Source organism: Sphingorhabdus sp. (genome assembly GCF_044239045.1).
In the GTDB taxonomy this organism is placed as follows: domain Bacteria; phylum Pseudomonadota; class Alphaproteobacteria; order Sphingomonadales; family Sphingomonadaceae; genus Sphingorhabdus_B.
The window spans coordinates 1-49,774 of the sequence record NZ_JBIICD010000016.1 but is presented as its reverse complement, the minus strand read 5'-3'; the positions used below and the strand labels follow the sequence as shown (position 1 = coordinate 49,774).

The window sequence follows — 49,774 nt, the reverse complement described above, 5'->3', positions numbered from 1 at the left end:
GCCAGGCATTGCAGCCGGCGCTCATGATATAAGTGCATTGGAAGAACCCATTCATAATTCAAAAGGCGGACCGCTGTCGTTCATTCGACGGATGTCCGCCTTTTTTCGTTTTTGCCCCGTTGAAATACAGGGCATTTGGTGGCGCGGGATGGAGCAGCCCGGTAGCTCGTCAGGCTCATAACCTGAAGGTCGTAGGTTCAAATCCTACTCCCGCAACCAACATAAATAGGCCCCTCACGGGGCCTTTTTTGTTGGTTATGGCGAGGGCTGGATTAGAAGCTTGTTCTGATGGTGCAATCAAATTCCGGAACACAGATGAAACGACAGATTAAACCCACATGGGCCACCCCCACCGACCACGCCGAACTCGCCGACGTTATCTTTGACGCGGTTCACAATGGGCTAAGCCTCTATACCGAAGCGCAGCGGGCGGCTTGGGTGCCGGAGCGCAGGGCAGGGCCGGAGTGGGAATTGCGGTTGGCGGCCAAGGATATTGCCATTGGCCGCGATGCGACACGCATACTCGGGTTTATGAGTATCGAAGGCGGGGGCTATATTGACTTCGCCTTTATCCGGCCCGAAGCGCAGGGCACAGGCCTATTCCGGCGGCTGTTCAATAGCGTCGAGGCGCACGCCCGCGCGGCACACGAGCCAAGGCTTTGGGTGCATGCCAGCCTGATGGCGCAGCCAGCCTTTGCCGCTGTCGGCTTTTCCATTACGGAACATCAGGTCGTGCAGATCGGCGATCAGGATTTGAAACGAGCGTATATGGAAAAGCCACTGTAGCCTGCACTGACACTATCGCAATGGACCGAGCTGAAAACCATGTGCACGCAAGACCGCACAGCGAAATCAGGCTTCGGCTTTGATTTTATTAGAAATCGCGTTACACTCGCGGCCATTGCCCACCGCAGCATGCGATAAGGAAAGCTCCATATGTTCAAACGCCTCTTCGTCGATCATCCCAAAAGCGTCGATGAAAATTATGTGGAACATTTCGGTGTCGCCAGCCGCTTTGGCTTTACGATGATCTGGGGCGGGATGAAGGCGTTGGTCCATGCGGTCATCCCCGGCCTGTGCATCACATCGGGCAGCGATACGGTGAAACGGTTGCACAGCATCATGGTCGAACAACGCCGGGCCAAGGGGCAGGATGTGACGCAAATGATGACCGTTGACTGGGTTATCTGACGCTGTCTGTTCCCCCGATGCCAGACACGCCAATAGTATTTGCCGCACGCGCCGATGGCGTGCGTCTGGCCTATCGGCATTTGCCGGGGCGCGGACCAACTTTGGTTTTTCTGCCCGGATATAAATCCGATATGCAGGGCGGCAAGGCGCAGGCGCTGGACGCTTGGGCGGCGGATCAAGGCGTGGGCATGCTCCGTTTGGATTATTCCGGCTGCGGCGAGAGCGATGGCGCGTTTGAAGACGGCACGCTCGATATCTGGCGCGACGATGTTCTGGCGGTGCTTGCGGCGGCCAAAATTGGGCCATGTATCTTGATTGGCTCGTCGATGGGCGGGTGGCTTATGTTGTTGGTGGCGGAAGCGCTGGGTGCGCAAGTTGCCGCGCTGGTAGGCATCGCCGCCGCACCCGATTTTACCGATTGGGATTTCGACGCCGCGGACCGCGCGACCATCGCCGCCAATGGCCGCATCGAACGTCCCAGCGATTATGGTTATGACCCGATGGTTATCACGCGCGGTTTTTGGCAATCGGGGCAAAGCAATTTGCGGCTGACTGGCCAAATCGGCATTGATTGCCCCGTGCGGTTGATCCACGGGCAAAATGACCCGGACGTGCCATGGGAGACTTCGTTGATGCTTGCAGCCGCGCTTCGTTCAGCCGATGTGCAGACGATATGCGTCAAGGATGGCGACCACCGGCTGTCACGGGATCAGGATATTGCGTTGCTGATCGACGTTGTTGGTAAGCTGGCCTGCTGAACTTTACGGGAATGCCCATGTTGAATGCCTTGCCACTCCTGCTGCAACTCGCCGCGGCGCAACCGCTGCCGACTTTGGACGAGGTGCAGTTTGCCGAATGCATCACATTGGCCAGCAAAGACCCCGCGTCGGCGATTTCTAGCGCCAGCCTATGGACGCAGGAAAAGGGCGGCTATCTTGCGCGTGCCTGCCATGGCTTTGCGCTGGCTAGCGACTTCAAATTTGACCTTGCGGTGCCGATGCTGACTGAGGCAGCCACTTTGGCGGAGGCAAAAGGCGACCCCCGCGCCGCGCGTTTTTGGGCACAAGTTGGCAATGCCGCGATTGCGGCGGGGCAGCCAGATGTCGCCGTGGACGCGCTGGGCAAAGCGCTGGCGTCTAACGCCCTCGACAATGATGAACGTGCCGATAGCGAAGTTGACCGCGCACGGGCGTTCGTGGCCTTGGGCAAAAATGCCGATGGCGAAGCCGCCTTGGCCACAGCGCGGCAGCTGGCGCCCGAAAATGGCGCAGCATGGTTGTTGTCTGCGACCTTGGCCCGGCGATTGAACAAATTGCCCGATGCGCTGGTCTTTATTCAAACCGCGGCGGCATTGCTGCCCATCGATCCGGCGGTGGCGTTGGAGGCAGGCAATATCGCGATTGCCGCCGGCGACGACAACACCGCGCGCACGCAATGGGAACAGGCGATCAAGATTGCCCCCAATAGCCGGCAAGCGGTGACGGCAAGGGCGCAGCTTGCGACTTTGGCGGCGGAGACGCCCGCTGCGCAGGATGAGGTGCAGTCCAGATAGCTTGGTTGCGCATTATCCCTTCCTTGTGTGGACAGCGGCCACGGTTCATGGCTATGTCCGAAACACCACGCTTTTGTGAATGGAATGAAAATGCCGACAAGCTATCTGCACAGCATGATCCGTGTCACCGACCCCGATGCAACGGTCGCTTTTTTTAAGCTGATCGGTCTGGAGGAAGTGCGCCGTTTCGACAGTGAGGCAGGCCGCTTCACGCTGATCTTTTTGGCGGCACCGGGGCAGGCGGGCCTTGCCGAGGTAGAGTTGACGCACAACTGGCCGCCGGCCGATGGCAGTGCGCCGGAGGTATATGACGGCGGACGCAATTTCGGTCATTTAGCCTATCGCGTCGAGGACATTTACGCGACCTGTCAGCGGCTGATGGATGCAGGGGTAACGATCAACCGCCCGCCGCGTGATGGGCATATGGCCTTTGTACGGACACCTGACGGCATCTCGATTGAGCTGCTGCAAGACGGCAATCTTCCGCCTGTGGAACCATGGGTCAGCATGCCCAATATCGGGGTGTGGTGACGATGCTCGAGATTGTTCGGGTTCCGGTGCTGTCGGACAATTATGTCTGGTTGGTGCATGAAGCGCACAGCGGCGAGACTTTGGTAGTCGATCCGGCTGTTGCACCCCCTGTCTTGGCGGCGGCGGAAGCGCGCGGATGGACGATCACGCAGATTTGGAACACGCATTGGCACCCCGACCATGTCGGCGGTAATGCAGAGATTAAAGCGGCGACGGGCTGCATCATCACGGGGCCTGCAGGCGAAGCGGAACGGATACCGACGCTGGATGTCCATGTACGCGGCGGGGACGTTCTCCAGTTAGGCGCATTGCGCGCGAACGTAATCGACGTGCCCGCCCATACCGCGGGCCATATCGCTTATCATTTCGCAACCGAGCAAGCCGCCTTTGTCGGTGACACCTTGTTTGCGATGGGATGTGGGCGATTGTTTGAAGGCACCGCGGCGCAGATGTTTGACAATATACGTAAGCTGGAGGCTTTGGGCGACGATACCGCGATTTATTGCGCGCATGAATATACACTCAGCAACGCCCGTTTTGCGGTGACGGTGGAACCGGACAATGCCGATCTGGCCGCGCGTCTGGCCGATGTCATTGCCCACCGCGACCGTGGCGCGGCGACCGTGCCGACGACGATAGCTTTGGAACGCGCAACCAACCCGTTCATGCGGGCGGCATCGGTGGAAGAGCTTGCCGCACGCCGCGCGGCGAAGGACGCCGCCTGATTTCTAAAAGATCCCAGCCCGGGATATGCACCCGGGCCAGAAAATTGCGGTCATCGGAAAATGCTTATTCCCAATAATAAGGCATGCGCTTGCGCGTTCCGGTGACCTCTTCATTCAGCGTGGCTGCGTCATATAGACGGCCACCGATCATGACCTTTGCGACCTTATCCGAATTGCGGATGTCCACACTGGGGTCAGCGTCCAAGATGACGAGATCGGCAAGCTTGCCTGCGGCGATGGAACCTACATCCTTGTCATAGCCCAGCGAACGTGCGGACTCGATGGTGCCAGCGGCGAGTGCCTCAATGGGTGACATACCGCCACGGACGAAGGACCACAGCTCCCAATGCGCGGCGATGCCGGCTTCTTGGCCATGCGCACCGATGGAAACAGGGACGCCCAACTTGGCAAGCTTATGTGCCTCCCGTGCGCTGTTGTCGTCGACATAATCTTCTTCCGGCGCAATTTCGCGGCGGGCATTATTGGCCGCAAGCTCGGTCGGCGGATAATGCTTCGCCATTAACGGATGCCGGAATACATCGGTGTGCGCACGCCAATAAGGGTCGCCCGCTGGACCGCCATAGGTCACCACAAGCGTCGGCGTATAACCCACCTTCGACTTAGAGAAGAATTGCAGCACGTCATCATAAAAGATGTCGAGCGGGATATTATGTTCGACGGTGGTGTTGCCATCGGCGATCAGGTTCATGTCCATCCCGAACAGCGAACCCCCTTCGGCGACCGAACGCATATTCTCCTGCAATGCGGCGGCCACCACTTGCTGACGCTGTTCACGGCGCGGCTGGTTGTAGTTTTTGACGCTGTGCGCGCCTTGCGCTTTCAACCGTCGGACATGCGCGAGGGCATCATCGAGGCCATTGATTTCGGCGTAGACGTCGGCGGCCTTGGCACCATAGACAATTTCACCAGTGGAGAAGGAGCGCGGCCCGACAATGAGGCCGGCCCGCTGCATTTCCACCGCAGGGAACACGGTGGCGGCGCTGCTCGACGGGTCATGGCGCGTGGTAATACCCATTGCGAGGTTGAGCATATTTACCCAATTTTGCTGCGGGGTCATTTCGTCCACGCCATAAGGACCATGGGCATGGGCATCCACAAGGCCGGGAATGATTGTCTTGCCAGCGACATTAACGGTCTTTGCGCCCGCAGGAATGGCGAAATCACCTGCCTTGCCAACGGCCTTAATCCGGTCATTTTCAACCAAGATTACGGCATTATCGATTATGCCGCCGCTCTTATCCGCCATGGTGACAACGCGTGCGCCGGTGAAGGCAACGACGCCCGTTGGACGGTCAGAGGTAACGGGCATGGACAGCGAAACGCCTTCCTTCGGCGGTGCGAATTTTACTGGCTTTGCATCCTTGGCTAGCGGGCCATTGGGATAAAAAGCATTGGTTTGCGCTGCGTAAAGCATCGGCCCCATTGCCCAATGCAAGGTGTCGCCATTGCGGCTCCAATGCATATAATCGGCGCCGCCGCTGCTGACTTTTACGACCGGAAGCGCGCTGCCCGATGACGAAGCGGTCACGTCTTGCGTGCCCGGCATGAGCGGCATGACAAAGGCTTCGTAATTTTGGCGGAAGGCAAAATTATGGCCGTTGGGCGATACTTCGTAAATCGTCGTCAGTTCGCCGTTGGCATGGTTGCGCTTGGCTTCGCCATTCATATCCACGCTAACAAGCATGCGCTTGTTCGGGCCTGACTCTGTGTAAAACATCCGATCGTTGGACGCGCCAAAATGCGGTGCGGTTCCTGCTGAGGTGATGCGTGTGGCGGGACCGCCCATCGCAGGCATGCGGTAAATGCCCGATTGGTCGGAGCGCAATGGCGAAGTCAATCCGCCGCCTTCTTGCTTTTCAAAGACGATCGTCTTGCCATCGGGGGAGAAACGCGGGCGGGCATAATGGCCGGACTGCGCCGTTGCCTTTTTCGGCATGCCGCCGCTTGCGCTGATGGTGTGGATGTTCCCAAGGCCCTGATCGGTCCAGTGCACATAGGCGATGGTTTTGCCGTCGCGCGACCAAGTGGGATAGGCCTCCATACCTGTATCGGACGCGGTTAAGCGCCGTGCGGTGCCACCTGTGGCTGGCTTGACCCATAATTTACCCATGGTTTCGAACAGCACATTCCGGCCATCTGGGGATGTTACAGGGCTGCGCGGCATTTTGGTTTCGAAGCTGGTCGGCGCCACTTCAATTTGCGGCAGCGGCGGATCAATCATATCGCGCGTGTCCGATATGCGGAACGGGATGACGCTCGACGCACCGCTTGGCCAATCGACCTTGCGGATTTTACCACCTGCCCAGAAATAGATGGTCTTGCTATCGGGTGACCAATCCATGTTGGGATAGACGCCGGTGACCGCCCAGGTTTCCTGCACATCTTGGTCCAGCGCATCGTAAATCTTGCGCTCTTCACCCGTGCTGAGGTCCTTCACATAAAGCTTCGACTGTGTCTGCTCGCGGCGAACAAAGGCGATTTTTTGGCCGTCGGGCGATGGCGTTGGGCGGACCGATCCGCCAACGCCCGCCACCGCAGTTTCGGTTTTGCCGGTTTCGATGTCATAGCTTTCAATGTCGAAAATCTGACCGTTGGAATCCTGCGCATATTGGAAAATCGGGCCGGGCGTGATGTTGCGCGTGTAATAAATATGCTTGCCATCGGGCGCGAAGATTGGCTCGCCCAGTTCCTTCTGATGCTGCTCATTCGGCCGTTTGACCAACAACACGCCAGCGCCGCCGGACACATGGTAGAGCCAGATTTCACCCGTCCCGAGCGAGCGACCCGTGGTGAAATGCTTCTTGGCGGCAATGAAACGGCCATCGGGGCTCCAGCTTGGCTGATTGAGCAAGCGGAAATCCTCTTTGCTCAATTGCCTCTTGTCCGAACCGTCGCGGTTCATGATCCAGATATTGTCGCCGCCACCGCGATCGGAGGTAAAGGCAATGCGGTTTCCGTCGGGCGAAAAACGCGGCTGTGTTTCAAAGGGAAGGCCTTCGGATATGCGAGTGGGCGTGCCGCCTGTTACCGGAATAACATAGATATCGCCGAGCAGATCGAACGCAATCGTCTTGCCATCGGGGCTGACGTCGAGGTTCATCCATGAACCTTCATCGGTGTCGATGTTGATCTGACGCACCGTTAGGCCCGGAGGCGCAGCGACATCCCATTTGACAGCTTTGTCGTCGGCAGCGGCTTTTGCTTGGGCAAATGCGCTCGTGGGTAGGATCGCCGCGCCCAGCAGCAAGACAGATTTAATGTAATTTTTCATGGATTGGCCCCCCTGCCATTTTCATTGTGTTACAAGCTGTCATGCCTAGCGACAGACTGCAAGTCCGCATGGCGCGTTCGACAACATGAACCCAGCCTTCGGCGAACGACAATGGTAACAAAAAAGGCGCGCGCGTCGGCGGCTGACTGCAGCCAACCGACGCATGCTAGCTAGGTTGGTTTTTTAGCGAACGGTGACGGTCACCGCGCGGCGGTTTTGCGCCCAAGCCTGCTCGTCCGATCCCAAGGCCGATGGCCGTTCTTTGCCATAGCTGACGGTCTGAATACGGCTGGCATCGACGCCAATGGAAACAAGGAAATTCTTTGCGGCGTTCGCGCGGCGCTCACCCAAGGCCAGGTTGTAATCGCGTGTGCCGCGTTCATCGGCATGACCTTCGACCGTGATGCGCGTGCCCGGATATTGTGCCAACCACTGTGCCTGACGCTGGAGTATCGCCTGATCTTCGGCATCCACGTTAAAGCGGTCGGTTTCAAACAAGATGCGGTCGCCGAACTGGCCAACCTGTTGCAAGAAATCTTCCTGGCTGCCGGGCATGATCTGGCCAGCGCCCATCGCATTCGGGTCAGTGGCTGCCTGACCATAATCGGTGCCTTCGGCGGCGGGTGGCAAGTTATCGACTTTCTTCTTGCCGCAACCCGCAACAAGCGCGGTCGATACCAACAAAAGGGCTGCCATTTTGATCGTCTTTTTCGTCATGATCTTCTCCTTGAATTTGGCCCGACATCCGGTCGGGATATATATGAGAGTGAAACGCGGTTACGGCAATACGGGTCCCCATGCCGGGTCGGAACCATCGACAGGCGTAGGCAATTGGCGTTCGTTGGAACCGGTCAGGTCAACTTGCCAGATACCTGTTTTACCACTTCCTTTGGCCGTGCGGAAGAACTGGATGACACGACCATTGGGCGCCCATGTCGGCGCTTCGTCCTGCCAGCTATTGGTGAGTAGCCGTTCGCCCGAACCATCGGGACGCATCGTGCCGACACGGAAGTCGCCCGCGATCCGTGTAAACGCAATCAAGTCAGCGCGCGGGCTCCATTCGGGCGTGGCGTAACGGCCGAAACCAAAGCTGATCCGGCGTTGGTTGCTGCCGTCGGCATTCATCACATAGATTTGCTGGCTGCCTGAACGGTCGCTTTCAAATACGATCTGACGGCCATCGGGCGAAAAGCTGCCGCCGACATCAATGCCGGGTGAGCTGGTGAGCTTGACCGGCGTGCCGTTGCCGCTCGCCGAAATTTTGTAGACATCGGTATTCCCCGAAACCGCCATCGAATAGAGTATCGTCTGGCCATCGGGGGACCAACGTGGAGCGAATGTCGGGCCATTAGACTGCGTAATCAGACGCTGACGCCCGGTATCAATGTCATAGACGTAGATACGCGGATTTCCGTCGACATAAGATAAATACAGGATCGATTTATAATTGGGCGAGAAACGCGGCGTCAGTGCAGTCGATTGGCCATTGGTGATGAAGCGATGATTTGCGCCATCGGAATCCATAATCGCAAGCCGTTTGATCCGCTTATTCTTGGGACCGCTTTCGGCGATATAGGCAATGCGGCTGTCAAAAAAGGGCAACTCGCCGGTTAGCCGCGAATAGATAGCATCGGCGCATTTATGCGCAGCCCTGCGCCAGTCGCGCGGCGGCACGTTAAAACCAAGCCGCGTGGTTTCACTGCCAAAACCGACATCGTATAGATAACAACCAACGGTCAAATTGCCATCGCCGCCCACGCGGACAAAGCCTTGCACCAATTGCTCGACCGGACGCGCTTTCCAATAACCGAATTGCGGTGCGGTCACTTCGGGCAAGCCAATCGCGCGCAGGCCATTTGGCCCTTGGGTTTCAAACACCCCCGATGCGCGCAGGTTGGCGGAGATAACCTCGGCAATCTGGCGGCCAAGGGCCGCGCTGTTGCCGGCGGGTGTGTCCACTGGCGATGGCGCGACTAAAGCAGGGACCGCGATGGAGCGGGTTTTGGCGGTGTCAAATTCGACCAATTCCGGCTCGTCTGATGCAGGCGGCGGTGTTTGCGCCATCGCGGCCTGCGCGCCCAAGAATAAGAGCAGGAAAGACGCCAGTTTCCGGTTGAATGCGAAGAGTGACATATATCTCATTCCTTTATCCCGTGGCGCGCAAACGCAGCGCGTGGGTTTTCCAAACGTCGTAATATTCAGGATCAAGTCCGTTATAAGGTGATGCGGCGCGCACCGCTTGCAGGATGCAATCTTTCAACGGTCCCGCCTGCGGCTGATTGCTCTCATTTGTGCCAGTTTGTCTGTCAAAACGCACGGATGTCAATTTGCCCGATATATCCAGGCTGAGCGTCACGAAGGTTTCGATCTTGTTGATGTCAACGCCAGATGGCGCACAGGCACGAACGCGGCTGCGAATTTGGCCAGCAATGCTGACACCTACGGAGCGGCGCACTTCAGGGGCGGTTTTGGTGGCTGGCGTGCCTACCGCTTTGCCCGCGCCAGGAGCTTTGCCGATATTGTTGATGCTGTCTTCAAAGCTGCGGCTAAGGCCGCCGGGCTTGGCGGGCGTCGTGCCTTTGCCGGTGGCGGTCGCGGGCTTCGCTGTTTTGGGCGGAGTGGCAGCAGCGGTTTTTACTGGCTTTGCCGCGGCCTTGGTAACCGTTGGCGCGGTTTCTGGTTTTGCGGGTTTAGGCAGTGGCTTTGTCTGCGGCTTTTCCACCGGCTTTTCGATCTTCATGACGGGTGTCGGGGCTGGCGGCGGTTCGGCAGATGCGGTCTCACCGGAGGCGGGCGGCGCAGATTCCTCTTGAATAGCATCGGGCGCGCTCGACAAATCGGCAATTTCACCCACCAGCGAAACGGAAATAGACTCTTGCTTGGACGCCGATTTTGCAGATACCATCAGCCCAAGCGCGAATATGCCGAGCAATACAGCATGGCCGCCAACAGCCGCGCCAAATCCCAATATTTCTGCCCGATCCATTGCCATCTGTTTAGGTGTCGTTTGATGAACCAGTGGTGACTAAGCTCACGCTGTTTAACCCAGCACGGTTCAATTCGCCCATGACACGCATCATTTGGCCATAGCTGATCGCGGTATCTCCACGCAGCATGATCTGGCGCGGCTTGTCCGGTGTTTCAGCCGCGGCGATTTCGTCCAACCGTGCAGGCAAGTCAGCAGGCGCAACCTCCGTGCCATCAATGAACGTCACGCCGTCGCGGTCAATCGCAATTTCAATCGGTTCATCCTGCTGGTCCAGCGCATTGGCGCGGCTTTCTGGCAACTCGACGGGCACGCCCGTCACCAACAAGGGCGCGGTGACCATGAAGATGATGAGCAGAACGAGCATGACGTCGACAAAGGGTGTGACGTTGATGTCCGCCATCGGCGCTCGCCGGCTTCCTTGCCGTCGCCCACGTCCGCCGCCGCTACGGCCCGATGAGGTGTTCATCGCCATCTTTAGACCTCAAGCTCCAACTCACGGCTTAATGTGCCGTGAAAGCCATCGGCAAAACGCCCCATACGCGCTTCATATTGGTTCAGACGGTGGGAGAAGCGGTTATAGGCGATAACCGCTGGAATGGCGGCGAACAGGCCAATGGCGGTGGCAAATAACGCCTCCGCAATCCCCGGCGCGACGACCGCAAGGCTGGAATTTTGTTCGGCGGCAATCGCGGCAAAGCTGCGCATGATGCCCCAAACGGTTCCAAACAAGCCAATGAACGGCGCAACCGAGCCCGTAGTCGCCAGAAAGTTCAAGCGATTGGCGAGGCGGTCGGTTTCTGCAGCGATTGTGGCATCCATCGCCGTAGCAAGCCGCTCACGCGTTCCGGCACGGTCAATACGCGCGCCTTTGGTTGACAGCCGCCATTCGGCCATGCCCGCCGCAAAGACCTTCGCCACAGGTAGTTCATTTTGGGCATGCGCCTTGGAGAAAGCGGCAATATCCGAACTGCCCCAAAACTCACGTTCAAACGCTTCGCTTTTCCGGTTGATGCCAGCCATTTTAATCATGAAGCTAATGACGATCGTCCACACCCAGACGCTGGACAGCGCCAGGCCAACAATGACCGACTTGACCACCAAGTCGGCGTCCATAAACAAATCAACGGGTGAAAAGCCCATATTGTGGGTCGCGATAAGCAAGCTCATGGTTATCCTATTCTGCGGGTCGATGGATTACCGGCTGGAACGCGGCAACCCAAATCGCGGGTTGTCGGCGGGCCTTGCCGCCGGGTGAAACAAAAGCCGCGGTCACCCGCGCCTCGGTGAGTATCTCGTCGCCGCGCATGACGGTTTGATGAATGTCGCAACTGGCCGCGCGCACCGCCTGTACGGTGCTGACGACCACTAATGCATCGTCAAAATGGGCGGCACGGCGATATTTGATGTGCATATCCGTCACGGCATAAGCGCCCTGACCTTCGGCATGGACGGCCCGCTGATCAATGCCAACGCACGCCAGCATATCGGAACGCGCCCGTTCCATGAAATGCAGATAGCGCGCATGATACACCACGCCGGAAAAATCTGTGTCTTCGAAATAGACGCGCACGGCAAAATAGTGCCGCGTGCCTTCAAAATGGCCTTGATAGGGTGTGGGGACCGTCATCGATGAATTGCTTAACCGTTGTCGAGTCCGGCGGGAAGGGTTTTTAGCAACAACGACCGCAATTGGTCGCCTGAGACATTCGGAATGCCTTTATGCGTCAAATAATCCATCCTGTGACCCGGCGGGCGGGTTGAGGCCAAGATGTTTCCAGCCCGGCGCATTGAGGCAGCGGCCACGCGCGGTGCGCGCTATCAGCCCCAATTGTAGCAGATAGGGCTCCACCACATCCTCAATGGTGTCACGCGGCTCGGACAGGCCGGCGGCCAGCGCCTCAACCCCCACGGGTCCGCCGCGGTAAATGTCAGCAATCATATGCAAATAACGCCGATCCATCGCGTCGAGCCCAAGCGCATCAACCTCCAACCGGTTGAGCGCGCTATCGGCGATTTTGGCGGTGACAACGGGTTCGCCGGCCACATTGGCAAAATCGCGCACGCGGCGCAGCAACCGTCCGGCAATGCGCGGCGTTCCACGTGCCCGTTTGGCAATCTCGTTCGCGCCATCGGGGGCAATGCCCAGGTCGAGCAAGCGCGCAGCGCGGGTAACGACGAGCTCCAGCTCGGCATGCGTGTAGAAATTGAGCCGCACCGGAATGCCGAAGCGGTCGCGCAATGGCGTGGTCAATAACCCCTGCCGTGTGGTCGCGCCGACCAGCGTAAAGGCAGGCAAATCAATCCGCACTGAGCGCGCCGATGGTCCTTCGCCGATCATGATATCGAGCGCACGGTCCTCCATCGCGGGGTAGAGGATTTCCTCAACCACGGGGCTAAGCCGGTGGATTTCGTCAATGAACAGGACGTCGCCATCTTCCAAATTGGTGAGCAAGGCGGCCAGATCGCCGGATTTGGCGATGACAGGACCGGATGTTGCGCGGAAACCGACGCCCATTTCCTTTGCCACAATCTGCGCCAGCGTGGTCTTGCCTAACCCTGGCGGGCCAAAGAACAACACATGGTCCAATGGCTGCCCACGGCCCTTCGCCGCCTCAATAAACACGCGCAAATTGTCGCGCGCCGCCGCTTGTCCGATAAACTCGGCCAGCGTTTTGGGACGCAAAGCGGCGTCGATATCTTCCGGCCGTTTGTCCGGCGTGGTGAGGCGGTCGTCGTCAGTCACCGCGAAGCCCTTTTCAGCGCCAGGCGGACGAGTGCATCCAATGTCGCATCCGGGCCGAGTTCTTCGACCGCCTGCGCCACGGCATTGCCAGCTTCGCCGGGTTTGAAGCCCAAATTAGCAAGCGCGGACATCGCGTCTTGCGCGTGGTTGCCACTGGCAGCGCCTGTGGCCATTAACTTCACGCCGCCGCTTATGCCGGCCAAAGCGCCGACCTTATCCTTCAATTCATTGACGATGCGGCTGGCGAGCTTTGGTCCGACGCCATTGGCGCGCGCGACCATGGCTGCGTCGCCACTGCCGATGGCGAGTGCGAGGTCGGCGGGTTCAATCGCGGACAATATGGCAAGGCCAACCTTGCCGCCAACGCCTTGCACACCCGTCAGTAGGCGGAACCAGTCACGTTCTTCGCGGGTGGCAAAGCCAATGAGGCGCATGTCGTTTTCCGACACCTGCATTTCGGTGAAGACGGTAGCGAAATCATCTGTCTTGCCCAAGGCGGATAAAGTCCGCGCGCTCGCTTGCACCAGATAACCAACGCCGTTGACGTCAATCACCAGATGGTCAACGCCCGTTTCGTCAATCCGGCCATAAAGCTTTGCAATCATGTCGCTGGGTTAGCTGTTCGATTTGAAATCGGCAAGCAAAAGAGAACATCGCGTGAACAGGAGGGTGCTTTTCTCGTCGTGAACCGGTCAAAGCCGGATATGATGCGCATGCGTGATGGCGACCGCCAACGCATCGGCAGCGTCTGGTCCGGCGAGCTTCAAGCCCGGCAACAGGATACGCAGCATGGCTTGAACTTGCTCCTTTTCGGCCTTGCCAGTGCCGACGACGGATTTTTTTACCAACCGCGTGGCATATTCGGTCACGGGCGTGCGGTTGCGCGCCGCACCCAAAAGCACCACGCCGCGTGCTTGGCCAAGCTTAAGTGTCGATTGCGGGTTTTTGTTGACGAATACCTCTTCGACCGCGGCATAATCGGGACGAAAGTGATCGAGCACTGCGCTCAGTTTTTCGTCCAAAAGCACGAGGCGGTTCGCCAGCGGTAATTTGGCGTCGGTGACGATCTCGCCATTGTCGATATGGGAAAGCCGATTGCCTTCCTTACGGATAACGCCCCAGCCTGTTGTTCCAAGGCCGGGGTCTAATCCCAATATAATCATCCCAGCTTCGCCATGACCTCGTCGGACACGTCGTAATTGCCCCAGACGGTTTGGACATCGTCATCGTCCTCCAACGCGTCGATCATCTTGAGCAAGGTCGCGGCATTGGCTTCATCCACTTCGACCAAAAGCTGCGGCTTCCACGCAAGCTTTGCGCTTTCTGCTTCGCCCAGCGAAGCTTCAAGTGCCTTGGCCACTTCGTGCAAAGCATCCATGCTGGTCCAGATGCTGTGTTCGTCTTCGCTCGACTCCACATCTTCCGCGCCTGCTTCCAATGCGGCCTCAAATATGCTGTCGGCATCGCCTGCGCTCGCAGGATAAGTGATCAGGCCCATACGATCGAAGCCATGGCTTACCGCGCCCGACGCGCCGAGATTGCCGCCATTTTTGCTGAACGCGGTGCGTACGTTGGTCGCGGTGCGGTTACGGTTATCGGTCAATGCCTCAACGATGATGGCAACGCCACCGGGGCCATAACCTTCATAGCGCATTTCATCATAGCTTTCGGCATCCCCGCCCGCTGCCTTGTCGATGGCGCGCTGGATATTGTCCTTGGGCATGGATTGGGCCTTGGCGGCATTGACCGCAAGACGCAGGCGCGGGTTCATATCCGGATCGGGCATGCCCATCTTCGCCGCAACGGTAATTTCGCGCGAAAGCTTGGAAAACTGCGCCGAACGCTTTTTGTCCTGCGCACCTTTGCGATGCTGTATGTTCTTGAATTTGCTATGGCCTGCCATGGCTCTACTCTTCTCTGGCTAAAGGATAGGATGCAGTGCCCTTACATCAGGCGCGCGCCATTGGGCAAGCCATGTGCTTCAGCTTAGCTTTACCGCAGCACCCGTCGCTGTGACCACCATCATGTCCCAATGTTTTCATCAAGAACGTTATGGTAAGATCGTCATCCTGAACTTGTTTCAGGATAACAAATTACCGCTGCCTGTTATCCTGAAACAAGTTCAGGATGACGAGGGTGAGTTGGGCTAGGATGACGAGGGAGAGTTGGCCAAGGATGAGTGGGGGGAGTTGGCTTAGGATCACGAGACCTTTTTGACCTTCACGCTCCGCCAAGTATCTTTTGCGGCCTTATGCCAGTCCAAGCGCCGATTTATAGGTGTCGAGGATTGCTTCCATTTCCTGACGGTCGTCTTGGCTCATTTTGCGCAAGCGGACGATCTGGCGCATGATTTTTGCGTCATAGCCTTGGCTCTTGGCTTCTGAATAGACGTCGCGAATGTCGTCAGCGATGCCCTTTTTCTCTTCTTCCAAACGCTCGATACGTTCAATGAACAGACGCAGTTGATCGGCGGCGATATTGCCTTCAGCCATGATATTCTCCCTGTGGTGTTGTTTGGGGCAAAACCCCGAATCAAGATGACAGCGCCTTAATGCGAAGGGGCGTTCTTCGCCACGCTTTCCTGCATCCGTTGTAATTGCTCCGGCGTCGCTTCGGTCTGATGTTTCGCTTTCCACTCGGCGGCGGGCATGCCGTGAATGATTTCGCGGGCTTCGTCCTTGGTCAATTGCCCGTCCGCCTCCATCACCCAATCGGCGAGGCAATTTCGACAAAAACCGGCAAGGCCCATGAGGTCGATATTCTGCGCATCGTGCCGGTGCTGCAAATGTGTGACGAGGCGGCGAAATGCCGCGGCGGCCGCGGCGTCTGAAATATCTGTAACCTGTTGCATAGCTATGCGCCCTTTTCGTTGCTGACTTGCCTCGTTATGGGGGGCTTAACGTTTAAATTCCATATCGCGGAGCCAATTTCATGCAATATCATAAACCCCGTATGCGCAAAGTCCGCATATTGGCGACATTGGGCCCCGCGAGCGATACGCCCGAGATGATCGAAAAATTGTTCCGCGCTGGCGCCGATGCATTCCGCGTTAACATGAGCCATGGGGATCAGGCCGACAAGGCGCAGTTGATTGCCAATATACGGTCGCTGGAAAAAGCTTATAATCGGCCAACGACGATATTAGTTGACCTGCAAGGGCCCAAATTGCGGGTGGGAACCTTTGCCGATGATAAGGTGGAATTGCACACGGGTGACAATTTCCGGCTCGACACCGACACGACGCCGGGCGATGCGCATCGTGTCCATTTGCCGCATCCGGAAATCTTTGCGGCACTTGAAATTGGCGCACGCTTATTGCTCGACGATGGCAAATTGGTGTTACGCGTCACAGAAATTGGCGCCGATCATATCAACACCAAAATTGAAGTTGGCGGTATGCTGTCGAACCGCAAGGGGCTGAATGTCCCCGATGTTGTGGTGCCGATTGCCGCGTTGACCGAGAAGGACCGTTCGGACCTTGCCTTTGCATTGGAGCATGGCGTGGATTGGATCGCGATGTCCTTTGTGCAGCGGCCCGAGGATGTGGCCGAGGGTAAGAAGCTGATCGGCAACAAGGCAGCTTTGCTTGCCAAAATTGAAAAGCCTGCCGCTATCGGACGGTTGGAAGAAATCCTGGAGCTGGCCGACGGGGTGATGGTTGCACGCGGCGATTTGGGCGTGGAATTGCCACCCGAACAAGTGCCGCCGCTGCAAAAGAAAATCGTATCCACCGCACGGCGCATGGGCAAACCCGTCGTGGTGGCAACGCAAATGCTGGAATCGATGATCGTTTCACCCTCACCGACACGGGCGGAGGTGTCGGACGTTGCAACCGCCATTTACGATGGCGCGGACGCCGTGATGTTGTCTGCTGAAACGGCGGCGGGCGCTTGGCCGATTGAGGCGGTGTCGATCATGGACCGCATTGCGCAACAGGTCGAAGGCGACCCGGATTTCTTCAAACGCATCCATTTCACCGAAACCCCAGCAGACGGGACAACCGCCGACGCCTTGGCAGAGGCCAGCGGGCGTATTGTCGATACCGTCGAAACCAGCGCCATCGTTTGCTTCACATCATCGGGATCGACCGCGCGGCGTATTTCGCGCGAGCGCCCTGCGGTGCCCTTGTTGGTGCTCACCGCAAGCATGATAACCGCGCGTCGATTAGGGTTGTTATGGGGCGCCTTTGCCGTGCGGACCAAGGACATTGGTTCGTTCGAAGAAATGGTCGCCAAAGGCAAGCGCATGGCGCTGCGTTACCATTTGGGCGTTGCCGGTGGTCGGATCGTCATTATGGCTGGTGTGCCGTTTGGGACGCCGGGGTCAACCAATGTGCTGCATATCGTCCGCCTGACGGGTGACGAATTGAAGGACCATTAAGGCAGAAGCAAGCTACTGTCGCCATAGCTGTAGAAGCGATATTCCTTGGCGATTGCATGTGCATAAGCCGCCTGCATTGTCTCGCGTCCCATTAAGGCGCTGACCAGCATGAACAAAGTTGATTTGGGCAGATGGAAATTGGTCATCAGGCCGCCAATCGCCTTGAACTGGTAACCGGGGGTGATGAATATATCGGTGTCGCCTTCAAACGGGTGCACGATGCCAGCTTCGTCCGCCGCACTCTCGACAAGGCGTAGCGACGTCGTGCCGACCGCAATCAATCGCCCGCCTGCTTTGCGTATATCATTGAGCCGTTGTGCTGTGTCCGCATCAATGCTGCCCCATTCGCTGTGCATGCGATGCTCGGTGGTGTCATCGGCCTTCACCGGCAGGAATGTGCCCGCGCCGACATGAAGTGTCAGCGTCGCCGTTTCGATGCCTGCGGTGTGCACCGCGGCCATTAATTCCGGCGTGAAATGCAGCGATGCGGTCGGCGCAGCAACCGCGCCATCCTTTTGCGCGAACATCGTCTGATAATCCTGCGCATCGCGTTCGTCGGTTGGCCGCTTGCCCGCGATATAAGGCGGCAAGGGCATGGTCCCTGCGCGTTGCAGCAGGATTTCGACAGGTTCATCGCCTTCGAAAAACAAAGTGAAGCTGCCGTCGTCATGGCGTTCTTCGGCTATGGCCATGACGCCTTCGCCAAAATCGATCGCATCGTCGGGATGCAAGCGTTTGGCGTTGCGGATAAACGCCTGCCAACGGCGCAGGTCGATCCGTTTGTGCAAGGTCGCGCCGATGGATGCATCGCCGCGCTTCCCCTGCAACTGCGCTGGAATGACCCGTGTGTCATTGAAGATCAGGCAATCGCCCTTACGCAACATCTGCGGCAGATCGCGCACTGCGTGATCCTTCAGCGCAGCGTCACCACCCACATATAACATGCGCGCGGAATCCCGCGGCGATACGGGGCGCAGCGCAATCCGCTCGGGCGGAAGCTCGAAATCAAATAGATCAACGCGCATGGGTGAACGCTTTACGCTTATCCGGCGTTTAGCTGGTCAACGGTGATGGGTGCTTCGGCCGGTGACGGCGCAAACGCAGGGGGCGGCACATTGTCGGCCGCGATAGAGGCCTGCAGCACCTTGCTTGGGTTCAAAGGCGGTTCGCCACGTTCAATGGCGTCGACAAACTGCATGCCCGACGTCACACGGCCAAAGACCGTATATTTGTTATCCAGGCTGAACCGCGGTTGAAAGCAGATGAAGAATTGGCTGTTCGCGGTATCGGGATCGTTCGTCCGTGCCATGGACACTGTGCCGCGCAAATGCGGAATTCTGTTAAATTCGGCCTTGAGATCGGGAAGTTCTGATCCACCTTGGCCAGTGCCCTTTGGATCGCCCGTCTGCGCCATGAAGCCATCGATCACGCGGTGAAAAATCACGCCGTTATAAAAGCCTTGCCGCGTCAGCGTCTTGATACGTTCGACATGCGCCGGAGCCACAGCCGGATACATTTGAATGGTCACGCGGCCGCCGGTCGAAAGATCCAAGACCAAAACATTCTCAAGGTCTGGCGCAGCGGGAGCTGGCGTGGCCGTCTGCGCGAAGGCAGGTGACACAGCAAAGGCAAAAATGCCGGAAAAGAGGACTATAAGCTTCGAAATTAAAGAGCGTAGGGACATTAATGAAGTGCCTTTGAAAACCGGATGATGCTTCCTTAACGAACCACGTGGTCGCTGTCATGAATGATTTTGAGTGCAACGTGCACCCGTGGAAAATGCAAGCGCCGGTGCGGCAAGGCACTGTGACATAAAAGTTACAGTATAAAACTAATGTTTACACTTATACCCAATTTGTTGCGCAAATTGACGATTTCCTTCAAGGGGCGCCCAACTAGGGTTCTGCGTCCGATGAACATGTGTGGTTCGCGCGTGTAGGTTTAGGCAGGAATCTTGGGGAGTTTAACAGCTAAAAAGTTATAGGAATTCTATCACTTTTTCCATTTGGAAGGGGCTATACCGTGAAAAGCACACGTATCAGCAATTTGAAATATGCCGCAGCGCCACTCGCGCTTGGCATCGCTTTGATTTCAACGCCATCATTTGCACAAGAAGCAGCACCCGCTGCAGAAGCGGCAGAAGCCATCGTTGTGACGGGTTCGCGCATCGCGCGGCCGGATCTGACAGGTACCACTCCAGTAGCAGTGGTTTCAGCCGAAGAATTTAAGCTGGCCGGCGCTATTAACGTTGAGCAGGTCATTAACACCCTGCCGCAAGTCTTGCCAGGCAACACCAGCTTCTCAAACAATCCAGGTAACGGCGCGGTGACTTTGAACTTGCGCGGCATAGGTTCGACGCGAACACTCGTTCTCGTCAACGGTCGCCGCTGGATGTTCTATGATACGAACCAAATCGTTGACCTCAACACCATCCCTCAGTTTCTAATTTCCAACGTTGATGTCGTTACCGGCGGTACATCTGCGGTTTACGGTTCGGATGCCGTTTCTGGCGTTGTGAACTTTCGCTTGCGTGACCTAAATGGTATCGAAGCTGGCACCACTTATTCGTTGACAGATAAGGGTGATGGCGAGCGTTATTCAGCCAACATCGCTATTGGTTCGAGCCTAGACGACGGCCGCGGCAATGTAACTATGTTCGCCAACTATACACGCCGTAAGTCAATTTTCCAGGGCGCTCGCTCCTTCTCCGCGACGGCAGCTGGCGACGGCTGCATCGTTCCAGGCAGCACGAACGCTGTTACTGAAATTGGCACCCCCTATCCGTCGGGCATCACGGTTTCCACATGCGGCACCCGTGGTGGACAAGTCGGTTTCGTACCTCAGGGCTCGGCCACTGGTCCAATCGCAACCTTTGGTTCGGGCACCAGCACCTACATCTTTAACCCAACTGGCGGCGGTTCGCGCGTTTTCAAGGATCCGGGCGATCTCTACAACTTTGCGCCAGCCAACTATCTGCAATTGCCGCAAGAGCGCTATCTTCTTGGTGCCTATGGTAATTATGAAGTGACCGATGGCCTTGAGTTCTACTCAGAACTCAGCTTCGTCAACAACCGCGTTGCATCGGAGCTCGCTCCGACACCAACCGGTGTTTCGGCGCCGCTGTTGATTGCTAGCCCTTACTTCGATGCAGCAACGCGCGCTTTGTTGACCGCCAATGATGCGGCTGAAGCTGCGACTGCGGGGACCCGCGGTGATGGCTATGCGACGACTTCGGTTTCGTATCGCTTCCTGTCGGCTGGTTCACGCAACCAAGAGCAAACCCGCCAGGCGTTCCGCGTGCTGGGTGGCTTCCGCGGTGACATCACTGATAACCTGCAATTCGATATGTTCTATTCATATGCACGGACGAGCAATACGCAGATCCAGCAGGGCAACGTGTCGAGCAGCCGTTACGTGAACGCGTTGACCACGGAATTTGTTCCTGGGAGCACAACGGAGCTTCGGTGTAAGGATGCATCCGCACGCGCCGCAGGTTGCGTTCCAATCAACGTATTCGGTAGCGGCCTCGCCAGCGCTGATGCGGTCAAATATGTTCGCGTTCAATCAACAAACTTGGAACAGTCTGAACTGACCAATGCGGTGGCATCGGTTTCGGGCTCGCTGTTTAACCTCGGTATGGGTGGGGACGATGTCGGCTTCGCATTCGGTGGCGAATATCGCAAGATGGCGTCGCGTTACATTCCTGACGAGTTCTTGGCATCAGGAGACGTGCTTGGTTTTAACGCCGGTAAGCCTACCAGCGGTTCTTACGATGTGAAGGAAATCTTCGGGGAATTGAACGTTCCTGTGCTTGAAGATCAGTTCATCCATCGTCTTGGACTGAACGCGGCAGCCCGTTATTCGGACTATTCGCTTTCGGCAGTCGGCGGAAGCTGGACGTATTCCGGTGGCATCGACGTCGCACCAATTGAGGATGTGACATTCCGTGCGCAATATTCGCGCGCTGTTCGTGCACCAAACGTGCAGGATCTTTTTGCGGGCAATTCAACTGGTTTCCCAGCCGCAACCGACCCTTGCTCTGATCGTGGTACCGCTGCTTCGCGCACCGATGCCTTGCGTGCATTCTGTCTTGCCGCTGGTGTTCCAGCAGCGACAGTCTTCACCCGTGCGGTTCAGCCTAATGCGCAGATTCAGGCAGATTTCGGTGGTAGCCCGACTGTTGAAGAAGAAACTTCGGATACCTTCACCGCTGGTCTCGTGTTCCGTCCTAGCTTCGTACCACGCTTGAACATCACGGCAGACTATTTCAACATCTCTGTTGATAACACGATCGGTGTTCTTGCAGGCGGTGTCAGCTCGGCTCTGTCGCTGTGCTACAACACCATTCAGGATCTGAACAATCCGATCTGTAAGGTGTTTGTTGGCATGCGTAATACTTCGAACGGCGCTCTGGGTCAGACTTCGGGTGGTAAAAACCCGCAGTTCCGGTCAGCCAACGTTGGCAATCTGGAAACCAGCGGTATCGACGTTCAGGTTGATTATTCGATGCCAGTGATGAACGGTAATCTGGGCTTCTTCTACCTGGGTACTTGGCTCGACACCTATCGGAGCACGCCGATTTCTTCGATCCCAGAGCGTGAAAACATCGTTGAAGGTACGCATGGTCAGCCGAAGTACCGTCACAATGTTCGTGTGACCTACAGCGAGGGTCCAGCCTTGTTCTCGGTTCGCTGGCGTTATGAAGACGGCACGAAAGACACCCGCATTCAAAACGTGTTCAACGGAACGCAGCGCATTGGAACAGATCCTGCTCTGCTTCCCAAGCCTTATGTCGGATCGACTAACTATATCGATCTGAGCGTTGGCGTCGACTTGAACGAGAATTTCTCGCTCAACGCGGGTGTTAACAACCTCTTCGACACACAGCCACGTATCCTCGGATCGGCTGCAGAACAGGGTAACACACTTCCAAGCTTCTACGATGTTTTGGGTCGCGATTACTTTGTTTCAGCGCGCTTCAAGTTCTAAGAAACGCTTGATATGAAAAAGGAGGCGGCTGACCTTTAGGTCAGCCGCCTTTTTTGTTTGTGCCGGAACAGCTAAACTCTTGCTAGAATCCAACGCCTAGCGCGCAACGGTGACGTCAAAAGCCACAGTCATTCGATTTCCCTGAGATATTGGTCGCGTTCCATGAAACATGGTGCTGGGAAACAAGATGCAGTGTCCAACTTTTGGTTGGAATGAATGAAGGGCAGCAAGGCCAGTTTCGAGATTGGTTGGCGGAGCGCCAAGGTCCAGCCAGCCAGGCCCGCCTTGTTGAGACACTTCGGCTGGCACCTCAAAGTAACAGGCAGACGAAATCAAGCCCTTTGGATGAATATGGGGCGCATGTTTGCCGCGTCCGCATAAGCGAATTGACCAACTGCTGGTAATCCCCCAGGCGGCTTCGCGCATCGAGAGCAAGGGATGCACCAGATCTTGCTCTGGGAGCCCCGCCTTATAGTCTTGCAAGATGTCTAAGAGCGCAGCCTTTAAGCGCGCCAACTCTGGGGCGCGCCTTGCAAACAGAGTGCCCTTTGTCTGGCTCCCCGATTTAACGGACTGGCCGACCGGCGGCGCAGATGTGTCGTGGATTTTTAGCAGGCATTGCTGAATATCAGAGAGCTCGTCTGAACAAAATGGAACGGCAATTTGTCGAACCAGGCCAGTTTGCCCATGCAACCATTCATGTCGCGCATCGCCTTTGAGGCGCCAGCATATGTCAAGCAGCGACCAAGCGGAAATATCTGCCATTTTTGTTTTTGTAAGATCGAAAAGGCGGCGCTCAGCTTCATCAACCAAGCCAATGCGGATTAGGTTGCGGCATCGTGCAATGTGCCATTCTGCAGGTTCGAGATGGCCGAACTGCGCGAAGAGCTGCTCCGCTTCTGCTCCCATGCCAGCTTCACCCAAAGCGATACATAAATCGAGCAAGATCGTAAGATTGTCAGGCCACTTCTGATGTGCCCTCCGCAAGACATCAGTTGCTTCAGCAAAGCGATCGACGCCGGAAAGTATATGCGCCCAGCCTAGAAATAATTCTGGGCTTGGATGTGCCAAAAGCGCCTTCTCAAATCTAGAACCAAATTGCGTCTCATTACCCGATGACCATAGCATTTCCGCATAAAGACTATGCCCTTCTACCCACGCTGGCAGTTGCTCAACAAGCGCGCTTGCACATTCCAATGCTTCACCTTGGCGCCCCGCAGCAACTAAAGCTTGCGTGTAATCAAGGAAAAGCTTCGGGTCACCCGGTGACTGGGCAAGAGCCTCTTCATAAAAAACAACGGCTGCTTCATCGCCACATTCCAAAGCGAGTCGAGCACGACCGGTAAGCGCGCGAGAGTTAAAAGGTTCGATCGCCAAGGATCGATCATAGCTGCTGCTCGCCGCCGAGAAGTCAGCTGAAAGCCGCTCTGCATTTCCGCGGAGGGCCCAATATTTCGCGTTTGTGCTGCTTGTCCAACTGTTCACCAATAGCCGAACAGCCTCTTGCGAGCGGCCAAGCCGAAGAAGCAGGATGACCTTATTGAAAGCGGCCTCCTCCAAGCTTGGGTCAAGACGCAAAGCGCGGGTGAAAAGCTCCAGTGCCTCCTCGCTGCGGCCATTGCGTGCATAAAAATTGCCAGCACTATTGGAAAAACGTGCATCGTTGGGAAAGAGCGCCAGCCCTTTGCTGTAGAGAATATCGGCACCTGCATTATCACCCTTGCTTGCGAGAGCTGCGGCGTCCTGCGCAATGGCGGCCGAGTTCATCACTGGTCGGACAACCAACCGGTAATAGCAAACCGACTATTTGGAGCGAATGGTGGAACGTAGCTCACCAGGTGATTTTGCGGCACAAGAAACAAATTCAGTGCATTGAAGCGGGGTCGAAAACCCTCAGTCACATCACCTTCATCATCCAAAAAGAGGAGATAGCCGCCCCAGTCGGGATGCCAGTTATCGGGTGCAAGGTTCAGCACATATGCTACCCGCCAGCCTTGTGCGACATGGCTGTCTGTATGCCGACCCAGATAATGGTTTGCGGCAAATAATGTGGCCTGAGCATCTGCGCGGATTAGCTCGTTGATACCTGTAACATCCCGTGCGAGATTAAGAAATTCAGGTGAATTTAGGTGCTCTAAAAGAATTTCATGGGGGCCATCAGGATCCCAACGTTCATTGAGAGCGTCAACAATAGGATAATGCGCATAGCGAAATGCATAACGCCCTTCTGCAGAAAGGGCCTCGGCGGATGCGGCTGCACGGTTGACACGCTCCACTCCACCAGCTTTCATCATGTCCTCAGACTTAAAACTTTTTGCTTCAGCGACGGCATTTTCGTCGCTGAATATCGCCATGCTCCAGCGCGTCCGTTGCTTTAAGATCGACAAAAGTTCCTGCGCTGTTTGAGGTGTTAGAACGTTGCGGACTTGAACCCTGCCATTTTGCAAAAAGCGGCGGGCGAGCTCTGGCCGGTTAATGTCTTGGTTGATTTCAAACAGGCTTTTCATCTTCTTCAGTCACTTGATCATTAGAGGAGTGGTCTTCATGAACATTTATAAAACTTTAGCAACGCAGGTAATGGGCGTCGAGTTAGTTATCTGCGTCGAGGCGTCGATTTTATAGGCATAACGCTTGTTACTTCAGGCGCTATCATGAACATGTTGATTGCCTTGACGTCGAGCAAGCGGGCGTCACCAAAAAATCACCGCTTACTTTACATACCTATCTGCCTATAGAAAGAGCCATAAAATTGAGGCTGTGGTGAAGGCGGTAAAGATGAGGATGAATCCCAGACTGGACGTATCGGCGCTGGCCAAAAGTTTTCAGAAAGATGGGCGCCTGCATATTCCTGAATTTCTCCATGCCGAAGACGCCAAAACTCTTTATGAGACACTGCGCTACCGTAACGACTGGATGCAAGTGTTGGCAACGACGAACGGTGCGGTCGAACTTGACCGGGCGACGCGTGCAGCATTGGATCACGACCAAGTCAAGGCGCTCAATAACGCTGTGTATGCGCAGGCGCGATCCGGGTTTCAGTATCGCTTTGAGACAGTCCGTGTGCCGGATAGTGCAAACGAACGCGCGGCCAGCACGGATATCCTCTTTTCCTTTGCTAGCTTTATGTCGACCGACCATGTGCGAGATTTCCTACGCACGATTACCGGCTCCTCGGAAATAGAATATGCAGATGCCCAAGCGACAGCATATGCACCCGGAGACTTTTTAACTGGCCATGACGATGCGGTAGAAGGCAAATTCCGGCGGGCGGCCTATGTGTTTGGCTTGACACCTGTCTGGCGGCTGGAATGGGGTGGATTGCTTCTGTTTCACGGACCAAATGGACATGTCGATTGCGGATGGGTGCCGACATTCAACACCCTAAATATATTTAAAGTACCTCAATTGCATAGCGTCAGTGAGGTAACGCAAGCCGCAGCATATCGTCGGTATGCGATTACTGGCTGGTTGAGGGCCCACGAACAACCCGACTGACATTCGGGAATATCAAAATGATACTGTCGCGATCGTTCAACGTGGCTTCTTACCCAGTTGCCATTTTCAACCCCCCATCGCCCTCGTCCACCATCACCGTGGCGCCATCGGGGATGCCGCCGCGCAAGAGCATGTCTGCCAGCGGGTCCTGCAAATAGCGTTGGATGGCGCGTTTTAGGGGGCGTGCGCCATAAACAGGGTCATAGCCCACGCGTCCAAGCCATGCTTTGGCCTCGTCTGACAAGGACAGAGTGATCTTGCGATCTTTGAGCAGTTTTTGGACGCGCTGCACCTGAATATCGACGATCGGGGCCATATGATCGGCGCCCAAACGGTGGAACAATATAACCTCGTCTAAGCGGTTCAGGAATTCGGGCCGGAAATGGCCGCGCACGATTTCCATGACTTGCGGTTCGACCTCTTTCACATCCTGACCGTCTTCCAACGCGGCGAGATGCTGGCTACCCAGATTGGATGTCAGGATGATGAGCGTGTTGGAGAAATCGACAGTGCGGCCCTGACCATCGGTCAGGCGGCCATCATCCAACACCTGCAGCAGTATGTTGAAAACGTCCGCATGGGCCTTTTCAACTTCGTCGAACAACACGACCTGATAAGGCCGGCGGCGGACGGCTTCGGTCAGCACGCCGCCTTCTTCATAACCGACATAGCCCGGAGGCGCACCGACCAGCCGCGCGACGCTGTGCTTTTCCATAAATTCGGACATGTCGATACGCACCATCGCATTGTCATCGTCGAACAAGAAGGATGCGAGCGCTTTTGTAAGCTCGGTCTTGCCAACGCCTGTTGGCCCCAGGAATAAGAACGAACCAAGGGGGCGGTTCGGGTCCTGAAGCCCGGCGCGCGACCGGCGTACCGCCTTGGACACCGCTTCGACGGCATCTTTCTGACCAATGACGCGCGCGCCGATAAGTTGCTCCATATTGAGCAATTTATCGCGTTCGCCCTCCAGCATTTTGTCGACCGGAATTCCGGTCCAGCGGCTGACGACGCTGGCGATGTCTTGCGCGGTCACTTCTTCGCGCAGCATGGCATTGCCGGCGGCGGCCTCGGCTACCTCTAGTTGCTTTTCCAAGCCCGGTATCGTGCCATATTGCAGCTCGCCCGCTTTGGCGAGGTCGCCCGATCGCTGCGCTTGTTCCAATTCGATGCGCGCGCCATCCAGAAGTTCTTTGATTTTGGCTTCGGCAGAAATCTTGTCTTTTTCCGCCTGCCACCGCTGCGTGAGCTCGAGCGATTGCTGCTCCAGATTGGCAAGCTCGCCCTCCAAATTGGCCAGACGGTCCTTGGACGCCGCATCGCTTTCCTTGCCCAACGCTTCACGTTCAATCTTTAACTGGATGATCCGGCGGTCGAGCGTTTCAATTTCTTCAGGCTTGGATTCAACCTCCATCCGCAGCCGCGACGCGGCTTCGTCCATCAGGTCGATGGCTTTGTCCGGCAGGAAACGGTCGGAAATATAGCGGTGCGACAAGGTGGCGGCGCTGACCAAAGCGCTGTCGGTAATACGCACGCCATGGTGCAGTTCATATTTCTCCTTCAACCCGCGCAGGATGGAGATGGTATCCTCGACAGTGGGTTCGCCGACGAAAATCGGTTGGAAGCGGCGTTGAAGCGCGGGGTCTTTTTCGACATGCTTTTGATATTCATCGAGCGTCGTTGCACCAATGCAGTGCAGTTCGCCACGCGACAAAGCAGGCTTGATCAGGTTGGCGGCATCCATCGCGCCTTCGCCTTTGCCCGCGCCGATTAATGTGTGCATTTCGTCGATGAACAAGATGATATCACCTTCGGCCTGCTTAACCTCGTCCAGCACGCCCTTGAGCCGTTCTTCAAATTCGCCGCGATATTTTGCGCCCGCAATCAACGCGCCCATATCGAGCGACAGTAATTTGCGATGCTTCAGGCTATCGGGCACGTCGCCATTGGCGATGCGCAGCGCGAGTCCTTCGGCAATGGCGGTTTTCCCGACGCCGGGTTCGCCAATGAGCACGGGGTTATTCTTTGTACGGCGCGCAAGGATCTGGATGGTGCGGCGGATTTCCTCATCGCGGCCAATAACGGGATCCAATTTTCCGGCGCGCGCAACTTCAGTCAGGTCGCGTGCGAACTTCTTGAGCGCGTCATAACGGTCCTCTGCACCAGCGGTATCGGCTGCGCGGCCACCCCGCAGTTCGTTTATAGCGGTGTTCAGACCGTCGGCTGTGACAGCTGCTGTCGCTAGCGCCTTGCCTGCTGTGGTGGTTTTCGCCAGCGCCAGTGCGAGCAACAGCCGTTCCACGGTGACATAGCTGTCGCCGGCCTTTTGCGCGACTTGTTCGGCGGCGTCGAGGACGCGCACGGCGTCATTGTCGAGGCCTGGGGTCTGTTGCGCGCCGCCGCCGGACACGGCCGGCACCTTCGCGACCGCCGCGTCGGTTTCACGCAACGCAGTCGCCGCGTCGCCGCCAGCGGCCTTGATGAGGCCAGATGCCATGCCCTGCTCATCTTCAAGTAAGGCTTTCAGGAGATGTTCAGGCCCGATCCGCTGATGGCTCATGCGAATGGCGACGGTCTGCGCGCTTTGCAGAAAACCCTTGGCGCGGTCCGTAAATTTTTCGAGGTTCATGCGCTATTTCCTAAATGTCGATGGGGCCTTTGTGCGCAAAGGCTCCATGTCTACACAGAATGTAGTGCGGCATTTCTGCAACACAAGTATGCAAAATGGATTTGTCTGAACCTGCAATGGGTTCAGGGGCGAGCACTGATTACAATCGGACCAAAGCATGATTGTATCCGGCCATTTAATACTTTTTCGCTAAGCCTATTTGATAGATGTGCTGATAACATATTGCAGTCGTTGACGCTGCCGCAGGATGTTCGAAGGGACAAACCACGTTGCGAAAGCGATGGCCCACCCCATATCAGAGAAATTGGCGCGCGCTCCGCGATACGGGACAGACGATTAAATGATCAATCCATCTAATGTCTTCCGTAGCGGTTCAAGCCACTCGCTATACGGTAGCCAAATATCCATACCATCACGGTTGAGCGGTCGGCGTACCTGTTCGCTACTTGGTGTCCGTACAACCCTCCCCAGCTTATGAAAATCAAGCATTGAGGGATCCCAGCCAAGTTCGAGATACTCTAGGACAGTTTTTAATTCATTTTCTGCATTTTCGATCAAGCGCTCATATTCAACATGATGCACCATACCCGGGACGTTTATGGAAAGGTGCCGCATAAAGCGCACATAGTCGACATAACATCTCGCCACGTCCTCTAGAACGAAAGATGAGGCGTGTGCTGAAGAAAATGATTGAGTGAAATTTGAAAAGCAGCAATCCATAGGAGCGCGGCGGATATCGATGAACCGTGCTTGCGGAAGTATGCGCTGGATGAAGAGCACGTTGCTCCAATTATGTGGTAATTTATCAATGAAATACGGTCGATCGGTTTTGCGGTGTAGCTTAGCGCGACGCAGATACTCGTCGCCCAAGGCACTGGCTTGCCGATCGTTCATATTTTTAATGAGGTGGGGCACGGTTACTTTGCCATGCTTCGTCGCACTCTCCATCGCAGATCGCAAAATAGCCGGGATGTAAGGAAGTTCTCCAGCGGGTTCGATATGCGCGTGACTTCCCAGCATCTGCTCCAATAATGTTGAGCCTGAACGTGGCAGGCTGACAATAAAAATAGGAATATCATTCTGTGGCGATGCTGTTGGAATCTTATTGATAGAAGCGGCATTGAGTGTCCGTTCTACCTCGGTAACCTCAGCCGTCAGTTCATTTGGATCATAGCCAATGCTATCCGCCCGCTGTCGGTTACCAATCGCATAATGTTCGAATGCTTCAGCAAAACGGCCGCGATCATGCAAGGCACGACCCAATGCGAAATGTGCAGGCGCACTGTTTCGAACATCTACTGCCACTGCAATCGCTTGGCGCATATGTGCCACATCATCATCGGTAAAGACGGGAGCTTTAATGCTGGCCAGACCCCACCAAGCCTCCCCGCATTCAAAATCCGCCTTTATTGCGGCGCGATAGGCATTGATCGCATCTTCGACTTGGCCTGCGGCCCGCAAACTATGGCCCAAAGCAATCCAGTAGAAAGGATTTTCTGCTGATTGATCGACTAAGGTTTGGCGTAATGCCATTGCCTCCTCGGTCCGACCCAGCTTATCGAGAATTACGGCGATTATAACCTTTAGAGCTGGGTCATCCTCCTGCTTCAGCAATGTTTCAAACAGGATAAGCGCCTCGTCTAACCGCTCTTGTTGGTTCAAGATCGAACCTAAATTGCGATGCACCTCTGCGCTTGTTGCACCATGCTTCAAGGAAAGCCGAAAAAAATGCTCTGCCTGCCCGAGTGCGCCCAGTTGCATGGCAATAGTGCCCAATTGCGCCAGGCCACGGGGCTCATTGGGATATCGACGTAAATGATCCATTGTAAGGCGCGCGGCTTCGTCGAGCTTTTTGTCGACCATCAGCTTGCTCGCCTCGGACAATAGCGGAAATGCGGTTACACCATTTTGCCTTACGCCCGTGGTCATTTCATGCACGCCCTATTGATAACCAAGGAGCGCGCGTAGACCTGGCGCATGATAGTTAACAAGTGCCCGGTGATGTGGGCCAAGCGCTTCGGGCAGGTCAACCGAAATACCGGTTAGATTTTCTCGCGCTGTTCCGCTTTGCTCTCGGCTTGAACCGATCATAACCCTCTCTCGCCAATCCAATGTCATGCTTATTCCACAGGCCGAAAAAAGCTGTTCAAAAAAAAGCTCCGCTGCCGTGGTTTCGAGGTTGCCCAAATGCCTAAGGATATCTTCATATTTCACTGGATAAACCCGTGCACCCAGCCATGCAGCAGCGTTTAATTCATAGGTGTCCTTTAGGGACGGTGCTTTTCCGGGCAATCCAAATATCATCAAAGTCAAAAGCTCGTCTAATTCCATCTCGCCAGACTTTAGGTGATCAACATTACCTGAAAACTGCTCAGAAACAAAAAATCGTGCACGCGCGATGACCCAGTCATAAGGGTCCCGGTATAGTAGAATACGATTGCAGGACGCTGTTTCGATCACCGACGCGTCAGCCATGAACAAATGCCCCCAGCTCAACATCGGCTGCGATGGATCAAATGCACGGCGATGCTTTTGCAGAGTTGGCCACTGTATGAAGTCAGCGTTGTACTGTTGATCCAGTGGAACAAACATTCGCAATATGTTGCGCATTAGATGGCTGCCGCTCTTGGGAACGCTGTTCAAGAACACAGGCTTAGTCAATGGAGTTTGCGCAAACTTGGCGTTTTCTTCATTGAGGGTATCAGCGTTTATCCAGATTTCAGCCATAAAATGATACCCTCGATATAGATCTGTTGATCAAAAGAAAACGGGCAGCGTGTTTCCACGCTGCCCGTTTACAAATTCGCTACCAATTAGAATTTGGCAGATACATTCATGAATACTCGACGGCCCACAAACGGATATTGAGACGCAGCCACCACGGGGCCAAGTGTACTAATTTGGCTACCATTTAGGACCGATACTCGAGGTGGTCGTGTATCAAAAATATTGCTCATCCCAATTGTTATGTCGAATTTTTCGCCAATTTCCTGCGTCAGTGACAGATTGTGATAAAATGTCATCGGAGTAGTTACCTTAGGGCAGTATGTCCCATAGACCGATGAATTAATACACGGATTGCCGCCATTGCTATCCAGGAAATCTTCTACGTTGGATGTCGCGCCAATGACGTTGATCCCGTAAAAGAGGGAAGTTTGGCTGCTTGGAGATTGCCAGTTCACGCGGAAATCTCCTACCCACTTGGGGGAACCTGCTTCGCCATTGGTTGACGTTCCGGGCGACCCTGGAAGAAGTATGAGGTCATCCTTCAACTGCCATGTCATGTCCGCAGTGACCGAAATGCTCCCCAGGTTCCCAAGATCTTGCCTGATATTTGCCGCAACGTCGATCCCGCTATTGCGCTGACTGGCGATGTTGACAAATTTATCCTTAACATTGGCAACATTGAACGGAGCAGCGGTCTGTCCGCGGGTGAACAAATCGCATAGTGGTTCATTGGCAAAATCCAGCGAACCGTAGCAGCCTCGCAAAATGTTACCGGCACCTAATTGTGTGATTTCGTCGCTCACCCGAATATCAAAATAATCTACCGATAGGCTGATCTTGGTGTCAGGCATAAAACCGAACCTAGGTGTAAACACTGTGCCAACTACCAGAGCTTTAGATGTTTCTGATTTCAGAATTCCAACACCCCCGGATGCTGTAATGTTGGCGCTTACTCCCGTCCCTGAATGGGTCGAAGGAATGCCATCTGCCGCGCAGTTGTCAGCTATCCTTTGCGTGATTCTACCTAAAGCCAGATTCCCTGCCCAGCGAATACATGGGTCAATCGAACGTTGGGCGGCAGAGCTTGTTTCATCCGTCAAAAATTGCTCGAACAATGCCGGCGCACGGAATGACGTGCCGTAGCTCCCCCGGAACCTTACCCAATCATTGACAGCCCAATTGGCGCCAAATTTATATGTAAAGTTTCCGTTGTCACTCGCAGATAAACCGTCAAGCGCACGCGTTGCCTTAACGTTTGTAGCGCGGCCTGCTGCCGAGAGTGTCAGTTCTTTGAAGAAATCAGTGTCGGCGAGAATAGGAACGCGCACTTCAGCAAATGCTTCTGAAGTCTCGCTCTTGCCAGCCGTGATTCCTGACGTTGACGTGCCCCAGGCATTCCCCGCACGGGTAATTTCTCCAGGTGTGTCATTAATTCGGTCAAGCCGTGCAGTGATGCCCGCCGCCACAGATAATGGTCCGGCTGGGAGATCGAGCAACTTACCCGACAGCGAAGCTTCACCGGTAACCTGCGTGTATACCGTTTTACCTTCTTCCCATTCAAAGAGAAAATCGATCTGGGGCTGAGTCAACTGACCAAACAAAAAGTTCGGGTTAGTCCAAGGTATGTCGATGCACTTTTTCCCCGAAATGGGTGTGACAGTGCCTACGCATGACGCACTTTGGAAATATCCAGTGTCATAGACATCCTGCAAAATCTGCTGGCTACGATAACGGCCTATGCTTTTGCTATATTGGCCATAAACTTCCCATTTCCAGTCACCAGCACCGCCAAAATCTCCACGGAAGCCGCCCACGCCGCGATAATAATCGACCTTTTGACTGTTATCACTCTGGTTGGTTATGGCGGTGGGGCTGAGTAAGTTTACCCCCTGCCACCCGTTTGCCCATAATGTGGCCGGTGTGCCGGTGCCGTAGAGATCCCCAGTATATCCGAAATTCCAGAACTGACGCCAGCCGTTTTGATATGTTTCGCGGCGGTTAAACAAAAACTCACCAAACGCTTCGATTGAATCCGTTAACTCGTACGATGCATCGGCGAACAATGTGTACAAGTCGGTCGCAGGAATGATTGTCTGCCCTTCGACAAATGGGTGATAAGAATTCTGGACTGCAGTTGACGCTGTATCATAGCCTGTAGGAAACCATCCAGTCGGCGCGCCGAAATCACCCTCATAAGAGGGAGCGCCATATGCCGGAATGCCTAACCTCTCACCGGGATATTGATACTGCAACAAGACAGTTGCCCCATTAGGTGAGGTGTTAATCCCAGTGTCCGGACCGCGCGGGCCATCAAGTTGCATGTTATCGATTAGGTTGTAAGTCCAGACATGGCCTCCGCGGAGATCTTCGCACTTTGGCTTGCCAGTTCGTGGGTCGATAAGGTCAGCTCGTGACCCGTCAGGGCGGAAGATATATGCTTCTGGGCAGGCGAGATATTCGCGATCGCCCCGATTTAACTCGTTGGTGTGGCTGTAATCGCCCGCAATCATTAGATGGCCACGATCGAACTTTTTGCCGTAAATGGCATTTATGCGGTATTCTTCCCCGCCACTGTCCATCGGGGCTGAGACGTTGGCATTGAGGTACAGGCCATCCAGGGTTGTCTTGGTCATGATATTCACTACGCCGGCCACGGCGTCAGAACCATAAATCGAAGAAGCACCCGTTTTTACAATGTCGATCGATTTCGCGATAGATTGCGGCAACACGTTGAGATCAAATGAAGACACGGAGCCGCGAGTTCCAGCAGGGCCAGCTCGGCGCCCGTTAAGCAAGACAAGCGTACGATTGGGGCCGAGCCCGCGAAGGTCGACCGTCTGCGCCCCAGGACCGCCCGCAGTCACGAAGTTAGATGAAATAGCAGATGTGATCTGGGTCGACCCTGCCGCCACTGGCGAGCTTTGTAGCGTCGAGGCTATATCAAAACGGCCTTCTTTCGCCGACAACTCAGGATCAATGACAGTGACCGGATCGGGGCTGTTAAATGCATCCGTGCCCTGAATACGAGAGCCTGTAACAACAATCGCTTCTTCATCCGCCGCTTCTTGATTCAACTTTGGCGCCGCTGCATCCTGAGCGAATGCCGGATTTGCCAATATCATCGCCAGCGCAGATACACCAACAAGCCCAATGCGTTCCCGACGCGAAACGTCGCGATTAAACTTTTTCATAAGAACCCCCGTCCAAAATTTTCAGCCTTTTAAATATCATGGTTGATTGCGATTTGAAAGGGAAGTTATCAAACTAGATTAATCGGGCCACCTCGCGCCGCTGATCACGCCAACGACAAGGTTGCCTTACAGTTTCTGTTGTCTGGTCGACTACCCCCTTGCAGATGGGAAGTTGTCACTTTTTAAACAATATGTTAGGCCCTCGCTTCTAAAACGGGGCCTAACAAAAAATTGCTAACAAATGTTTTTGACCAGAAATGCGCCGACGCCGATATTATTTCCAATTGCGGGCAAGCGCGTCGAGCAATTGCACGCCCCAGCCCGATGCGCCCTTTGGCGTCACTGGCCCGGACCTGTCTGCCCAGTTGACGCCCGCAATATCAAGATGCGCCCAAGGAACATTTTTATCAACGAAGAAGCCAACGAAGGTAGCACCAAGGCCCGCGCCAGGGCCGCCGCCTTCAACAACGTTTTTAATGTCGGCAATGTCGGATTTCATATCATCGAGATAGTTTTTGTGCAGCGGCATCCGCCACACATCTTCACCCGTGGCCGTGCCCGCTGCGGTAACCGCTGCAGCCAATTTTTCATCACGGCTGAATAGGCCAGCATATTCGTCGTTCAAAGCGCCAACGATGGCGCCTGTCAGGGTCGCCATGTTCACCAAAGCAGCGGGTTTTTTCTGGGCGATTACATATTCATTGGCGTCCGCCATCACCAAACGGCCCTCGGCATCGGTGTTGAGGATTTCAATGGTCTTGCCGCTCATCGTGCGCACGACGTCACCGGGACGTTGCGCATTACCGCCGGGCATATTTTCGGCCAGCGCGGCAACGCCGATGACGTTCACCGATGCCTTTGACTTTGCGAGCGATAATACAGCGCCCATGATGCTGGCTGCGCCGGACATGTCCGCCTTCATCTCCCACATGCCAGCACCTGGCTTTAGCGATGTACCACCTGTATCAAAGGTAATGCCTTTGCCGACCATCGCCAATGGTGCGCCATCGCCTGCGCCGCGATATTCTACAATCATCATGCGTGATGGACGGCGCGACCCTTGGCCAACACCGACCAGCGACCCCATGCCCAATTTGCGCATCATCGGCTCGTCGAGCACTTCAATTTTGACGTTTGCTGTGTTGCCGAAAGCGGCGCGAACGCGCTCAACAAAAGTTTCGGGATAGATGACATTTGCGGGTTCAGCCGCCAAATCACGTGACAAGGACACGCCCTCTGCCAGCGCCGAATGCCGTGACTTCCACAAGGCCTCAGCGCTGCCCGCTTCGTTGCTGATTATGGTTACGGGGTTTGTCGGCGGCGTTTTGCGGTCGACAGTTTTATAGCGATCAAACCGATATTGGCCCATGGCATAGCCCAACGCAGCTGTAGCGGCTTCGTCTGAGTTAAAGCCGCCTGTAATGGTTACGGGCTGGGCTTCATCGCGCAAATCCTGTGCAGCTTTGCCCGACGCGTTGCGGACATGGGCGATGCGGTCGCCTTCCTCGCCAACGCCGCTCAATATGATGCGGGAATAACTGCCGATGCCGCGAAGCGACAATGAACTACCCTCTTTGCCTTCAAATTTTGCTGATGCGATGGCTGCGTTCAATGCTTGCGCGGTTGGCGCATCAACCACATTGGCGGGCAGCGTCGCGTTACGCATCAATATCACCAGCGCACCCGATGTTGGCGCGGTTGCCGCGAAATTAATGGGGCGTGTTTGCGAATGCGTTGCCGCGGATGGCGCTATGCCCGATCCGATGACGTCGGCCTGCGCAAATGCGGGGGTGATTGCGGCGCTTGCCAGTGCAAGTGCGAAGAAACTGCGATGCATACAGGGACTTTCCTTTCCGTAAATCTTGGTTATGCCCGTTATGTAAGCAAATGAACCGATGTGACAAGGTCTCATTGTAGGGGGGAAGTTTTATGCGGAAATTTTTGTGGGCGTCCTTGGCGCTTGTGGGTGTCGTTGCGGGTGCAGGCGCGCTGTGGGAGCCATTGGCAGCGACTGGCTATGAAATGCCAAAGCGCAGTTATGATGTGGAGATTGTCCGCGATAGCTATGGCGTGCCGCATATCAACGGCAAGACCGATGCCGATACCGCTTATGGTCTGGCCTTTGCCCATGCGGAAGATGATTTTTCGACCATACAGGATGTCGTTGCCATGACGCGTGGGCGCTATGGTGCGCTTGCCGGTTCCGATGGGGCCAAGGTCGACTATGTGATGCATCTGTTAGGCGCGCGGGAGACTGCTGAGAAGCGCTATATGGAATTGTCGCCTGAAGTCCGCGCGGTGGCAGAGGCCTATGCCGCTGGCGTGAACCATTATGCGTCAAAACATCCAGAAGAAGTTCGCTTGTCGAAGCTGTTTCCTGTGACTGGACAGGATATTGTCACGGGCTTCGTGCTGCGCGCGCCGTTTTTCTACGGTCTGGATGGTGCCATCGGGGCATTGACCGAAGGCAAGCCGCTGCCAAAGGAGAGTGCTGCGCCAATGACGCCCATTGGGCGGGATCCGGAAATGAACGGCTCGAACGCCTTTGCCATTGCGCCAAAGCGTATGGCCGATGGTAAGACATGGCTGATTTCCAATTCGCACCAACCTTATGAAGGCCAAGTCGCGTGGTACGAAGCCGTAACGCATTCGGGCGAGGGGCTTGATATGGCAGGGGCTTTGTTCCCCGGATCACCGTTTGTGTTGTTGGGCCACAACCGTCATTTGGGTTGGACCAATACCGTCAACCGTCCCGACCTGATCGATGTCTATAAACTGGTGATGAACAAGGCAGGCGACCAATATCGTTATGATGGCAAATGGATGCCCTTGTCATCGAAGCGCGTCTGGCTGCCGGTGAAAATAGGTCCTTTCAATTTGCCGGTACCGCAGACGGTATACCGCTCTATCCACGGACCGGTCATCAAAAATGACAAGGGCTATTTTGCGATCCGCTATGCGGGCATCGACAATGTAAAAGTCGTTGAGCAATATTATCGCAACACCAAAGCGACCAATTGGGACGAATGGACCCAATCGATGGCGATTGGCGGCATTCCCGCGACGAATTTCATTTATGCCGACAAGACCGGTCGCGTTGCCTATATTTACAATGCTCTCTTCCCCGACCGTAAACCGGGATATGATTATACCAAGCTACTTCCGGGCGACACATCGGCGGCCATGTGGGAAGGGCCAGTTGGCTTTGACCGTTATCCCAAGATTGTGAATCCCGCATCGGGCTTTGTCCAGAACGCCAATAACACGCCGTTTCTAGCGGCGGGGCCTGGGTCGGAAATGGATCGTTCGGCTTATTCGCCTTATTTGGGCATTGAGCTTGGCATGACCAACCGTGGCTTGCGCGCAACAGAATTGCTGGCCGCCGATAGGTCGATCACGCCGCAAGAGCTGCTCGCGATTAAGATGGACATGATCTACAGCAAAAAAAGCTGGGTCGGGGCGTGGATGGCGTCCTTTGCTGCGCTGGATTTGAAAGACGCGCCCGAGCTTGCCGAAGCACAAAAGCTGCTCGCGAGCTGGGATTGGTCTAGTGATGGCAAGGGCCGTGCTGATGCCTTTGCCGAACGCATCATCCGCTTTGGCGCAAGGCCAAACTGGCGCGGAGACAAGATGCCCGATGCCCGTACTACGCTGCAGGAGGCTGTCACAGAGTTCAAAGAACGCTTCGGCCGGATTGATCCGCTTTTGGCCGATATTCAACGCCTAAGGCTTGGCAATGTCGATTTACCAATGCTGGGCGGCAGCGATGCCTTGCGTGCCACAACTATATGGGATGCAGAGCAAGCTGATGGCAAAATGCGCGTCCGACATGGCGATAGCTACATCATGCTGATGCGATGGGACAAGGATGGCAAGGTGCAATCGGAATCGATCCAGCCTTATGGTTCGGCGACCACGCGCCCCGAATCGCCGCATTATACCGACCAGATGAAATTGTTCGTTGCGGGCGGGTATAAGCCTGTTCATTTCGAATGGGCTGACGCCGTCAAGAACGCAAAACGCCGTTATCGGCCATAAAAGCCGTTTGTCGAAAAATTTGGGCATCACATTGTGTTTGCCTGCATCGCCGCTATCTTTAGCGGCAATGATTTTTATCTATAGGAGCAGAATATGATCCGTAAATTAACGCTCGCCCTGATGATGTCGGGCTCGATGCTAGTGGCGCAGACACCCGCCTTCGCGCAGTCCGCAGCGCCCGTTTCAAAATTGGTGGATGCGGTCAATATTCCGCATGAAAAATTCACACTCGACAATGGTCTGACCGTTTTGGTCCATGAAGACCGCAAGGCGCCCATTGTTGCCGTGTCCATCTGGTATGGCGTCGGATCCAAGAACGAGCCGAAGGGTAAAACAGGCTATGCCCATTTGTTCGAACATATCATGTTCAACGGCAGCGAAAATGCGCCGGGCGATTATTTTGAATATACCAAGAAAATCGGCGCGACCGATCTGAACGGGACCACATGGTTGGACCGCACCAATTATTTCCAGACCGTACCAACAACAGCGTTGGAATCCGCCTTGTTCCTCGAAAGCGATCGTATGGGCTTTTTGCTCAACGCTGTGACGAAGGAAAAGTTGGATAACCAAATCGGCGTTGTTTCCAACGAAAAGCGTCAGGGCGACAATCAGCCCTTCGGCTTGGTTGATTACAAGCGTTCAGAGACGCTGTTCCCCGTTGGCCACCCATATCATCATGATACGATTGGAAGCCTCGAAGATTTGTCAGCCGCTTCGCTTGATGACATGAAAAACTGGTTCATCGACCATTATGGCCCGAACAACGCCATTTTGGTTTTGGCCGGCGACATCAATGCGGCGCAAGCAAAGCCATTGGTGGAAAAATGGTTCGGCAACATCAAGCGCGGCAAGCAAGTCGCGCCCGTTAACGCGCCAGTGCCAACGCTCGAAAAAGACGTGAAAATCGTCATGAAGGATAAGGTCCCGACCACGCGCATTTATCGCAACTGGGTGGTGCCTGGCCTCGCCGACCCCGATGCGAATTCATTGTTCATCGCGATGAGCGCGCTTGGCGGCTTGTCGAGCTCGCGTCTGGATAATATTTTGGTGCGTCAGGAACAGAGCGTGGTGGGCGTATCTGCTTACCTCATTCCTTTCGTACATGGCAGCTTGGTCAACATTCAAGCTGACGTAAAGCCCGGCGGTGATGCTGATGCAGTTGCGAAGCGCCTCGATGAAATCTTGGCCGATTATATCAAAACCGGCCCAACCGCCGAAGAAGTGCAGCGCGTCGCCGCAAGCAACATTGCCCAGCAAATCGATGGTCTTGAACAAGTCGGTGGCTTTGGCGGCAAGGCCGTCGCTTTGGCCGAAGGCGAACTATATGTGGGAGATTCGTCCTTCTACAAAAAAGAATTGGAGCGCCTTGCTTCAGCTAAGCCAGAAACAGTGAAGGCTGCGATGCAAAAATGGCTGACACGCCCCGTGCTTGAAATTCGCGTCGAACCCGGTGAGCGCGACGCCTATAAAGAAGTTGCCGCAGGATCAGGCAGCCGCACAGGTACATTAACGGCACCCGCATTTTATGCGCCTCCAGGCGCCGACGATGTATCGGTATCGGCACCCGTCGCCTTTCAGGATCGCAGCAAATTCCCTGAACCAACAAGCACGCCTTCATTGGATTTCCCAACGGTTGAAGAAACAAGCTTAAGCAATGGCATTAAGGTGTTTTTCGCGCGTCGCGCTGCTGTACCAACAGTCCGTGTCGCAGTTAGCTTCAATGCGGGCTATGCGGCTGATCCGGCCGACAAGCGTGGCATTGCGTCGATGATGTCCACCATGTTGATGGAAGGCACAACGTCGCTGACCTCGACCCAAATTGCCGAAACCGAAGAGAAATTGGGCGCTGACGTCACTGTTGGGTCTTCACTTGACCGGACGGTAGCGAGCTTGCGCGCGGTCAAGCCTAACCTTGGCCTTTCGCTCGATCTTCTGGCGGATGTTATCAAAAATCCGGCCTTTGCGACCAATGAGCTGGAGCGTGTCCGCGTTCAGCAACTGACTCGGATCAAGTCGGAAAATAATCAGCCGCAGGGCATTGCCGTGCGCCGCCTGCCGCCATTGCTATACGGTGCGGCGCATCCTTATGGCGGACCACAGACTGGTAGCGGATATGCAGAGACCGTGACGACGATTAGCCGCGCTGATGTGGCCAATTTCCATCAGTCATGGATGCATCCATCAAAAGCGGAAATCTTTGTCGTGGGCGACACCAGCCTGAAAGAAATCAAGCCAATGCTGGAACAGCGTTTTGGCAAGTGGGCACCAACCACAGCCGCCGCACCCGCGAAGAATTTCGCCGTGGCATTGCCTGCGCCTGAATCAAAAATTCTACTGATTGACCGTCCAAATTCACCGCAATCCTTGGTGCTTGCGGGCCTTGTGCTGGATGCAAAGGGATCGGACGATTTGCTGACTTTGCGCGCTGCGAACGAGATTTTCGGTGGTGACTTCCTGTCGCGTATCAACATGGACCTGCGTGAAACTAAGGGCTGGTCTTATGGCGTACGTAGCCAAATCAATGGTGCCGAAGATCGCGTGCCATTTTACATGTTCGCGCCAGTGCAGACCAATCAGACAGGACCATCGGTCAAAGTTTTGATCGATCAGCTGAAGGACTTTAACGGCGCGAAGCCGGTCACGGCGGCTGAACTGGAAAAGACGATCAAGGGCAATGTCCTCAAACTGCCAGGTAGCTATGAACAATCATCGGCGGTGCTGGGACAAATGCAGGCAGATCGCCTGAACAAGCGGCCGTTCAACTATGCCGAAACATTGGCAAGCAAATATGGCACGCTGACCGCAGCGGCGTTGAATGACGCTATGCGGGTAAAGGTCGATCCATCCAAGATCACATGGCTCGTTGTCGGCGATGCGGCGAAGGTGAAGCCACAGTTGGAAGCACTGGGATTGCCAATTGAAATGGTGACCGAAGCTGCTAACACCAATGCAAGCAACAAAGCTAAATAAGGAGCAAGGATATGGCAGCAGTTGATGGTGATTGGGACGTAACAATCAAAAGCCCAATGGGTGACCAAAAAGCAGTTTTGACCGTCAACAGCGACGGCGGCAGCTTTTCTGGCCAGATGTCCGGTGGACTTGGTTCCATGGACATCGCCAATGGCACTGTTGATGGCGATACGTTGAGCTGGGGCATGGATATCACTGTGCCTATGCCTATGCATTTGAACGCCACCGCAACGGTGTCGGGCGATGCCATGACCGGCGAAGTGAAGGCTGGTGCCTTTGGTTCGATGGGTTTGACCGGCACACGCAAGTAAAAGCAGCCGCGCGCGTTTTGCGCTGATACGCGAATGAAAGGCCGTCTATCCAACCGGGTAGGCGGCCTTGTTCTATGGGCCGCCAATGCTTATGTGGAGTTTGAACGCGTTTCCTCCGAATCGCGATGATCAAGATCGGAGCCACGTCATGAATCAGCTTGTTCCCCCTTCGCAATCGCGCATGTCCTTGGTGCGTTTGGCGCTGTTCGTTATCCCGACGATCATGTTTCTCGGTTTTCTCTCCGGTACCATGTCGGGATCAACGGCCGAAAACGCATGGTACCAAACATTGCTTAAGCCCCAAATTCAACCTCCAGGCTGGGTATTCGGCGTTGTTTGGCCCACTCTATATCTCATGCTGGGCTTGGCCTTTGCGATGGTACTGAACGCGCGCGGTTCGCGGGATCGGAATGTAGCAATCGTCCTCTTTTTGTCCCAATTCGTGATCAACCTCACTTGGTCACCGATATTTTTTGGTGCGCATCAGGTGACAGCCGCCTTTTTCATCATTCTCGTCATGCTTGGCGTTGCCATCGCCACGACCTTCGCATTTGCGCGGGTTCACAAGGCTGCAGCGTGGCTGTTGGTGCCGTATTTGGTGTGGATCAGCTTCGCGGCCATCCTGAATTTTCAGATCGACCAGCTTAATCCCGACGCGGAAAGTCTTTACGTTCCGGCCGCGACTTCCCAAATAAAGTGATATGGTCCATCCCCTGACCGTAATGGAGTGAATGACATGCAAAGCGAAAAGCGCATTTTTGACGATTTGGCCAAGGTTTTGAACGGCGTTGCCGGAACCGTGGCGGGCATGGGACGCGAAGCCGAGGCGAGCGTGCGTGAACGTGCGCGCGAATGGGCTGGCGGTCTTGACCTTGTGTCCCGCGAAGAATTTGATGCGGTCAAGACGCTGGCAGCCAATGCCCGCGCCGAGGCTGATGCGCTGGGTAAGCGGGTCGCTGCCCTAGAAGCTGCTTTGCACGCAAAAGGCGGTGCCGCCCCTGCCAAGGCAAAGCCAGCGACCAAGTCGGCAAAGAGTTCCGCCTAAACTTTTCCACAGTCGGCCCACAGCCTTGTGTTGCGCGTTGATGCAAGCCCCTTGCGTGCGAGTCCGTCAGGGGGCAGACTCGACCCAACACGACAGGCGCAATCACCATGCACGACGCAGACGAACAATATGAGCAATTCGAGCGCGATGAATCCGCGCCCGTAGACATGCTCGCGGCTTTGTTCGAAGCGCGCGGCTGGTCATTTGAACTGGATGGTGAAGACGAAATTACCGCCGAGTATAAGGGCAGCTGGGCCAGCTATCAGCTCCGCGCGATCTGGCGCGAGGAAGATAATGCGCTGCAACTCATCATATTGCCGGACATCACAGTTCCCAGCGACAAGCGGGCGCATGTGTATACCGCGCTTGGCCTCATCAACGAGCAATTGTGGCTTGGCCATTTCGACATGTGGTCGGCCAATGGCATATTGCTGTTCCGCCATGGCAGCCTGATGGCATCCAACGGATTGTTGGGTGTTGACCAAGCGCAAACCATCATTGACGTCGCGATTGACGAATGTGAGCGTTTCTATCCGGTGTTCCAGTTCATTATCTGGGGCGACAAAACTCCTGAAGAAGCTATCGCCAGCGCGCTCATTGAAACGCATGGCGAGGCATAAGCCAGATTAACCCTCGCGTTTTGCCCGAATGAGATAATGCATATAGCCCATGGCGATGGGCTTATCCTGATCTTCTTGCCATGCCCGTGCCTCAACATTGGCCATAGTCCGGCCAAGGCGCGTGACTTCGCCGACGGCGAAAGTCATATGGTTTAGGCCACCGCGCATGAAATCGACAGTGACGTTAACTTGCTTGATAGCAGAATCGCTACCTTTGGCGCGTAACGCTCGGTGAATGGCGGCAATAGCTGCAATCTCGAGCAAACCCGAAATCGCCCCGCCATGCAGGAAGCCCGGCCGGCCCTGAACGCGGTCGGCAAAAGGCATAGCGATGACCGGCGGGCCGTCGCGTTCGTCGACAATCTTCATATCGAGCGCGCGTGCGTAGGGCGGAAGGGCTGGCATATCGATCATGCTACGCGGTCCCCGATGCGGATGAACGTGCCGCTGGCATGCGCCAAGGGTTCGTCGGGGTTTCCATTATGCGCAAAGCCACGCACAAAGCCGATGCTGTTGGTCAAATGATAGCAAATCCCGCGACCATAAACCCGTTCACCCGAAGGCGAGGGCCGTAGATAGTCGATCCGAAGATCCATCGTCACTTGCGGGCGGAATTCACCAAGCTTGGTCCATATCGACATGCTGGTCGCATTATCCATCAAGCTGATGATCACGGCAGAAGCCAATATGCCGGTGTCGGGATCCGCAACAAGGTCCTCACGCCAATCAATCGCAAGCTCAACCCAGTCATCGCCATGGCCAACATATTCCATGTTGAGAAATCCGCCATGGCCGAATTTACCCATCATTTTGTTGACCAACGCAGGGTCGAAGCTGGTACCCTTTGGCGTGATGCTGCCCAGATCAGGTTTGCCAAATGCCATCTTATTCACTCGCGATCGAAGCAGCAGCTGGCTGCGCCAAGGCGCAAGATAGGGCCAATATGTACCTCAATTTCATGTGACATCTCCCTTGGCCAATTCCGTCCCGCGGTCACGCGCCGCGCGCAGTGTTTGCGTCATTAATCTGTCTAAAGCGCTATCAGCGTCCAGCACGGCAAGGCCCGCAGCCGTCGTGCCGCCAGGGCTGGTCACGCGCGCGGCCAAATCCCCCGGCGTTTCAGGTGAAGTTGCGGCCAAAATCGCAGCGCCTTCGGTCATCGATAGGGCAAGTTGCGCCGCCACCACCTGTGGCAGCCCTGCTGCTTCACCGCCTTTGGTCAGCGCGTCGATGACGCGGTAGATAAAGGCCGGGCCTGACCCCGCCAACGCCGTTACGGCATCCATATGGTCTTCGTCGTCGATCCAAATGACTGATCCCAATGGCGCCAGCCACGCTGCGATGTCCGACTTGACCAACTCCGTTGCCTTTGGCGCAAATAGGCCAAGGGGTGATTTGCCGATAGCGGCTGCCAAATTGGGCATAAGCCGTACAATCCGCGCGGCAGGAAAAGCGTCCGATAGGGTCTGCGTTGTGGTGCCAGCGAGTATCGAAATGACCAATGCGCCGGGGTTAAGCAATGGCGCAATGTCGGACGCGAGCGACGATAAAAGCTGCGGCTTTATGCCCAGCACGAGCACATCGAATGACGGTTGAACCTCTTGCGCCGACCGCGATAGCGCGACGCCTGCGGGCAGGTTTTCGGCGACAGGGTCCACGACATGGAAAGTGTCGGGCGATATGCCCGCGGCCAACCAACCGCGCAGCATCGCGCTGCCCATATTGCCGCAGCCGTAGAAACATATTTTCGATGGGAAAGCGGACATGGCGACCTTGATATTGTTCAAGCGAACCTCATGCCCTATCCATGCGTGGACGGCAACCTTAGGAACAATGACAGGCCCTCTGGCGCAGGCAAAGGCGGCGCACTTGCATGACGCAGGGCGTCAGCGCGCGCACGGTTAAGGATCGCGGCTGGCACATCGGCGTCATGGAAAACATGGTCTGCCTCACCCAATAAACGTGCAGTCAGCAAAGTCAGGTCATCGGGATTATCGGACAATAAGGCAATTTCGATAACGCGATCGCCCATGGGTTCATCTGCCGCTTTCAACCAATGTTCGACAGTATCGGGGGCGTGATTGCCAAATGGATCCAGCAAGCCACCTGCGGCAAAGCCTTGATCCAATGCGCGGCGGCGCTGCGGCCCTTCTGGCCAACGTTTGCGTATGGCAACGCGCGCGGCAGATATGGCATTGGCGAGCGGTCCCAAGCTTTCCGGCAGCTGAGTTTCAATCCGCTGGCGAATGGCCTTTGCCATGCCTGCGGACGCGCCGCCGGTGCCGACCGCCACCAAAACGGGCGTCCGGTCCACAATCGCTGGTGTCGTAAAATCACACATTTCAGGTCTGTCCACGACATTGACGAGCAGGCCGCGCGCTTTCAATGCATCAGCGGCGGTGTAGGCTTCGTCTTCGTCCGCGATGGCGACAAAAGCGATACGTGCGTCCTTATGTCCAGCATCCACGCATATGCCACCTGCGCGCTCTATCAGGCGTCTTTTGGCATCTGCCATTTCGCCTTCACCGACCAATATGACATTCTTGCCTTTCAGGTTCACAAATATCGGCAGCTGATCCAAGGCAAATTCCTATTTCAGCCAGTCGGGCACATGCTCCGCCGCCAATATCGCCTCAGGCGCAATCCGTTCTGCGACGACTGCGAATTTGTCGCCGTCGACGAGGACTTCGGGTACCAATCCACGGCTGTTATAGGTGCTCGCCATTGTTGCGCCATAAGCGCCAGCGGTCCGGAAAATAGCAAGGTCATTAGCGGCAACAGGGTCAACGTCGCGGCCCATGGCAAAGGTGTCGCCGGTTTCGCAGACTGGGCCAACAATATTGGCCATCATCTTTTGGCCATTGGGCACAACCGCTTCAAAATCATGCCATGCATCATAGAGCGCAGGGCGGGCGAGGTCGTTCATCGCGGCATCGACGATAACGAACGGCGCATTGCCCGCACCGGGCTTTACCCGGATAACCCGCGTGAGCAAGACGCCTGCATTGCCAGCGATAATGCGGCCAGGTTCAAACATTAATCGCACGCCCCAATCTTTGGTTACGCGTGCGACCATCGCGCCATATTCAGCCGGCTCCGGCGGATTGTCACCTTCGCGGTAGCGCACGCCAAGGCCGCCGCCCAAGTCGACATGTGTGATCATATGCCCTGCGGCACGTAATTCCTGCAGCAGCACACCCACTTTTTGAAAGGCGGTCTCAAGCGGCTCGAGGCTCGTTAACTGACTGCCAATGTGCAGTGCGACACCGCGCATATGCAGGTTCGGCAAAATGCTTAGCCTTGCATAAATCCCCGGCGCGCGGTGGATACCGACGCCGAATTTATTGTCAGCCTTGCCCGTTGAAATCTTGCCATGGGTGCCTGCGTCAACATCGGGATTGATGCGCAACACGGCCTGCGCCGTTAGGCCAAGCGCAGCGGCGAGTGCCGCCAGTTCCTGACCTTCTTCTTCCGATTCAATGTTAAATTGGCCAACGCCCACCTTCAATGCGCGGGTCATTTCTTCGGCGGTTTTACCGACGCCGGAAAAGACAATATCTTCGGCCGCCATGCCGGCAGCCAGAGCGCGGTCCATTTCACCGGCCGAGACAACATCGGCGCCATAGCCTTGCCGCGCCAGGATCTTCAACACAGCAAGATTTGGGTTCGATTTTACCGCAAAAGCCAAATGCGGGTTATTCAGCCCTGACAAAGCCGCACGAAACACCTGTGCGTGGCGTTCGAATGTAGCCCGTGAATAGACATAGACGGGCGTGCCAACAGCCTCCGCAATGTCAGCCAAAGGCACGTTTTCGGCGTGCAATACGCCATCGATAAAGTGAAAATGGTTCATGAGTTTCTATTCGGGATCAGTTTTGGCAGCTAGCGTTTGGTCTTCGGGGTTTAAGGGCTTGGGCTGCTCCCCCGGCGCGACATCAAAGGGGTCATCCGCGCGTCGTTCCGAACGTTTCAGCAATTCATCGCTACGCCCGGGCCGCGCCTGCGCCGACGGCGTCGTTAACACGCCCGCGCTTTGTGTGGTCGTCTGGCCATAGGCCTGCGGCGGCAGGGCATTACCCGAACGGGGTTCAAGGTCGCCAACCTTTCCGCACGCGGTGGCCGACAATACCATACCGATCACCAACAGGACGCGTTGCAATGTCATGCCTCAAGTTCCTTTTTTGCTGCCGCTATCGCCTCTTTTACGCGCACAGGCGCGGTGCCGCCAACGCTGGTGCGACTGGCGACGGAACCATCAATCGACAGGTCCGGCAAAGTACAGCCAGCGAGCAAGGGGTTGATAGCGGCCAAGTCGTCAGCATTTATATCCGACAGACCAATGCCCCGCGCTTCGCATGCCTTGACGATGCTGCCCGTCACATGATGCGCCTCCCGGAAGGGCATTGCAAATGCGCGCACCAGCCAGTCGGCCAAATCGGTTGCGGTGGAAAATCCGGTGTCTGCAACTTCGCGCATACGCGCCGTATTGAACGTTACATTAGCAACCATGCCGGTCATCGCTGCAATCGACAAAGAGAGCAGGTCATAGGCCTCAAACACAGGAGGCTTATCGTCCTGCATATCCTTGGAATAAGCCAAGGGCAGGCCCTTCATGGTGATCATCAGGCTGTTCATGCAACCGATGATACGCCCTGCATGGCCACGTACCAGCTCGGCAGCGTCGGGATTGCGCTTTTGCGGCATGATTGAGCTGCCCGTTGACCAGGCATCGGGCAAAGCGATGAAGCCAAAGGGCTGCGATGCCCAAAGAATCATTTCTTCGGCCAGACGCGACAGATGCAATGCGGTTTGGGCCGCCGCTGTCAGAAACTCCAGCGCAAAATCGCGATCGGATACAGCATCGAGGCTGTTACCCATCGGCCTATCAAAGCCAAGCGCAGCAGCGGTAGCGGCGCGATCAATCGGGAAGGATGTTCCCGCCAAAGCGGCGGCCCCCAAAGGCGAATGATTCAGGCGGCCGTGGCAATCGGCAAAGCGACTGCGGTCGCGTTTTGCCATTTCATAATAAGCCATCAAATGATGACCAAGCGTCACCGGCTGCGCCACTTGTAAATGGGTGAAGCCCGGCATGATGCTGCCCACATGTTCGTCGGCGCGGGCGACGAGCGCTAATTGGAACGCGCGCAGGCCAGCGTCGATTTCCTGTGTGGCGTTGCGTACCCACAGACGAAAATCGGTCGCGACCTGATCATTGCGTGACCGCGCGGTGTGCAGGCGCGCGGCAGGTTCGCCGATAAGTTCCCGCAGCCTAGTTTCCGTGACCATGTGAATATCTTCAAGCGTCAGATCAACGGGCACGCCATTGGCCCGATACTCGGCGTGGACCGCGTCCAGTCCCTGTTGGATTGCGGCATTGTCCGCGTCCGAAATGATGCCGTTCGCGGCCAACATATCGGCGTGCGCTTTGCTACCCGCGATATCCTCTTGCCAAAGACGCTTGTCGAATGGGATGGAGGCATTTATCTCGCGCATAATTGCGCCAGGGCCTTCGCCGAACCGGCCGCCCCACATGCTATTGGAATCCGACATGCGCTTTGTAATTGCCTTAATCCTTCTGGTGTTAACGGGGTGCGATAAAGAAACCCTGCCCGAGGGGCAAGCGCAACCCGCATCGGCCGAAAACTCTGGTGCTGCCGACACAGCGGATGTCTTATTGGAAAGTGCAAACGGCACCCGTGCGACGCTTAGCTACAAATTTGTGGGTCAAAAGGCGCCGGCCGCGCCCTTTGCGGACGCCGACGGACAGGATGTGACCTTAGCAGATTTTGAAGGCAAACCGTTGTTACTCAACATTTGGGCGACTTGGTGTGCACCATGTAAGGCCGAAATGCCGACCCTAGACGCGCTGGCAAAACTCGAAAAGGACCGGATGGCGGTCATTGCGGTATCCCAAGACCTTGAAGGCCGCGCCCCTGTTCTAGCCTTTTTCAAAGAGACAGGGATCAAGAATCTGATTCCCTATACCGATGCGGACAACGCTATACTGGCCGCGTTTAACAACGCCATCGCCCTACCCACGACCATTTTGTACGACAGTGCAGGCAAAGAGGTTTGGCGGATTGCTGGCGGCGTCGAATGGGATGACGCTGAAATGGCAAAGCTGCTGCGCGCGGCAGACTAAAACTATATAGGATACGTTAAACCGGACATTTGGCGGCAAATGCCTTGAGGCAAGATGTTTGCCCTACATTGATTGATTAAGAAATGGTGCGTGGTGCAGTCTGGTAGGAACGGGTCTCTGGTCAGACCTTCCCTGATACATGGGATTTTTCAGGGAATATTGCAATTCTGGGCGCCAGAATTGCTGCTGATCCTGTTAGGGAATGAAGGTT

46 protein-coding genes and 1 tRNA gene are annotated in these 49,774 nt (G+C 55.6%); 18 read left to right on the top strand and 29 right to left on the bottom strand.

From position 1 onward, the window contains the following. The first annotated feature begins 142 nt into the window (after nucleotides 1-142). The 7 genes from ACILP4_RS07845 to gloB all read left to right on the top strand — a co-directional run bounded on the left by ACILP4_RS07845 (nucleotide 143) and on the right by gloB (nucleotide 3,999). Nucleotides 143-219: transfer RNA gene (locus ACILP4_RS07845), tRNA-Met, on the top strand. A gap of 96 nt (nucleotides 220-315) precedes the next feature. Further along, a complete protein-coding gene (locus tag ACILP4_RS07840; RefSeq protein ID WP_395620177.1) occupies nucleotides 316-786 on the top strand; it encodes a GNAT family N-acetyltransferase in 471 nt (156 codons plus the stop codon). 150 nt (nucleotides 787-936) lie between these two features. Beyond that, on the top strand, nucleotides 937-1,191 hold the full coding sequence (locus ACILP4_RS07835) for a DUF6356 family protein (RefSeq protein WP_395620176.1): 255 nt from the start codon (nucleotides 937-939) through the stop codon (nucleotides 1,189-1,191). A gap of 17 nt (nucleotides 1,192-1,208) precedes the next feature. Next, a complete protein-coding gene (locus ACILP4_RS07830; RefSeq protein ID WP_395620175.1) occupies nucleotides 1,209-1,949 on the top strand; it encodes an alpha/beta fold hydrolase in 741 nt (246 codons plus the stop codon). Nucleotides 1,950-1,966: 17 nt separating this feature from the next. Next, the gene (locus ACILP4_RS07825; protein ID WP_395620174.1) at nucleotides 1,967-2,743 is read left to right on the top strand and encodes a hypothetical protein; all 777 of its coding nucleotides are present in this window, start codon (nucleotides 1,967-1,969) and stop codon (nucleotides 2,741-2,743) included. A gap of 90 nt (nucleotides 2,744-2,833) precedes the next feature. Next, nucleotides 2,834-3,274 (top strand): VOC family protein, encoded by a 441-nt coding sequence (locus tag ACILP4_RS07820; RefSeq protein WP_395620173.1) that lies wholly within the window; start codon nucleotides 2,834-2,836, stop codon nucleotides 3,272-3,274. Nucleotides 3,275-3,276: 2 nt separating this feature from the next. Then, nucleotides 3,277-3,999 carry a hydroxyacylglutathione hydrolase gene (gene gloB / locus ACILP4_RS07815; RefSeq protein WP_395620180.1) on the top strand — a complete coding sequence of 241 codons (723 nt, stop codon included), beginning with the start codon at nucleotides 3,277-3,279 and terminating at the stop codon, nucleotides 3,997-3,999. Nucleotides 4,000-4,063: 64 nt separating this feature from the next. On the opposite strand, the gene ACILP4_RS07810 is transcribed toward gloB, so the two are convergent. The 11 genes from ACILP4_RS07810 to ACILP4_RS07760 form a co-directional block, all read right to left on the bottom strand. Further along, complete coding sequence (locus tag ACILP4_RS07810; protein WP_395620172.1) at nucleotides 4,064-7,291, bottom strand: amidohydrolase family protein; 3,228 nt, start codon at nucleotides 7,289-7,291, stop codon at nucleotides 4,064-4,066. A 183-nt stretch (nucleotides 7,292-7,474) separates the two neighbouring features. Beyond that, nucleotides 7,475-8,008, bottom strand: coding sequence for a peptidoglycan-associated lipoprotein Pal (pal, locus tag ACILP4_RS07805; protein ID WP_395620171.1), 534 nt, complete (start codon nucleotides 8,006-8,008; stop codon nucleotides 7,475-7,477). A 60-nt stretch (nucleotides 8,009-8,068) separates the two neighbouring features. Further along, nucleotides 8,069-9,424, bottom strand: a complete 1,356-nt coding sequence (gene tolB / locus ACILP4_RS07800; protein ID WP_395620170.1) for a Tol-Pal system beta propeller repeat protein TolB — start codon at nucleotides 9,422-9,424, stop codon at nucleotides 8,069-8,071. Between the two features lie 13 nt (nucleotides 9,425-9,437). Next, nucleotides 9,438-10,277, bottom strand: a complete 840-nt coding sequence (locus ACILP4_RS07795) for a hypothetical protein (RefSeq protein WP_395620169.1) — start codon at nucleotides 10,275-10,277, stop codon at nucleotides 9,438-9,440. Between the two features lie 10 nt (nucleotides 10,278-10,287). Continuing rightward, complete coding sequence (gene tolR, locus ACILP4_RS07790) at nucleotides 10,288-10,752, bottom strand: protein TolR (protein ID WP_395620168.1); 465 nt, start codon at nucleotides 10,750-10,752, stop codon at nucleotides 10,288-10,290. Between the two features lie 2 nt (nucleotides 10,753-10,754). Beyond that, nucleotides 10,755-11,447 (bottom strand): protein TolQ, encoded by a 693-nt coding sequence (gene tolQ, locus ACILP4_RS07785; RefSeq protein ID WP_395620167.1) that lies wholly within the window; start codon nucleotides 11,445-11,447, stop codon nucleotides 10,755-10,757. Between the two features lie 7 nt (nucleotides 11,448-11,454). Further along, on the bottom strand, nucleotides 11,455-11,907 hold the full coding sequence (locus ACILP4_RS07780) for a YbgC/FadM family acyl-CoA thioesterase (RefSeq protein WP_395620166.1): 453 nt from the start codon (nucleotides 11,905-11,907) through the stop codon (nucleotides 11,455-11,457). A gap of 90 nt (nucleotides 11,908-11,997) precedes the next feature. Continuing rightward, entirely contained in the window at nucleotides 11,998-13,023 is a 1,026-nt protein-coding gene (gene ruvB, locus ACILP4_RS07775; protein ID WP_295497660.1) for a Holliday junction branch migration DNA helicase RuvB, read from the bottom strand. After that, complete coding sequence (gene ruvA, locus ACILP4_RS07770; protein ID WP_395620165.1) at nucleotides 13,020-13,628, bottom strand: Holliday junction branch migration protein RuvA; 609 nt, start codon at nucleotides 13,626-13,628, stop codon at nucleotides 13,020-13,022. The genes ruvB and ruvA overlap by 4 nt, the downstream gene beginning before the upstream one ends. 87 nt (nucleotides 13,629-13,715) lie before the next feature. Continuing rightward, complete coding sequence (gene ruvC / locus ACILP4_RS07765) at nucleotides 13,716-14,186, bottom strand: crossover junction endodeoxyribonuclease RuvC (protein WP_395620164.1); 471 nt, start codon at nucleotides 14,184-14,186, stop codon at nucleotides 13,716-13,718. Continuing rightward, nucleotides 14,183-14,926, bottom strand: coding sequence for a YebC/PmpR family DNA-binding transcriptional regulator (locus ACILP4_RS07760; RefSeq protein WP_395620163.1), 744 nt, complete (start codon nucleotides 14,924-14,926; stop codon nucleotides 14,183-14,185). Before ACILP4_RS07760 ends, ruvC begins: the two co-directional genes overlap by 4 nt. Nucleotides 14,927-14,999: 73 nt before the next feature. Between ACILP4_RS07760 and ACILP4_RS07755 the strand changes: the two genes are divergently transcribed. Then, nucleotides 15,000-15,173, top strand: a complete 174-nt coding sequence (locus ACILP4_RS07755) for a hypothetical protein (RefSeq protein ID WP_395620162.1) — start codon at nucleotides 15,000-15,002, stop codon at nucleotides 15,171-15,173. Between the two features lie 99 nt (nucleotides 15,174-15,272). Here ACILP4_RS07755 and ACILP4_RS07750 read toward each other — a convergent pair whose 3' ends face one another. Both ACILP4_RS07750 and ACILP4_RS07745 read right to left on the bottom strand, forming a co-directional pair. Then, nucleotides 15,273-15,515 carry a DUF2312 domain-containing protein gene (locus ACILP4_RS07750; RefSeq protein WP_125229489.1) on the bottom strand — a complete coding sequence of 81 codons (243 nt, stop codon included), beginning with the start codon at nucleotides 15,513-15,515 and terminating at the stop codon, nucleotides 15,273-15,275. A gap of 56 nt (nucleotides 15,516-15,571) precedes the next feature. Further along, nucleotides 15,572-15,874 (bottom strand): DUF1244 domain-containing protein, encoded by a 303-nt coding sequence (locus ACILP4_RS07745; RefSeq protein ID WP_395620161.1) that lies wholly within the window; start codon nucleotides 15,872-15,874, stop codon nucleotides 15,572-15,574. 80 nt (nucleotides 15,875-15,954) lie between these two features. Between ACILP4_RS07745 and pyk the strand changes: the two genes are divergently transcribed. Next, nucleotides 15,955-17,403: a pyruvate kinase gene (gene pyk / locus ACILP4_RS07740; RefSeq protein WP_395620160.1), complete on the top strand. Its 1,449-nt coding sequence runs from the start codon at nucleotides 15,955-15,957 to the stop codon at nucleotides 17,401-17,403. Here the strand turns inward: pyk and queA are convergent. Beyond that, the gene (gene queA / locus ACILP4_RS07735; protein ID WP_395620159.1) at nucleotides 17,400-18,428 is read right to left on the bottom strand and encodes a tRNA preQ1(34) S-adenosylmethionine ribosyltransferase-isomerase QueA; all 1,029 of its coding nucleotides are present in this window, start codon (nucleotides 18,426-18,428) and stop codon (nucleotides 17,400-17,402) included. The two genes, pyk and queA, sit on opposite strands and share 4 nt — an antisense overlap. A 17-nt stretch (nucleotides 18,429-18,445) precedes the next feature. Beyond that, nucleotides 18,446-19,087: a peptidylprolyl isomerase gene (locus ACILP4_RS07730; protein ID WP_395620158.1), complete on the bottom strand. Its 642-nt coding sequence runs from the start codon at nucleotides 19,085-19,087 to the stop codon at nucleotides 18,446-18,448. Between the two features lie 338 nt (nucleotides 19,088-19,425). Here ACILP4_RS07730 and ACILP4_RS07725 point away from each other — a divergent pair, with 338 nt between their 5' ends. Continuing rightward, entirely contained in the window at nucleotides 19,426-22,392 is a 2,967-nt protein-coding gene (locus tag ACILP4_RS07725) for a TonB-dependent receptor domain-containing protein (RefSeq protein WP_395620157.1), read from the top strand. Nucleotides 22,393-22,488: 96 nt separating this feature from the next. Here the strand turns inward: ACILP4_RS07725 and ACILP4_RS07720 are convergent, their stop codons facing one another. After that, nucleotides 22,489-24,159, bottom strand: coding sequence for a tetratricopeptide repeat protein (locus ACILP4_RS07720; protein ID WP_395620156.1), 1,671 nt, complete (start codon nucleotides 24,157-24,159; stop codon nucleotides 22,489-22,491). Continuing rightward, nucleotides 24,159-24,899, bottom strand: coding sequence for a 2OG-Fe(II) oxygenase (locus ACILP4_RS07715; RefSeq protein ID WP_395620155.1), 741 nt, complete (start codon nucleotides 24,897-24,899; stop codon nucleotides 24,159-24,161). The genes ACILP4_RS07720 and ACILP4_RS07715 overlap by 1 nt, the downstream gene beginning before the upstream one ends. Nucleotides 24,900-25,167: 268 nt before the next feature. On the opposite strand from ACILP4_RS07715, the gene ACILP4_RS07710 reads away from it, so the two are divergent. Further along, nucleotides 25,168-25,887, top strand: coding sequence for a 2OG-Fe(II) oxygenase (locus tag ACILP4_RS07710; RefSeq protein ID WP_395620154.1), 720 nt, complete (start codon nucleotides 25,168-25,170; stop codon nucleotides 25,885-25,887). 49 nt (nucleotides 25,888-25,936) lie between these two features. Here ACILP4_RS07710 and clpB read toward each other — a convergent pair whose 3' ends face one another. The 5 genes from clpB to ACILP4_RS07685 form a co-directional block, all read right to left on the bottom strand. Next, complete coding sequence (gene clpB / locus ACILP4_RS07705; RefSeq protein WP_395620153.1) at nucleotides 25,937-28,516, bottom strand: ATP-dependent chaperone ClpB; 2,580 nt, start codon at nucleotides 28,514-28,516, stop codon at nucleotides 25,937-25,939. Nucleotides 28,517-28,852: 336 nt separating this feature from the next. After that, nucleotides 28,853-30,340, bottom strand: coding sequence for a tetratricopeptide repeat-containing sulfotransferase family protein (locus ACILP4_RS07700; RefSeq protein WP_395620179.1), 1,488 nt, complete (start codon nucleotides 30,338-30,340; stop codon nucleotides 28,853-28,855). Nucleotides 30,341-30,457: 117 nt separating this feature from the next. Continuing rightward, on the bottom strand, nucleotides 30,458-31,243 hold the full coding sequence (locus ACILP4_RS07695; protein WP_395620152.1) for a hypothetical protein: 786 nt from the start codon (nucleotides 31,241-31,243) through the stop codon (nucleotides 30,458-30,460). Between the two features lie 86 nt (nucleotides 31,244-31,329). After that, nucleotides 31,330-34,434 (bottom strand): TonB-dependent receptor domain-containing protein, encoded by a 3,105-nt coding sequence (locus ACILP4_RS07690; protein ID WP_395620151.1) that lies wholly within the window; start codon nucleotides 34,432-34,434, stop codon nucleotides 31,330-31,332. Nucleotides 34,435-34,708: 274 nt separating this feature from the next. Further along, complete coding sequence (locus ACILP4_RS07685) at nucleotides 34,709-36,271, bottom strand: leucyl aminopeptidase (protein WP_395620150.1); 1,563 nt, start codon at nucleotides 36,269-36,271, stop codon at nucleotides 34,709-34,711. Nucleotides 36,272-36,363: 92 nt separating this feature from the next. On the opposite strand from ACILP4_RS07685, the gene ACILP4_RS07680 reads away from it, so the two are divergent. The 6 genes from ACILP4_RS07680 to ACILP4_RS07655 all read left to right on the top strand — a co-directional run bounded on the left by ACILP4_RS07680 (nucleotide 36,364) and on the right by ACILP4_RS07655 (nucleotide 43,421). Further along, nucleotides 36,364-38,472, top strand: a complete 2,109-nt coding sequence (locus ACILP4_RS07680; protein ID WP_395620149.1) for a penicillin acylase family protein — start codon at nucleotides 36,364-36,366, stop codon at nucleotides 38,470-38,472. 93 nt (nucleotides 38,473-38,565) lie between these two features. Continuing rightward, nucleotides 38,566-41,445 carry a M16 family metallopeptidase gene (locus ACILP4_RS07675; RefSeq protein WP_395620148.1) on the top strand — a complete coding sequence of 960 codons (2,880 nt, stop codon included), beginning with the start codon at nucleotides 38,566-38,568 and terminating at the stop codon, nucleotides 41,443-41,445. A gap of 11 nt (nucleotides 41,446-41,456) precedes the next feature. After that, nucleotides 41,457-41,756, top strand: a complete 300-nt coding sequence (locus ACILP4_RS07670) for a hypothetical protein (protein ID WP_296198498.1) — start codon at nucleotides 41,457-41,459, stop codon at nucleotides 41,754-41,756. 148 nt (nucleotides 41,757-41,904) lie between these two features. Continuing rightward, on the top strand, nucleotides 41,905-42,456 hold the full coding sequence (locus ACILP4_RS07665) for a TspO/MBR family protein (RefSeq protein WP_395620147.1): 552 nt from the start codon (nucleotides 41,905-41,907) through the stop codon (nucleotides 42,454-42,456). Between the two features lie 36 nt (nucleotides 42,457-42,492). Next, nucleotides 42,493-42,801: an accessory factor UbiK family protein gene (locus ACILP4_RS07660; protein WP_395620146.1), complete on the top strand. Its 309-nt coding sequence runs from the start codon at nucleotides 42,493-42,495 to the stop codon at nucleotides 42,799-42,801. Between the two features lie 107 nt (nucleotides 42,802-42,908). Next, the gene (locus tag ACILP4_RS07655; RefSeq protein ID WP_395620145.1) at nucleotides 42,909-43,421 is read left to right on the top strand and encodes a YbjN domain-containing protein; all 513 of its coding nucleotides are present in this window, start codon (nucleotides 42,909-42,911) and stop codon (nucleotides 43,419-43,421) included. Between the two features lie 6 nt (nucleotides 43,422-43,427). Here ACILP4_RS07655 and ACILP4_RS07650 read toward each other — a convergent pair whose 3' ends face one another. The 7 genes from ACILP4_RS07650 to argH form a co-directional block, all read right to left on the bottom strand. Continuing rightward, nucleotides 43,428-43,835 (bottom strand): PaaI family thioesterase, encoded by a 408-nt coding sequence (locus ACILP4_RS07650; protein WP_395620144.1) that lies wholly within the window; start codon nucleotides 43,833-43,835, stop codon nucleotides 43,428-43,430. Further along, nucleotides 43,832-44,305, bottom strand: a complete 474-nt coding sequence (locus ACILP4_RS07645; protein ID WP_395620143.1) for a PaaI family thioesterase — start codon at nucleotides 44,303-44,305, stop codon at nucleotides 43,832-43,834. The genes ACILP4_RS07650 and ACILP4_RS07645 overlap by 4 nt, the downstream gene beginning before the upstream one ends. Nucleotides 44,306-44,377: 72 nt before the next feature. Then, nucleotides 44,378-45,208 carry a pyrroline-5-carboxylate reductase gene (gene proC, locus ACILP4_RS07640; RefSeq protein WP_395620142.1) on the bottom strand — a complete coding sequence of 277 codons (831 nt, stop codon included), beginning with the start codon at nucleotides 45,206-45,208 and terminating at the stop codon, nucleotides 44,378-44,380. Between the two features lie 14 nt (nucleotides 45,209-45,222). Then, on the bottom strand, nucleotides 45,223-46,002 hold the full coding sequence (locus tag ACILP4_RS07635) for an NAD(P)-dependent oxidoreductase (protein WP_395620141.1): 780 nt from the start codon (nucleotides 46,000-46,002) through the stop codon (nucleotides 45,223-45,225). A 9-nt stretch (nucleotides 46,003-46,011) separates the two neighbouring features. Continuing rightward, entirely contained in the window at nucleotides 46,012-47,274 is a 1,263-nt protein-coding gene (lysA, locus tag ACILP4_RS07630; protein WP_395620140.1) for a diaminopimelate decarboxylase, read from the bottom strand. A gap of 6 nt (nucleotides 47,275-47,280) precedes the next feature. Then, nucleotides 47,281-47,586 carry a hypothetical protein gene (locus ACILP4_RS07625; protein ID WP_395620139.1) on the bottom strand — a complete coding sequence of 102 codons (306 nt, stop codon included), beginning with the start codon at nucleotides 47,584-47,586 and terminating at the stop codon, nucleotides 47,281-47,283. Continuing rightward, nucleotides 47,583-48,953 carry an argininosuccinate lyase gene (gene argH, locus ACILP4_RS07620; RefSeq protein ID WP_395620178.1) on the bottom strand — a complete coding sequence of 457 codons (1,371 nt, stop codon included), beginning with the start codon at nucleotides 48,951-48,953 and terminating at the stop codon, nucleotides 47,583-47,585. The genes ACILP4_RS07625 and argH overlap by 4 nt, the downstream gene beginning before the upstream one ends. A 16-nt stretch (nucleotides 48,954-48,969) precedes the next feature. Between argH and ACILP4_RS07615 the strand changes: the two genes are divergently transcribed. Then, complete coding sequence (locus ACILP4_RS07615; RefSeq protein ID WP_395620138.1) at nucleotides 48,970-49,563, top strand: TlpA family protein disulfide reductase; 594 nt, start codon at nucleotides 48,970-48,972, stop codon at nucleotides 49,561-49,563. The last annotated feature ends 211 nt before the right edge of the window (nucleotides 49,564-49,774 follow it).

Bases quoted from the DNA above. Each gene is read 5' to 3' on its own strand.
- ACILP4_RS07840 (WP_395620177.1), top strand. From the start codon at position 316: ATGAAACGACAGATTAAACCCACATGGGCCACCCCCACCGACCACGCC.
- ACILP4_RS07835 (WP_395620176.1), top strand. From the start codon at position 937: ATGTTCAAACGCCTCTTCGTCGATCATCCCAAAAGCGTCGATGAAAAT.
- ACILP4_RS07830 (WP_395620175.1), top strand. From the start codon at position 1,209: ATGCCAGACACGCCAATAGTATTTGCCGCACGCGCCGATGGCGTGCGT.
- ACILP4_RS07825 (WP_395620174.1), top strand. From the start codon at position 1,967: ATGTTGAATGCCTTGCCACTCCTGCTGCAACTCGCCGCGGCGCAACCG.
- ACILP4_RS07820 (WP_395620173.1), top strand. From the start codon at position 2,834: ATGCCGACAAGCTATCTGCACAGCATGATCCGTGTCACCGACCCCGAT.
- gloB (WP_395620180.1), top strand. From the start codon at position 3,277: ATGCTCGAGATTGTTCGGGTTCCGGTGCTGTCGGACAATTATGTCTGG.
- ACILP4_RS07810 (WP_395620172.1), bottom strand. From the start codon at position 7,291: ATGAAAAATTACATTAAATCTGTCTTGCTGCTGGGCGCGGCGATCCTA.
- pal (WP_395620171.1), bottom strand. From the start codon at position 8,008: ATGACGAAAAAGACGATCAAAATGGCAGCCCTTTTGTTGGTATCGACC.
- tolB (WP_395620170.1), bottom strand. From the start codon at position 9,424: ATGTCACTCTTCGCATTCAACCGGAAACTGGCGTCTTTCCTGCTCTTA.
- ACILP4_RS07795 (WP_395620169.1), bottom strand. From the start codon at position 10,277: ATGGATCGGGCAGAAATATTGGGATTTGGCGCGGCTGTTGGCGGCCAT.
- tolR (WP_395620168.1), bottom strand. From the start codon at position 10,752: ATGGCGATGAACACCTCATCGGGCCGTAGCGGCGGCGGACGTGGGCGA.
- tolQ (WP_395620167.1), bottom strand. From the start codon at position 11,447: ATGAGCTTGCTTATCGCGACCCACAATATGGGCTTTTCACCCGTTGAT.
- ACILP4_RS07780 (WP_395620166.1), bottom strand. From the start codon at position 11,907: ATGACGGTCCCCACACCCTATCAAGGCCATTTTGAAGGCACGCGGCAC.
- ruvA (WP_395620165.1), bottom strand. From the start codon at position 13,628: ATGATTGCAAAGCTTTATGGCCGGATTGACGAAACGGGCGTTGACCAT.
- ruvC (WP_395620164.1), bottom strand. From the start codon at position 14,186: ATGATTATATTGGGATTAGACCCCGGCCTTGGAACAACAGGCTGGGGC.
- ACILP4_RS07760 (WP_395620163.1), bottom strand. From the start codon at position 14,926: ATGGCAGGCCATAGCAAATTCAAGAACATACAGCATCGCAAAGGTGCG.
- ACILP4_RS07750 (WP_125229489.1), bottom strand. From the start codon at position 15,515: ATGGCTGAAGGCAATATCGCCGCCGATCAACTGCGTCTGTTCATTGAA.
- ACILP4_RS07745 (WP_395620161.1), bottom strand. From the start codon at position 15,874: ATGCAACAGGTTACAGATATTTCAGACGCCGCGGCCGCCGCGGCATTT.
- pyk (WP_395620160.1), top strand. From the start codon at position 15,955: ATGCAATATCATAAACCCCGTATGCGCAAAGTCCGCATATTGGCGACA.
- queA (WP_395620159.1), bottom strand. From the start codon at position 18,428: ATGCGCGTTGATCTATTTGATTTCGAGCTTCCGCCCGAGCGGATTGCG.
- ACILP4_RS07730 (WP_395620158.1), bottom strand. From the start codon at position 19,087: ATGTCCCTACGCTCTTTAATTTCGAAGCTTATAGTCCTCTTTTCCGGC.
- ACILP4_RS07720 (WP_395620156.1), bottom strand. From the start codon at position 24,159: ATGAACTCGGCCGCCATTGCGCAGGACGCCGCAGCTCTCGCAAGCAAG.
- ACILP4_RS07715 (WP_395620155.1), bottom strand. From the start codon at position 24,899: ATGAAAAGCCTGTTTGAAATCAACCAAGACATTAACCGGCCAGAGCTC.
- ACILP4_RS07710 (WP_395620154.1), top strand. From the start codon at position 25,168: ATGAGGATGAATCCCAGACTGGACGTATCGGCGCTGGCCAAAAGTTTT.
- clpB (WP_395620153.1), bottom strand. From the start codon at position 28,516: ATGAACCTCGAAAAATTTACGGACCGCGCCAAGGGTTTTCTGCAAAGC.
- ACILP4_RS07700 (WP_395620179.1), bottom strand. From the start codon at position 30,340: ATGGATCATTTACGTCGATATCCCAATGAGCCCCGTGGCCTGGCGCAA.
- ACILP4_RS07695 (WP_395620152.1), bottom strand. From the start codon at position 31,243: ATGGCTGAAATCTGGATAAACGCTGATACCCTCAATGAAGAAAACGCC.
- ACILP4_RS07690 (WP_395620151.1), bottom strand. From the start codon at position 34,434: ATGAAAAAGTTTAATCGCGACGTTTCGCGTCGGGAACGCATTGGGCTT.
- ACILP4_RS07685 (WP_395620150.1), bottom strand. From the start codon at position 36,271: ATGCATCGCAGTTTCTTCGCACTTGCACTGGCAAGCGCCGCAATCACC.
- ACILP4_RS07680 (WP_395620149.1), top strand. From the start codon at position 36,364: ATGCGGAAATTTTTGTGGGCGTCCTTGGCGCTTGTGGGTGTCGTTGCG.
- ACILP4_RS07675 (WP_395620148.1), top strand. From the start codon at position 38,566: ATGATCCGTAAATTAACGCTCGCCCTGATGATGTCGGGCTCGATGCTA.
- ACILP4_RS07670 (WP_296198498.1), top strand. From the start codon at position 41,457: ATGGCAGCAGTTGATGGTGATTGGGACGTAACAATCAAAAGCCCAATG.
- ACILP4_RS07665 (WP_395620147.1), top strand. From the start codon at position 41,905: ATGAATCAGCTTGTTCCCCCTTCGCAATCGCGCATGTCCTTGGTGCGT.
- ACILP4_RS07660 (WP_395620146.1), top strand. From the start codon at position 42,493: ATGCAAAGCGAAAAGCGCATTTTTGACGATTTGGCCAAGGTTTTGAAC.
- ACILP4_RS07655 (WP_395620145.1), top strand. From the start codon at position 42,909: ATGCACGACGCAGACGAACAATATGAGCAATTCGAGCGCGATGAATCC.
- ACILP4_RS07650 (WP_395620144.1), bottom strand. From the start codon at position 43,835: ATGATCGATATGCCAGCCCTTCCGCCCTACGCACGCGCGCTCGATATG.
- ACILP4_RS07645 (WP_395620143.1), bottom strand. From the start codon at position 44,305: ATGGCATTTGGCAAACCTGATCTGGGCAGCATCACGCCAAAGGGTACC.
- lysA (WP_395620140.1), bottom strand. From the start codon at position 47,274: ATGAACCATTTTCACTTTATCGATGGCGTATTGCACGCCGAAAACGTG.
- ACILP4_RS07625 (WP_395620139.1), bottom strand. From the start codon at position 47,586: ATGACATTGCAACGCGTCCTGTTGGTGATCGGTATGGTATTGTCGGCC.
- argH (WP_395620178.1), bottom strand. From the start codon at position 48,953: ATGTGGGGCGGCCGGTTCGGCGAAGGCCCTGGCGCAATTATGCGCGAG.
- ACILP4_RS07615 (WP_395620138.1), top strand. From the start codon at position 48,970: ATGCGCTTTGTAATTGCCTTAATCCTTCTGGTGTTAACGGGGTGCGAT.